We start from the raw sequence: 57,671 nt of genomic DNA on the forward strand, positions 1-57,671 counted from the left end.
TAGAACAGGGCTTAATCCGAGTCTTATACAACCTCAGCTTCGTCGAAGACCCAACGCGCATCCTGCGGGCGATTCGCTTTGAACAGCGGTACCGGTTCTCGATTGAACCGCAGACTCTGGGCTTTGCCCGGGAGGCGATCGCTCGGCACATGATCCGCGAAGTCTCCTATGAACGTATGTTTGATGAACTCATTTTAATCCTGAGTGAGGAAAATCCGGCACCAGCACTGCGCCGGATGACCGAGTTGGGAATCTGGGAATACCTACTGCCAGGGCTTGAGTGGACTGCTTGGCTGGAAGTGGAAATGGCAGCGATTCCCCCTTTGTTAAAATCGTTAGCAGCCCAGGATCTGCCGAGTCCGAAAGAACGGTGGATCGTCTTTTTCTTCGCTCTTAACCGGCGTTTGTCTGCCGATGGCGTCCGGTTTGTGGTGGAACATTATCCGCTGAAGGCATCCATGCGGGAATTGCTTCTGCGCATTCACCAATCGGGGTCGTCTACATCGCAAGAACTGCAGGCCTGGCTGCGCGGTAACTGTTCCTTAAGTAATTTGGAATCGATCCTGCAAGGATGGTCCTGGGAGTCCCTGCTTGCGCTTCGAGCTGGTTACTCCGTCGAAGAAACGCTTCGTTTAGCCGAAGCTTGGCAGACGATTCGCCAGAGCAAGCCTTTGTTGAACGGCAACGATTTGAAAGCTATGGGGATTCCACCGGGGCCGAAATACGCGCAAATTTTGACGCGCCTTCGCGAAGCCTCTTTGGATGGCCGGTTACCTGATAGGGAGGCGGAGAAAGCTTTTGTTCAGAAGCTGCTCGCCCAAGAAGTTCCGGTTTGGCAAGAATGAAGGAGGTAGCGATGTTCGACTTCAGTCTCACCGACTTGATAGCCAGGGCTCCGGCGATTCTCATCGCCTTAGCCCTCCACGAGTATGCCCATGCCCGTGCGGCCGTTTGGCTAGGCGATCCGACACCCCGCTGGGAGGGCCGGTTGACGATCAACCCCTTGGCCCACTTGGATATTCTAGGGACGATTATGCTTGTCTTTGGCCCTTTTGGCTGGGCCAAACCGGTCCATGTAAACTCGGCTAATTTTAAAGGGGACCGTAAGCGCGGCATGATGCTCGTATCCCTCGCCGGACCGCTGATGAACGTTTTGTTGGCTATCTTGTCGGTCATCTTGCTCATCGGTTTCTGGAACCAGCCGGAGCTGCGGCCGATCCTGCAGAGTCTGCTGATGATCAATGTAGGGTTAGCGGCGTTCAACATTCTGCCTATCCCGCCGCTCGACGGTTCGAAGATCCTCTACGGATTGCTTCCCTATCGCTACTCCGGGTGGCTTTATTCCTTAGAGCAGTATGGTTCACTCATCCTGTTATTGATTGTCTTTTTCCCATCCCTGTCTCAGATTCTGCTTATGCCGATATATGATGCGCTCTATGCGATTATCCTGCCGGTGGGAAGCGCCATCGGAAAGCTGATTTTTTAACGTGTAAAGCTTGAGGAGAAGAGGAAGGAGTTTCACCATGAAGAAAGGGAAAATCTTTAGCGGCATGCGCCCGACAGGGCGACTGCACATCGGTCATCTGAGTGTGTTAGAAAACTGGGTTCGCCTGCAAGAGGAATATGACTGCGTCTTCGGTGTTGTCGATTGGCATGCTTTGACGACCTCCTTTGAGGATGTGCAGTCCCTACAGCAGCGGATCCGGGAGATCGCCCTAGACTGGCTGTCAGCCGGTTTAGATCCGGAAGAATGCGATATCATGGTTCAGTCGCAGGTAAAGGAACATGCTGAATTGCATCTGCTCTTTTCCATGATGACCCCGGTCAGCTGGTTGGAGCGATGCCCGACGTATAAAGATCAAATCCAACAGTTCGGCCTGCAGGGCAAAGAGATCAATATGTACGGTTTCCTCGGCTACCCCTTGCTGATGTCGGCTGATATCCTGCTCTACCTGGCTACCCATGTGCCGGTGGGCCAAGACCAGATCCCCCACGTGGAAATCAGCCGGGAAGTGGCTCGCCGGTTCAACTTCATGTATCAGAAGGAAGTCTTCCCGGAACCGCAAGTGCTTTTATCAGAAGTTCCCCTGCTTCCCGGTGTCGATAACCGCAAGATGAGCAAATCCTATGGAAACGATATCTCTCTGACGGCGTCGCCGGAAGAGATCAAGGAAAAAGTACGGCTTATGATCACCGATCCGGGCCGGGTACGCAAGACTGATCTAGGCAATCCCGATGTCTGTGTCGTCCATACCTATCACAAGATTTATAACGACGTGGAAGTGGAAGGCATCGCCAGCGATTGCCGTAAAGCTGGTATCGGTTGTGTCGCTTGCAAACAGCGATTGGCCGCTAAGCTGGAAGCCGTGCTGGGCCCGATCCGGGAGCGCCGGGACCAACTGTTGGCCAAGCCCGGTATCGTCGATGAGGTTTTGGCTGAAGGATCTCGCAAAGCCCGTGCCCGTGCCGCTGAGACGATGGGTCTCGTTCGAGAGGCGATGGGTGTTAAAGGGGTTTTGGACTAGCCCGCCATGTCATCGGATATGACGAAGGCTGGGTCAGCGGTGACGGCCTATCAGGTGAATCTCCCTGTCTTCGAGGGTCCTTTTGATTTGTTGGTTCACCTGATCGAAAAGAACAAGGTGAATATCTATGATATCCCCATCGCTCAGATAACAGCCGAATACCTGGCCTATTTGAGACAGATGGAAGAGATCGATCTGGAAGTGACCAGTTCCTTTCTGCTGATGGCGGCCCAACTGCTTGCCATCAAGGCGAGAATGCTCCTGCCGAAACCGCCGAAAGCGCCTGTCGACGATGATGGAGAAGAAGCAGGGGATGATCCACGGCAAGAACTGGTGGACAAACTGCTCGAATACCGCAAGTATAAAGCGGTGGCGGAACTGCTGCGTAGCCGGGAAGTGGAACAGATCGCTGTCTACGGCCGGGTCGTCGACCCTTCCACCATGTCTCACCTCTTTCAGGAGGAAAATCCTCTTGAGGGGGTCATGCTCGGTGATATCTTGGCAGCTCTTCGGAAGGTGCTGAACCGCCAGGAGAAGGAAGAGCCTGTTGCCGACATTCCTCGGGAAGAAATTTCGATTCAAGTGCGCATGCAGGAACTGCTTGAATATATCACCACCCGTCCCAAGGACGATCCTGTTGTCTTCTCATCGATCTTCCACGAACATCGGCGTCCGGGAGAGGTCATTGTCACCTTTCTGGCCGTACTGGAATTGGTGCGTATGAAAAAGATCCGGGCCATTCAGCGATCCCCCTTAGGTGAGATTTATCTGATTGAGGTGCCAGTTTCGTGACGCAAACATCTCTCTTTACCGGGCAGATGGATCGGGTCTTGGAAGCCTTGCTCTTTGTCTCCAGCGATCCCGTTCCCTTGGATACATTGGCGGAAGTGACGGGTTTGTCTGCAGAAGAGGTACGGAAACTGCTGAACGACTTAGCGGCGGAATATGCTGAACAAGGCCGGGGTTGGCAGTTAGAAGAGGTGGCCGGCGGTTTTCGCCTTTCCACTCGACCGGATTTTGCCCCCTATATTGAGCGCTTGTTGCGCGCTCCCCAGCAAGGACTGTCGACAGCAGCGTTGGAGACGCTCGCTATTATCGCCTACAACCAGCCGGTCACTCGGCTGGAGGTGGAGCAGATTCGCGGCGTCAAATCGGAACGCTCGCTGGCGACGCTGCTCGGTAAAGGCCTCATTCAGGAGGTCGGGCGAAAAGACGCCTTAGGCCGCCCCATTCTCTATGGGACTACGGAACAATTTTTACGGCATTTTGGCTTGCGTAACTTAGAAGAACTGCCTCGACTCGAAGAGGTTTTTGTACAAGATCTGCTGCCGCTGGTGGAGCGGGAATCTGAGCTGGACAGTAGCAGCCACGAATCTTCTGCGACTGCCTTGTCCGAATCTGAACCGGAGGCTTGATGTCGATGCAGCCTGTACGTCAATCGGTATCGTTGCCTGGAATTCGCCTTTCTTATCTGGAATGGAGAGGGAAAGGCCAGGAGCCTTTATTATTACTGCACGGTCTTGGCGATCATGCCCTGATGTGGACTCAGCTTGCCGAGCGCCTAGCCGATCGTTTTCACATTGTGGCCCCCGATATGCGCGGTCACGGCGAAAGCGATAAGCCGAAGCAAGGCTACACCTTTGCCGAGGTGATTCTCGATCTGGAACGGCTCATGGACCATCTAGGATGGTCAACGGCCCATATTCTTGGTCACTCTTGGACGGGAAAACTGGCGCCGATCTGGGCAAGGCAAAATCCTCAGCGCTTCCGGAGCATGATCCTGGTCGATCCTATTTTTATCATCAAGATGCCTGCCGTCATGAAGTTGAGCTTCCCGATCCTTTTCCGGGTCCTCGACAGCCTGAAGGGGATGGGGCCTTTTGCCGACTACGCCGAGGCCGAGGCTAAAGCTCGGACCCTGCGGCAGTATGAAGGCTGGAGTCCTTTCCAAGCGATGGTCTTCAAGGAGGGCATGGAACAAAAGCCTGACGGTCGCTGGGGCAGCAAATTCGTCGTGCCGGCACGGAATCAGATTTTCGATGACGTCATGCGAGTCGCCGGTTTGACTGAACCGATTCACGTGCCGACTTTGTTTGTGCAGCCGGAAAAAGGCGTTAACCGGGCCGAGTTTCAGATGAAGCCATACATAACGTATCTGAAAAATCTAGAGGTTCGCCGGGTCCCCGGCAACCACTGGCCCATGTATGTGGAACCGGAATCCTTTGAACAGGCAATCGAGGAATTTTTGATGAAACAGGTTAAGTTATAGACAGGGAACTAATGACAATTAATCTTGAAGGGTGGCAACAACAGACACATGGGAGCTCAGTATATTGACGGCAAGTCCATTGCCGCCCAGCTTCGGGCTGAACTAAAAACAGAAGTCCAATCGTTGCGAGACAGAGGCTTTCAGCCGAAACTGGCCGTCGTGCTGGTCGGAGACGATCCGGCATCGGTCGTTTATGCTCGTTCCAAAGAGAAAGCCGCAGCCAATGTGGGCATCGAATTTGAGTTATTTACCCTTCCCGGCGATACGGCTGAGGCAGAAGTCCTCCAGTTGATTGAGCGGTTAAACGGTGATGAGCAGATCCATGGTATCATGGTGGAACTGCCCCTTCCCAAGCACATCTCGAAAGAGAAAGTCATGGAGGCAGTTCATCCCTTAAAGGATGTTGATGGAGTTCATCCGCTCAACCGGGGTTACGTGATGGCCGGTCAACCAGGTCTTGTTCCGGCGACCCCCTTGAGCTGTATTGAACTGTTGGAGCGATCCGGTGTGGAAATCAGCGGCAAGCGAGTGGCCGTCGTCGGACGGGGCGAGACCGTTGGCAAACCGCTTATCTTCTTGCTGCTTCGCCGCAACGCTACGGTGACCGTTTGCCATACCCGTACGAAAGATCTTGCGGAAGAGACGAAACGTGCCGAGATCGTCATCGCAGCCGCCGGTAAAGCCGGATTGGTGACGAGAGATATGGTTGCTCCAGGAGCCATCGTCATCGACGCGGGAATCAATGAAGGGCCCGACGGTTCCATCGTGGGCGATGTCTGTACCGCCGACGTGGCAGAAGTAGCGTCGTTCATTTCGCCTGTACCCGGCGGAGTCGGCGCTTGCACGACAGTGTTGCTCTTCCGGAACGTGATTCAAGGACTTAAGATGCAAAAAGGGTTGGCCTAAGCAGGCCCGCCCTTTTTTATAGCTAACAATAATGAACGAGGGATGAAAAACATGAGTGATATTTTCGATCTTTCCTTGCGAGAAGTCATCGCCCAATCGGCATCGTCATCTCCGACGCCGGGAGGCGGCTCCGTTTCGGCCATCGCTGCGTCTTTCGGGGCAGCTATGGTCGCTATGGTAGGTAACCTGACGACAGGAAAAGAGAAGTTCAAAGAGGTAGAACCACAGGTACAAGAGCAGCTTCAAAAGCTGCAAGGGATTTTAAGCCGCCTGGAGAATTTGGTCCGTGCGGACATAGAAGCTTTTGACGCCTATATGGCCGTGTTCAAGATGCCCAAAGATACGGAAGATCAGAAGGCTGCCCGTGCCCAAGCGATGCAAGTAGCGGCTAAAAATGCCACCAATGTGCCTTTGTCTATTGGTGAAACCTGTTTGGAAGCGTTGGTGTCGGCAGTGGAACTGGCCGTTGTCGGCAACAAAATGGCCATCTCCGATGTGGGTGTTGGCGCTTATTTAGCGGAGGCTGCTTTAAAAGGCGCTTTGCTGAGTGTAGACATCAACCTTCCTGCGATTAAAGACGAAACCTTTGTCGCCGAATCAGCGGTTCGTCGAGATCGACTTATCGAACAAGCCCTAGCGCTGCGGGAGACAGCCGTAGCTGAAGTGTTAAAGCGGATTAGGGGCTGATTACCTCCATTTCAGTAACAGGGATAATTTTTTTAACAGTGTACAGCCCACTATCAGACGTATGATCGTCAAGGCTTACAGCCGATAGCAGGGCTCTATGGATGGGATCTATGGATAATTTAGGCTAACCGTGGGTATGCTATCCTTCCGAAGTGAGGGATAGCCTCCACCATGATGAATCTATTGAAATGGATCCTCCCGATCGGGGGAGTCCTGCTTACGCTGGCGTACCTTGCGGTTCGCATGCCCTTTACCTTGCAGGTTACCTATAAAAGAGAAGGCGAAAAAGATGATTTCACCTTGTCCTGGTTATTTCTCGGACACTGGTGGACTCTTTTTCGCCTTCCCAAGGTTTCTCTATCGACGAAAAAGCTCAAACCAAAGTTGCTATACAGATTCAAATATCAAAAAAGAGAGCAGACCCGCCGCGAAAGCTTGATAAAATTTTTGGCCCAAGCAAAATCCCTCTTCCCCAAATTCCGTCGTTTTTTACGAGTGATCGATGTAAATTTAGATAATTTTCAAATCCATAAACTACAATGGGTGACGCGGGTCGGTGCAGCAGATGCGCTTGAAACGGCATTATTGTCTGGCGGTTTATGGTCGTTAAAATACACGCTGCTTGCTCGCCTTTACCGTTTTGTGAAAGATCCCGACGCCTTGCCGAGAGTGAATGTTGTCCCTTTCTACGGAGGCAAGCGTATCGATGTATTCCTTGATTGCATAGTCACAATGCGCCCCGGTCATATTATCATTGTTGGACTATGGCGTGCTGGAATCATACCAGGAATGTTCACAAAAGAAGGTGAAGGTCGGAATGAATCATCCAATCGAGGCGCTGATGCGGACGGCCATGGAGAGTCTCAAAGAGATGGTCGACGTCAATACGGTGGTCGGCGACGCCGTCCAGGCACCGGACGGCAGCCTGATCATCCCCGTCAGCCGCGTAGCCTGCGGCTTCGCCGTGGGCGGTTCCGAGTTTTCCGAAAGTAAGGGTCAATCGCAAAGTGCTTCTGATACAGGGCTTCCTTTTGGCGGCGGTAGCGGCGCCGGTGTATCTGTGCAGCCGGTTGCTTTCTTGGTGGTCCATGACGGAAATGTTCGTTTGTTGCCTGTCGATGGCAATGCCGTAGCAGAGCGACTGATCGATTTAGCCCCTCAGGTGATGGATAAGATTCGAGATCTGGTTGCCGATAGAGGCGAAATGTCGGAAGAGACAGGTGAATGTGACGAGGAGAAAGTAGAAGAAAAACTCCATGAGCGAAAAAGACACTGAACTCATATGTGTCTTTGAAATTGCCTGTTTTGTGATTTCTTATATGGAGTAACCCATTCCCACATAAATGAGCCCCCTGAGGTTTTCTCAGGGGGCTTTTGCTTACCCTTTTGGTCCAGTATCCGGATCCGGTGTGGTTGGTGGGTGGTTCGTCGTCTGTGCCTTTCCCGGCGTATCGGGTTCCTTGATGGACCGGATGTTCCCGTCTTGAGAGGGTGTCGTCACGACGGGAGGAACTTCTATCGTCGTCTCAGGTACCTTTTTGACCGGTTTATCTTTCGCCGATTTCTCTGAATCGACCAAAGGCGTCTGGCGATCAGGCTCATCACCGGTAGAGGGAGTGATGACTTCTGTAGCTCCTTCCGGATGAGCCGGTGACATCGACGGAGGTCCGGGCGACTCTCGATGTCTGGGCGACCAATCATAATTCTTCGGACCGATGAACTTAGCCGCCCGCGCCACCTCATAGTCCTCCGGTTGATGGAATGCTTCCACCGCTTCGTTTTGCAAGGCATCGTTCATGATCTCGCGGAACATCTGTGCCGGATAAGAACCTCCGTAGATTTGTTTCAAATAGTGGCTGTTGTCTGTCTTGTCGTATCCCATCCAGACGGCACAGGTGTACTTCGGCGTATAGCCGACGAACCAGGCGTCTTTGTTCCCCCTCATGTTCTGAAATTCGGGGGTTGGCGGGAGTTCTGTTGTGCCGGTCTTGCCAGCGACAGGATGGCGCATCTGGGCACGGTAACCGGTTCCCGATTGAACCGTCGATACGAGCATCTGAGTCGTTCGATAGGCAGCGCTGCTGCTCATGACTTGACTGTTCTTGTATTCGATGGGGAGTTCCTTGCCTTGAGCGTCGATTACAAGTGTGACAGCATGGGGCTCCACGTAAGTACCCATGTTGGCCAAAGGTGTGTAAGCTCCAGCCATCTGCAAGGGGGAAACGCCTTGTGTCATTCCACCGAGAGCGAGGGAAAGGTAGCGATCTTGGTCGGTCAGCGGCAGGCCCACGTTTTTGGCAAACTGGATTCCTTTTTCCATCCCCATCAACTTAAAAAGATAGACTGCCGGCACGTTTAAGGAATAGGCGACAGCCTCCCGGATGGTCACAGGCCCTCGGTAGCGATTATCATAGTTCCCCGGAGAGTAACCATCGAAATCGATGGGGGCATCGACGAGAATATCGTCGGGCGTATAGCCTGCCTCCATAGCGGGTCCATAGACGACGATCGGTTTTAGCGCAGAACCAGGTTGGCGGCGAAGTTGTGTAGCCCGGTTGAAACTGCGCCTTCCATCGTAGTTGCGACCTCCGCCGAGCCCTTTAATCTCGCCGGTCTTATGGTCGATGATGGCCACACTAGCCTGGACGGGCTGGTCAGAGGGTCCCGGCGGGTAATTGGAATCGTCGTTCATGACATCTTCAATGCGCTGTTGGATCTTCCGATCGAGAGAGGTGTAAATCTTCAAGCCGCCTCGAAAGACCTGATCTTCGCTGTAGCCGTGGTTTGAGAGCTCATTGATGACGTAGTCCACAAAAGCGCCGTAAGGGTATCGGCCTTGTGTAACGCCGTGAATCTGATGGGGAAGGGACTCTTTCTTCGCCTCTTCCGCTTGGGCTGTCGATATCATATTGTTTTTGCTCATGATACTTAAGATAAGATTGCGTCGTTCCAACACGGCCTCAGGATTCGTGATCGGCGAATAGTATCCAGGCCGTCGAGGAATAGAGGCGATCATGGCGGCCTCGGCCAGATTGAGCATGGATGCGTCTTTACCAAAATAGGTCTGGGCAGCTGCTTGTACGCCATAGGCGCTGTGACCGAAATAGATGCGGTTGAGATACAGCTCCAATATCTGATGTTTACTAAAGCGCGATTCCAACCGGTAGGCCAAAAAAGCTTCCTGGATTTTACGTTTTATTGTTTTTTCCGTGGACAAGAAGGTGTTCTTGACGAGCTGTTGAGTGATCGTGCTCGCCCCTTGGGAGTAGCGCCCGTCTTGGAAGTTGGTCACCAGGGCTCGCAAAATAGCGCGAAAGTCCACCCCTTGGTGATCGTAAAATCGTAGGTCTTCCGCCGCCAGCATGGCATTTTGCATCACTAGAGGTATGGAATCGAGGGATATGGGGATACGGTTTTGTTCTCCATGGAGTACCGTAATGAGCTCACCGTCTTTGTCGTAGACGAAGGAAGTCGCTTCGAGAGAGCCCAGTGTTTCGGCATTCAATTCTGGACAGTCGTTTAAGAAATAGGTAAGAGTTCCGATGCCGGCGAGTAAAATGAAAAAAGTGATAACAGTGACGACTTGGATCCAACGCCGAAGGCTGGAAGGCTTTCCTTTGTCATGGGAAGGAGAATCGCGGTTCGGGCCTTGTTTTCGCTCAGGTGTATGGAACATTCTATGTGTACCTCCACGGCATGATGTACCTCGAGGATTTTCCCCCATATAGTGTACTTATTCTCAGTGAATATTCATTTTCCTGCCAATTATTAACATTTTTTCCTGAGCGTGATTTGGTCTAGCCTATCTTTTCCCCCTCATAAGTTGTACCGTTTAGGGGGGGATTCGTCGATGAATGTGATTTGGCTTTTCTTCTTGCTGGGAGGTATCGGTATCGCGGCGTCCCATGGAGATATACAGAAAGTAACCGACGGCGCTCTCAAAGGAGCAGAAATGGCTGTCGAAGTTGCCCTCGGTCTCATCGGGGCCATGTCCCTGTGGCTGGGTATCATGCGCATCGCTCAGGAAGCTGGGCTGATTCGTGTCGTCGCCCGCCTGGCCCGACCTTTTATGGAGCGGCTTTTTCCTTCCATTCCGGCGAATCACCCGGCCTTGGGACACATTTTGATGAACTTAAGCGCCAATGTTTTAGGTCTCGGCAGTGCGGCTACCCCCTTTGGGATGAAAGCGATGCAGGCGATGCAGGAGTTGAATCGTAACCGTCCGGAAGCCTCAGCGGCGATGTGCACTTTTTTGGCGATGAACACCTCCTGCATCACCATCGTTCCGGCCACGATCATCAGCGTCCGGGTGGCTGCTAACTCGGGCAATCCAACGGAGATCGTCGTACCGACGATTTTGGCAACCACCGTGGGCATGTCAGTGGCTGTGACTGCCGATTGGCTGTTGCGGACCTATTTTCAACGACGGAGGGGTTGACGATGTCAATCTTCAATACATTGTCCCAGTGGACTGTTCCCATGCTCTTTGCCGTCATCTTGATCGCTGGTGCGGTGAGAAAAGTAAAAGTCTACGACGCCTTTGTCGCTGGAGCGGAGGAAGGCTTCACGATCGCTGTCAAGCTGATTCCCTACCTGGTGGCGATGCTGGTGGCGATCGGCATTTTCCGGGAAACAGGCGCTATGGACATGGTCATGAACGCCATCAGCCCGCTCACCAACTTTTTAGGCATACCTGGGGAAATCTTACCGCTTGCGGTAATGCGCCCCTTGTCCGGCAGCGGTGCTTTAGGGGTGGCCACCGAACTCATTCAAACGCATGGACCGGATTCTTTTGTAGGTCGTCTGGCGTCCATCATGCAAGGGACGACAGATACGACCTTTTTTGTGTTGACGATCTATTTTGGAGCCGTCGGTGTGCGCCAGTACCGGTACAGCCTGTTTACTGGGTTGTTAGCCGACGTGACAAGTTTTCTTGCATCTGTCTATTTTTGCAGACTTTTTTTCGGCTGATTTTAATAAAGTGTCAAAAAGTGCTTTTCCTCACAACAGGATTGTGGTATCATACGTCTCAAGAGAGTTGACTGTCAATTCTGAAAAAAACCATTTTTTGAAAAAGGGGTGCAGTAAATGATGGCTACGTCCCCTGCGTTTCAGACAGGTGATCGCGTGATGACCTACAATGCGAAGTCGGGGACCGTCTCCGATGTTATTTTCGAGGATGACGGCAGCAAGATTTTGTTGATCAAGATTGACAATATGCCTGGTGAGTATGCTTACGATATGATGGAAGTCATTCCGGCTGACGGTGGTGCCAAATACAAAGCGTACAAGACGGATCCTCTGAGCGACATTAAGATGAAAAAACGCTACTACGCCTAAATCTCATAGACTGTATACGTTCTTTATCAATTAGGGTCACATCTATGCCGGATTGTATTCAATATACATTCGCGGACCTGTCGTGCAGATGACGCCGGCAGGTCCTTTTGTTTGCGGATCGAGGTAATCATGGTATAGTGAGATTGGAAAGGAAAAACTATTGCGGCAGAGATTCATTGAAAGAGGTGTTATCGACTACGACCGCAGAACGATTGCAAAAAGTGTTAGCTGCTCACGGCTTAGCTTCCCGGCGGGAAGCGGAGGATTGGATCCGGGCAGGCCGGGTCCAAGTCAATGGTGCTGTCGTTACGGAGTTGGGCCTTCGTGTAGAAGAGGGCAAAGATATGATACAAGTGGACGGCAAGCCCCTGACCGTCCGGGAGCGGCACCAATATTTTCTCTTATATAAACCAAGGGGTTTCGTGACGACCCGGAAAGATCCCGAGGGCCGGCCGACGGTCATCGACTTGGTAAAAGATATCCCTACCCGCATTTATCCAGTGGGACGGCTGGATCAGGATACAGAGGGACTGCTCTTATTGACGAACGACGGAGAGTTGGCTTATCGGTTGACCCATCCGAAGTACGGTGTGGAAAAGACTTATCATGCCCGGATGCGGGGGAACGTTCCCGATCCGGTGATCAAAGCCTTCGCCGAAGGGGTTATGTTAGAAGATGGCTTGACGGCTCCAGCGAAGGTAAAGGTGCTCGAGCGGGAGGGCGGCGCCACCCGGATCGAGCTGACTATCCATGAAGGACGGAACCGGCAAGTCCGGCGCATGGGAGATGCCGTCGGTTATCCCGTCGTTCATTTGACTCGCGTTTCTTTCGGTCCCTTGACCATCAGCGGGCTAAAGCCCGGTGCGTACCGCCCGTTGAAGCCGCAAGAAGTGCGGGCTTTGCAAGCGGCAGCCGGAATCACGAAGGGGAACAAAAAACAAGCAGATATCAAAGGAAAAGAAGCGATAAAAGCGCCGGGAAAAACGGGTGAAAAAAATAAGCTAGCCAAACCTGCCGGGCCTGGGAAGGGCCTCACTTCCGTTCCCGGCAGGAAAACGGACGGAGGGTTTGGGAGTGACAAGACCGGTTTTGGAAAAAGGCCTCATTCAGGTGTACACAGGCAACGCAAAGGGTAAAACGACAGCTTCCCTCGGCTTGGCCTTACGGGCTATCGGACACGGCTTTAAGGTGTTTATCGTTCAATTTATGAAGGGCAGTTCCTATTACGGTGAACTGGCTACGATCCAGCGTCTGTATCCCGATATCCAGCTCGCCCAGTACGGGCGCAATTGCACCCATGATCCCCTCATCCGCCAAGGCGAAATGCAGTGTGTCGGTTGCGGTCATTGCTTTGTGCGCAAAGGGGCGGCCACCGAACAAGACAAAAAGATGGCAGCCATGGCCCTCGAAAAATCGCGGCAAGTCATCACGAGCGGTGACTATGATCTGGTCATCCTTGACGAACTGTCGAATGCGCTTTACTTCGAACTGGTGACGATCGAGCAAGCATTGGAACTGCTCGATCTCAAACCGGAAAAGGTAGAGTTGATCGTCACCGGCCGCAACGTGCCGCCGGAAATCGTAGAACGGGCCCACTTGGTCACCGAAATGAAGGAAATTAAGCACCCCTACCAAATCGGTGTCGCCAGCCGGAGAGGCATTGAATACTGATCCCATCGGTCCTCTGGACCAAAAGGCCATGGAGGCGGCCCGGCAGCGCTGGGACGGCTTAATTAAGCCGTCCAAAGGGCTGGGTTCTTTAGAGAGTTTTGTGGTCCACTTGGCGGGGATAACGGGCCAGGAAGTTCCTTGCTTAAATCGCCGCCGGGTGTTGATCATGGTAGCGGAGCACGGCGTTGCCGAAGAAGGGGTCAGTGCCTATCCCGAAGGGATGACCCGGTCCATCGTGGAAGCCTTTTTACACGGTCAGTCTGGTACAGCCGTCTTGGGACGGGAAACATCCACCGAAGTTTATTTAATCGATGTGGGCCTGAAGGAAAACTGTCATCGCGATTGCTACGCGGCCGGTGCGTCTGTTCCCGGTTACCAACTGGGAAAAGCGGCGGCCCAATGGATCTCGTTGAAGATCTCGGCGGGGACGAAGAATTTTCTCAAAGACAGGGCCATGAAGCGGGAAGAGGTCCTTCTCGCCCTGCAAACAGGGGCGAACCTAGTGAATCAGGCGGCAGAAGAAGGGGTCCAAGCCTTAGCGCTGGGAGAAATCGGTATCGGCAACACGACCTCCTGCAGCGCCATCACGGCGGCTTTGTTGCAATTGCCTCCCGAAGAGGTAGTCGGGCGCGGTTCCGGCGTCTCCGACAACGCCATGGAGCGAAAAAGGCGTGTCGTCGCGCAGGCCTTGTGTCAGCACAATCCCCCGGCCGGTGATGCGGTGGAAGTCCTGTCGATGGTGGGAGGATTAGAGATCGCCGCCCTGACCGGTGCGATTTTAGAAGCGGCTCGCCTGCGTCTTCCAGCCATATTAGACGGTTTTGTCACTTGTACGGCCGCTTTGTGCGCCTTTTTTCTCGATCCCGGCATTCGTGATTACCTGTTGCTCAGCCACCGTTCGAAAGAAACGGGCCAGCAGAAGATCGTCGACTTTCTGCAGCTTCAGCCGCTCCTCGCCTTTGATCTACAGTATGGAGAAGGGGTGGGTGCGGTACTGGCCCTTCACCAGGCTTATCTGGCTACCTGTGTGCTACGCGATATGGGGAAATGGCCGCAAAAAAAGGAATAATGATCCTTCGCCTCGAATAATGTAGAAAATCCTGCTTGGAGGTTGGAGGAGACAACGTTGGGGAACGGACTTATGGGAGACGATTGGAGGCGCTCGGCCATCCGGGCTCGAGTCCGTCTCGATTTTCGCACTCCCTTTCGAAAAAATAGACTTTTTTTTGGTTCACCGGATCTGGAGAAACAGGCTGAAGAAATTCGTGATCAGTATGTAGCCCTGCTTCGCAATGTGCCCATTCAAGGGATCCAGGTGGAAGATATCGATTTAGGTGCCGATGTATACGTGTTACTGGATGAGGAGACAGGCCGGGAAGTGGCCTTTGCACCGGTGATTTTAACGGTTGGTGCGGACAGCCTTGAAGATTTAACGCGCTTTTCCATGCGTGAAGAATTTCGGAAAGTGGAAATACTGGAACCGGACCAACTCTTTTTGCATCCTTTTGAAGTGGAACGGTTTATTTATCGAATCAATGAGGAACAGCGTCGCATTCAACAGCAGTTGGAACGGCGTATGACGGCACGGTAATAACGAACATCCCTGGTAATTGGAGTGTGACGATCCTGGACAAGTCGCGGATCATTGTTGTTGGGGGAGGGGCTGCCGGGTTGACGGCAGCCATCATGGGGGCCAGAGCCGGGGCTCCCGTTTTGCTTTTGGAGAAAAAAGATCAGCTTGGCAAAAAGCTGATGATTACCGGCAAGGGACGCTGCAATGTGACGAACGCCGCCAACGACGTGGAAGAGATCATCGCCAACCTTCCCGGTAACGGCCGATTCCTCTATGGTGCCTTGCGGGCATTTGACCATCGGCAGACGATGCGTTTCTTTGAAGAAGAACTGAGGCTGCCGCTAAAGGTGGAGCGAGGCAACCGGGTCTTTCCCGAAAGTGACCGGGCCGCCGATGTGGTCGACGCCATGGCCCGGGAGATGAAGCGGCTTAAAGTGGACGTGCAGACCGGTGTCTCTGTCACTGCTGTCGAGTTGGATGAAGACGGTCGTGTAGCAGGGGTACGGACGAGACAGGGAACCAAGATTCCTGGCCGGGCCGTCATCATCGCCACAGGGGGAAGCACCTACCCTGGGACGGGGAGTACCGGTGATGGCTACCGGATGGCCGCTGATTTGGGCCTCCATGTGACGACACTTCGCCCTTCTTTGGTTCCCTTGATCGCCCAGGAAGACTGGGTAAAAGAGCTGCAAGGGCTGGCGCTCAAAAATGTCCGCGTGACCTTGTGGGATCCCAAGGGGAAGAAGCTCGGCGAAGAGTTTGGGGAAATGCTGTTCACCCACTTTGGCCTTTCGGGCCCTATCGTGTTAAGCTTGAGCAAAAAAGCGACCAATTACTGGGAAAAGCGCGGCAAAGAGCGAGAGCCCCTGACCGTAAAAATCAACTTGAAGCCTGCATTGACGCCGGAACAGTTGGACGCCCGGATTCAGCGGGATTTTCAGGAGTACCTGCGGAAGCAGTATAAAAACGCCTTGGGAGACTTGCTGCCGAAATCGTTGATCCCGGTGGTGATCCGGCTTTCCAAAATCGATGAGGATAAGTTCGTCCACCAGATCACCCGCCAGGAACGGCATCAACTGCTGGAGACGCTGACAGGGATGACGGTTACCGTCATCGGTCACCGTCCCATGAGCGAGGCCATCGTGACGGCCGGCGGTGTCGACATCAAGGAGATTGACCCGAAGACGATGGCAAGCAAAGGGGTACCCGGTCTCTTTTTCGCCGGTGAAGTGGTCGATGTAGACGGCTATACAGGAGGATTCAATTTACAAGCGGCTTGGTCCATGGGTTATGTGGCTGGGCGGGCTGCTGCCAAACTTGTCAATACGCCGGCAGGAGGGGTATAATGAGCATGCCCGAAGGAACACAAGGTAGGACGGGAGGACGGATCATGGGAGGCAATCCGGGGAGCAAACGGGTGGCTGCTGCCGCACTGCGACTGGCCATGAGCGAAAGCCGTGAAGATGAGCATGAACTGCGCCGGATATTTTTACAAGAAGGGATCCGGACTGCGGCTGTAGACTACGGCGGGGAATTCGTTCCAGCCGTAAAGAAGATCATCGAGCGGGCTGTCGTAGCTGCCAAGCGGGAAGGGGTCATCCGGGAAAGCCATCCGGAAGAGGGCGCCGTCGCCGGCGCTACCCATGAAGCCATGATGCAGATCATGCCGAAAGCGGTAGGACTGAATATCGGCGGGAAAGTGGGCATCGCCCGCTACCAGGACCATATCAGTGTGGCTATTTTCTTCGGTATCGGTTTGCTCCATCTTGATGAAGTGGCCGTAGGTATGGGCCACCGGGCAGCTTTATAAGCGTAGAATAGTAGGGAGGTAGGACCCTTTGACGGTGAACTATGTACGGGGGTTGCGTGGTGCCGTTACGGTGGAAGAGAACAGCCGTGAAGCCATCGGTCAGGCAACACGGGAGTTGTTGACGGAGCTGCTCGATGCGAACGAACTGCAGTTAGATGATATCGCTTCTGCTTTTTTTACGGTTACCCCAGATTTAAATGAGGGCTTTCCCGCCTATACGGCTCGGGAGATGGGATGGCATCAGGTACCATTGATGTGTGCACGGGAAATTGACGTTCCCGGTGCTCTCCCGCGCTGTGTTCGTGTGCTGTTGCACATCAACACGACGAAGGGTCAGGAAGATATGGTTCATGTCTATCTGGGTGGAGCGGCTAAACTACGGCCCGACCTCAACCGGAAAGACGAATAAGGCAAACAGAACATAACGAAACTGAATGAATCTAAAGGAAAGCCGCTGTGTCCTCGTGGACTGGCGGCTTTCCTTTGTTCTTTGTCACTTGTCGATAATTACAACAAAAATCATGCTTTGAAAAAGGATCTCCTGCCTCCCGTAGCGAAGAGTACCCTCATGGAATAAAAGGAATATTGAGCCTTAGAATAGGATTTGTTGATTATAGGGAGGCCCTTGCGATGAATCGACGAGGCGGGGGAAAAGAAGCTCATACCGGTTTTCCTTTCGGCATCGATGAAATACTGCCTTTCTTCGATATCACGCCGGATCTGTTTTGTATCACCGGTTTTGACGGTTATTTTGCCTATCTGAACTCCGCCTGGGAGAGGATACTCGGGTTCTCCAAAGAGGAACTCTTTGCAGCTCCTTATCTTACGTTTCTTCACCCGGAAGATGTGGAACGGACCAAGCAGGCGGTAGCCTCACTTGTCCCGGGTGTCAAGACGGTATCTTTTGAAAACCGGCTGCGCTGTAAAAACGGCACCTATAAGCATATACAGTGGAACTCGGCACTGGTCACGGAAAAGGGTTACATTTGTGCCGTTGGATACGATAGGACCGTCAACGAACAAGTCGAAGCAGCAACTGTGGAAGAGAACAAAGCCCTTGAGGTGAAACTTCAAGAGGCAAAAGAAGCAGCAGAAGCGGCCAACCGTGCTAAAAGTGAGTTTCTTGCTACCATCAGCCATGAGATACGTACGCCCATCAACGGGATCTTGGGTATGACCGAGTTGCTTTTGGAATCGGAACTTCCTTCAGAACAGAGGGAATATGCGAAAACCGTCTGCGATTCCGCCTATTTGCTGCTGAATATCATCAATGATGTATTGGACTTTTCAAAAATCGAGGCGGGAAAAATGCAATTGGAAATCAGCGACTTGCTTCTGGCTCCGATGGTCGAAGAAACGGTCCATTTTTTTGAAGCCAAAGCAAAAGATAAAGGACTTTCGCTTCAGGTAAGTCTCGACGATAAAGTTAACCGGCTTATGCGCGGTGATCCCGTTCGACTGCGGCAGATATTGTTTAACCTGGTCAGCAACGCTGTCAAATTTACAGAAAGTGGAAAAGTCATCGTCCGCGCTCTGATCGAGAGGGAAGAGGACGATGCGGTCCTGATTCGTTTTGAAGTGTCTGATACAGGGATCGGCATGTCTGAGGAAGCATGCCGGCGGTTGTTTGAGCCCTTTGAACAGGCAGATAGCTCAACGACCCGCAAGTATGGCGGAACCGGGTTGGGCTTGTCCATCTGCAAGGCACTGATCGATATGATGGGCGGACAAATAGGTGTGAACAGTCAAGAAGGAAAAGGTTCAGTTTTCTGGTTTGTCGTACCCTTTGCTCGAGCTCTAGCTGCTACAGAGGGGACGGAAAGCAGCCTTACCCTTATTAATCCCTCGCCAACAACCCCAGCCGTCGCCGAGGAAACCCTGCCTGCCGTCAAAGCGGAAAAACCGATTCTCCTGGTCGAAGACAATTCGGTCAACCGAAAACTTGTACAGTTACAACTGAAAAAGCTGGGCCTTACCGCCCATGCTGTCGTCAACGGATGGGAAGCTGTTGAGGCTTTTCACCACCAGCCTTTCAGCCTGATCTTGATGGACTGCCAGATGCCTGTCATGGATGGCTATGAAGCGACACAGGCGATTCGGCGGTCCGAAGCGAGAAAAGGCGGCCATATCCCGATCATCGCCATGACGGCCTACGCTATGCAAGGTGATCGGGAACGGTGCCTCAAGGCCGGTATGGACGATTATTTGAGCAAACCTTTTGTGATTCAAACACTTCGTGAGGTGTTGGAACGGTGGTTACCTATGAATCGTGATGAAGAATCCGGTGTGATCGATACAGGGTTGTTGGAAAGCCTCCGTGATCTGCAGGAGGAAGGAGAACCAGATATCGTGGCCGATGTGATCGATATCTTTTTACGGGATACACCTGAAAAAATTCAAGCCTTGCACGAAGCGGCTCAACGGCAGGATGTGCGGGCGATGACCAACCTAGCCCACAGTATCAAATCCAGCAGTGCCGGTATCGGTGCCGTAGGCCTTTCAGCCTGCAGTAAAGAGATGGAACTGAAGGGGCGTCAGGGGCAACTGGACGGTGCCCAAGAAAAGGCGGCCCGTATAGAGGCGGAATTTATCAAAGCAAGAAGAGTTTTAGAAAAGATGAATGTTAACTCGGTGCCACAAAAGTGAAAAGCAATAATTACATTACTTAATAATGCATATGGAAGTTGTTCGTAAAAAATGTATTGCTTTTTTCAAGGTATGCAGGATTCCCTGTAAGAACGAGGAATATTGATCATAAGAAAACGAGTGCGCATGAAGGCTTTACTTCGAACATAGGCGATTTGATGGGTTCATGAAAGGAGCAGATCATGGAACACAACTATTATCAAGTCAGCCGGAAAATGGAGGAGCAACTTGCAGCACTATCGGAAGCTGTTTTTACACGTCAGTGCCAGGACCATACAGAGCTGACCGACCGGTTTCAAAGGATCGGACGAACTCGAGCGCTCCAGGATATGCAAGCGCAGTTGTCTTTTTTGGCAGAAGCAGTCGCCACGGAGCGACCCGCTTTATTTACCGATTATGTGGCATGGCTCAAGACGATGCTCTTGGGAAGAGGCATACCCCTATCGAATGTTGTGAATAACCTCACCTATAACCGAGAAGTGCTTCAGAATAGCCTTCCTCCTGAAATCCACAGCGTTGCTTGCGCTTATGTGGATATGGGCATTCACATTCTCGATTGCTCGCCGGAAGAGCCGCCCACATTTTTGCATGGTCAAGCCCCTTTGGCGGACTTGAGCCGTCAATTTCTCGAAGCGCTCTTGCGAGCCGAAAGGCACGAGGCGACACGTTTGATCATGGACGCTGTTCAATCCGGTATCTCTGTCCGTGACATTTACCTGCATGTCTTTCAGCGTTCCCAATATGAAATCGGCCGCCTTTGGCAGATGAATCACATCAACGTGGCCCAGGAGCACTACTGTTCGGCGGCTACGCAGATGATCATGGCCCAGTTGTATCCTTATATTTTTTCAGGAAAAAAGAACGGTTACCGGCTTGTAGCAACTTGTGTAAGCGGCGAGTTGCATGAAATCGGTATCCGCATGATTACGGACCTCTTAGAGATGGACGGATGGGATACCTATTTCCTCGGTGCCAGCACCCCTGCCGACAATATCCTGCAGGCATTGCAGGAACAGGCGGCTCATGTGCTCGCTGTGTCTGCAACGATGACTTTCCATGTGCGTATGGTTGCCGAGTTGATTCAAAAGGTTCGGTCTTCCGAACTGGGTAAAACGCTGAAAATTATGGTCGGTGGATACCCCTTTAATGTGGAACCGGAGTTGTGGCAAAAGGTAGGTGCCGATGCCTTTGCCCGGGATGCGAAAGAGGCGGTCAGCGTCGCCAAAGCCTTGATAACAGCGTAAAAAGAATAGTCCTCCTTGGTAGAGGGAGTGGCCGCAAATGAATTCTTCTGAGTTGACAACAGGCCTCGCCGTGATCTGTGACTGGCAAGGTATCATTCGACGGGTGATCAGCAATGAGTTAGGTGCTTCTACCCGGATACGGGCTGGACAGCCTTTTCCCGGAATCATTGATCCGAAGTGTATCGATAAGGCGATGAATTTTATCACTGCCTTGCGAACCCAAGAGAATGTATTCAATTGGGAACTGAATGTCCCTGTCGGCGATACGCTGTTTTTGCTTTTCTTCGCCGGTTTTGCCCACGATGGACGGTTATATATTGTGGGCGCCCGTTCTCGAACGGCCATGAGCGAACTCTACGAGGAGATCCTTGAAAAGACGAAGCAAGCCCCGGCCCTGCGAACGACGATGAAAGAACTGGCCAGTCAGGCAGGGAACCAGGCCGATTGGGATCGGGAACTGTATGACGAAGTGACCCGGCTGAACAATGAACTGGTCAACTTGCAGCGTATGCTCGTCAAAAAGTTGGAGAAGAGCGAAGAGCGTCACCGCCTGCTGGCGGAAAACTCTTCCGATTTGATCACCCGCCGAACACCGGAAAATGTTATCCTCTACGCATCACCTGTATGCCGGCATTTGCTCGGATACGAGCCGGAAGAACTGATTGGACGATCTGGCTACGAGTTTATTCATCCAGACGATACGGAACAGGTGATTGACGCGTATAAGCGACTGGCTCATGCATCAGGGCCTTTGACCCTTCGCTATCAGGTCCATCGCAAAGACGGCCAGTACATATGGTTTGAGACAAAGAGCCGGCCGGTGTTCGATGGAGAAAAGGTTCAGGAGATCATCGCCGTATCCCGCGACATTACGGAGCGAAAGCGGGAGGAAGTGGAACTGCAGACGGCAAAAGAAGCTGCCGAAGCGGCCAACTCGGCCAAGAGTGCTTTTTTGGCTACGGTCAGTCATGAGATCCGGACACCGATGCACGGGATCATCGGGATGACCGACCTGCTCATAGAGACGCCATTAAATGCGGAGCAGCAGGAATATGCCAAGACGATCAGCGACTTGTCTCAGCAGTTATCGGCGATCATCAATGATATTTTAGATTTTTCAAAAATTGAGGCTGGTAAAATCGATTTAAATATCACGGAATTCCAAATCCCGCTTGTAGTCGGTGAGCTCGTCAATCTTTCCCGGTGTAAGTTAGATGCACAACAGGTGCAGTTTGACGTTGATATCGCTGCTGATGTTCCTTCAAGCGTGCGAGGCGACGATGTGCGTCTTCGCCAGGTTTTGATGAATCTCGTCAGCAACGCCGTCAAGTTTACCGAATCGGGAAAGGTGACCTTGCGAATCACTAAAGAGACGGCAGGCAAACCAGTCATACGGTTCGAGGTGATCGACTCGGGAATTGGGATTCCCGAAGAGGTTCAGCCGCGTCTGTTCCAGCCCTTTACCCAAGCGGACAGTTCGACCACCCGGAAATACGGAGGGACCGGTTTAGGGTTAGCGATTTCGAAACGTCTGGTCGAATTGATGGAAGGTCAGATCGGGTTTCACAGCAAACCTGGGCAAGGTTCGACCTTCTGGTTTACCATTCCCTTGGAAGTCCCTCTTTCAACCAAGCAACAGGAGGAGCCCTCTCCTATTCTTAAGATCCTGCCCTTACGAGCACCGGCAGAGAAGATGATTTTGCTCGTCGAGGATAATCCAGTCAACCAGCGGCTCGCCTTGCTGCAATTGAAAAAATTCGGCATCCCGATCCATGCCGTCACCAACGGGAGGGAAGCCCTCGAAGCGCTTACGCAGAAAGCCTATACGTTGGTGCTGATGGACTGTCAGATGCCGGAGATGGATGGCTTTGAAGCGACAAGGGCCATCCGGAAGATGGAATCCGAGCAAGGGGGGCATACACCTATCGTGGCTATGACAGCCCGGGCTATGCAGGGTGACCGGGAGGAATGCCTCGCTTGTGGTATGGATGACTACATCAGCAAGCCGATCAAGATGGAAGACCTTCGCCGGGTTCTAGATCAGTGGTTTGCAGCGATACAATCGGATAGTACACCATAGAAGGCCCCCTTCCATGTGGAAAGAGGGCCTTCTATATTATTACGCCTTATTTTAACTTACTGTTGACGATGTCCCAAAAGCTCTGATCCTCGAAGCCTAGACGCCAGATGCCGATACCGCCCAGCCCGTACTGATTGACTAAGTCTAACTTGTAGGATGTCGATTGGGCGTTTTCGTACCAGACTTGATGGCTTTGACCATAACTGTCGGTGTATGTAAACCAGGGACATTTGGCCGTGTCATCCCATTGGGAAGTGACGTTGTATTGGCTGAGCAATTTCGGTACCGTCAAATATGTAACCGTCTTCGTGCTGGATCCATACCAGTCGTATCCGTACGTGGCGATTCCAAGCAGGATCTTTTCTTTCGGGATGGCCGAGGTGGCGTATTGTACAGCTTTCGTTACGTAGCCGATCGAGGCGATTGGACCGGGAGTTCCGCCAAACCAGTGCTCATCATAGGTCATGATTTGGACGAAGTCTGCGCTTTGACCGAGGGCGGTAAAGTCAAAGGCGCCGCCCCAGGAGGAGGTTGTGTCATTGTAGGTTTTACCGGGGACGGAGACGATGACGGTGTATCCGAGTGGACCGAGGGCCCCTTTCATTTCCTTGATGAACTGGCTGTAGTTGGCCCGGTCAGTACCTTTCACATTTTCTAAATCCACGTTGACGCCGTTGTATCCGTTGGCCGGAAGGATGGTTTTCAGCCGATTGATGACGTTTTGGCGAGCTGTGGCACTTCCCAACAAGGTTGACGCCGTCGTCTGGTCGAAGCCTCCGTTGATATAGTTATGGATCAGGGCGTAGGCCTTCATCGACTTGGATTTGGCTAAAGTAATTCCGTCTGCCGGTGCCGTACCTGTCAAATTTCCTTGTCCATCGACTCGGTAGGTAAACGTCGAAATGGCGTTAAAGGAGCTGCCATAGTTGGCGACAGAGTTGTAAGCCGTCTTATCGCCGCTGTAATCGACAGGATAGTAACCGAGAATCGTCTTGCCAGTGACGGTCGTCGGGGAGGCCGTTGTCGTCGTTCCCGTTGAGGTCGTGGTGCCGGTCGGCGAAGTCGGCTTCGTAGTGACTTTTTTGGCCGCTAGAACAGGAAGAGGCAAGATGAAGAGGGACATGAGCAGCAGGGCCAGAAACAGACGAAGCTTTTTTGACATAGTCAATTTCTCCTTTGATGATGTGTTATAGTGCTACGGATGCTTGTGCCTGTCTGCACATTTATTTTAGCATAGATAAAATTTTCTTACATCGGTCAAAGGTCCTAAAAAATTAATTATCAATAAAAAACCACTCTGACTAGAGTGGTTTTTTAAATAAGGTACCGGTATTTTGTTTAAAAAGAATGGCAAGTCCCAAGTCGGTTTTTGTTTATTTCAGCTTGGTGTCGACTATGTCCCAAAAGCTCTTGTCTTCAAAACCTAAGCGCCAGATGGCCACTCCGGCCAAATCGTATTGGTTGACCAAATCAAGTTTATAACCGGTGGAACGGGCGTTTTCATACCATACTTCATGTTTTTGGCCTGACCCGTCCCAGTAAGTGAACCAGGGTGTTTTGGACGATTCGTCCCACCATGGGGTGATGCCGAAGGTGGATAGGATCTGGGGAACAGAGTAGTAATCTACTGCTTTTGTCGTCTTGCCGGTCCAGTCATAACCATAGGTGGCGATGCCTAAGAGGACTTTCTCTTTTGGGACGGCGGTCAATGTGTACCGGATCGCACGGTTTACGTAATCAATGGAAGCGATAGGGCCTGCCTGTCCGCCGGGCCAGTGTTCGTCATAGGTCATAATCTGTAAATAGTCAGCAGAATTCGCCAAGGCAGTGTAGTCAAAAGCGCCGCCCCAAGCAGAAGTTCGATCGTCAAAGAGCTTGGCCGGTACAGAAACGATGACTTTATATCCTCGAGGGGATAAGGCGTTCTTCAGTTCTTCGATGAATTGGCTGTAGTTGGCCCGTTCGGAAGCCTTTACGCTTTCTATATCTACGGTGACGCCGTCATATCCATTCGATTGTAGCATGCTCATCAATTGGTCGATCGCATTTTTGCGAGCTTGAGAACTACCGAGGAACGTGGAAGCCAACTGCTGATCGAAATTTCCGTTTTCATCGAGGTTGTGGATCAGCACATAGGTCTTGACCCCTCTGGCTTTCGCTAATGCAAGGCCGTCGGTAGGCGCTGTTCCGCTTAGGTTTCCTTGCTTGTCCACGCTGTAGGTAAAGGTGGAGATGGCATTAAAGGAATCGCCGTACATAGCGAGTGAATTATAAGCCGCTTTGTCGCCGTCATAATAGACCGGGTAATAGCCAAGGATGACTTTATCGTTTCTATATTCTTGCAGTTGGTGGTTATCTGTGTTGTAGATGCCGAGGGCTTGAGAAACGTCAAAAAAATAGGCCCAAGACGAAGTCGGATGCATGAAGAGGAGGAGAAGCAGGGAAAGCATGACAAGAGGTAGTTTTCGTTTCACTCGTCCGTCCACTTCCTTTGGTTGATAAAAGTAGTGCAAAATCGAAGCAATATGTAGCATTGGCGGCCATGGAGAAGGTTTAGTATTTTTGCTCGTCTATCGTATCATGAAGCAAATCGATGAAGATAGTGAAAAAACCACCCAGCATTGGGTGGTTTTTTCATTCGGAACGAGGTTGAGTCGGGTCGCATTCTGGTGGCTTGATCGTTGAAACCTGAGCCAGTTTGATTAAGTAATAGCATTCTTCCCGAATCATGTGATCCGGCGTCAATGGCGGAAAAATACCTAGCACGGCATTGGTTTTTCTTGACGCTTCCAATTGTGTAAGAAAGGTGCTGAAGGAGTTGATCTCTCGTTCCACTTGACGGTTGAGGTACTGCAGAGCAGGAAACTCTTTGACGCCCGTTCGCATGTAACCGGCTAGGCTGACGGCTTTTTTATAGAGGTTGTCGAACTGCCGTTCAAATATCAAGTTTGTGTCTATCAATGGTTTTTCCACTTCATCCAGTCCGGAGGCGAGGAAGGCCGCGTGTCCCGACGCGTCAGAGAGCCAAAGGAGGTGCAGATGGGAGATCTGTACGGTGGGACATTGTTTAGCCAGCAGGAAGCAGAGGATGCGCAAGTATTCTTCCACCTCGTTGACCATGTGGTTCAGCAGCGTCGGCGGCAGGTTCAGATCGATCGTACCGATGATGTGCCGGCGCAGGAGGTGAAGCTTGAAATTGCGGATTTCCCGGGCTTGGTTGTAAGCCTGTTGACCTAGCGCCATCAGGTCTGTCTCTGGTCCCGCCCGACGAGCTTCTTCCAGCAGTCGATCGAATTCAACGATGAAGAATTCGGCTCGCTGGATTTCGGCAGCCTCTTTTGGTGATAGGGCGTTGAAAATAAAGCGGCTGTGGTCTCCTAGGATCTGCAGCCAAAAACGATGTTCAAAGAGGGCACTTTGTTCCAAACTGACTGTCTCCACGTATACCCCTCCTTGTGCATGAGTCAATCATTCTTTTGCCGATAAAATACTATGTCGTTGCCCAATAAAAAGAATAGCTTCTCGCATATCGGGGGGAAGTGGAGAGAATCTTAAAGAAAGAAAGGGAGTGGGAATACTGTTTAGACATGAAAAACAACTCGCTCTTTCCGCTGGTGGCAAGTATTTTCGCTTAATGGTAAAACGGGAGAGGTAAAGAAACATGAAAAAACTGCGTGTTGGGATCATCGGCGTCGGGATGGCCTTCGAACAGCTTCATTATCCGGCTTATCAGGAACTGAAGGATCGTTATGAGATTAAAGCGCTCTGCGATACGGTCAAAGATAAAGCGTTACCTTGGGCCCGGCGTCTTGGCTTGAGTGAACAGGATGTCTACACCGATTACCGCCCGATGGTATTGCGGGACGATCTGGATGTGATCGACATCATGGTTCCGATCAGCTTGAATTACAAGGTGACTGAAGATGTGGCCAAGGCGATTTCGGGAACCTCAAAAGGCATCATCTGTGAAAAACCCTTGGCCCCTACCCAGGATCAGGCTGTCGCTCATGCTGAGCTTCCCCGAAAATACAATGTTCCCGTACTCATCGCCGAAAACTATCGCTATAACGAAGAGATTGATAAAATTCGCGATTTGGTCCGGACAAAGCGCATCGGTGATGTGGTCTACTTCATGCAGAACCGAGTCGCTTGTTTTCCCTGTGAACTGAACCAACCGAACAAATTCCCCAACGCGGAATGGCGCCAGCACCCGGACTACCCGGGCGGTGCGATCATGGACACCGGAGTCCATGATATGGCAGCGCTCCGGCACATCTTCGGGGCTGTCGATAAGCTTCATGCTTTTGGGGTTCCCTTGGAGTCTGATTATTCCCCGTACTCTGTGATCTGTGTGAATATGCGTTTTAAAAACGGTGTTACAGGCCAATTTTCTTTCTTCTCGTCCGGGAAAGAAATGCAGCGCCCTCTCATCGGACTGCGCATCTTTGGGACGAAAGGCATGATTTATCTAGAAGAACGGGACTGCGGAACCATTAATGTGACTTACAACGATGGACGCGCTGAGAAAATTATGTACCGCCCCCAACGAGGCTATTATAATGAACTGCTCAATTTCCACAAATTCATGACGGGTGAGGAGCCTATATCGGTTCCGCCGGAAATGGAGTACGGTGATACGAAGACCATCCTTGATATTCTCCGTTCAGTTCGGGAAGGGAACGTGGTGACCGTCGATGAGACAAGCGACTATTCCCCGGTCTACGGTGACAGTCATTTTCAGGAACATCCACCGACGACGATCATGTAAAAAAGCCGCCCACCTTTCGGAGGTGGACGGCTTTATTTTTCGTTTCCTGGTGCGGCTTAGCTATCGGAAAGAGAGTTGGGGCGAACCAGGTGCCTGTGATTTTAGGCGCTATCCTTTCTGGACGGTTATCTCTCCTTTGATGCCGTCGTATTCCACTCGGAATCCGAAAGACTCGCTCAACAGGCGCAATGGGATCTGTGGTTGATCATCCTGGACGATTAAGGGCTGAATCGTTTGGATAGGGCGGTTATTGAGCACTATATCGCCACCAGCGGTGGGGATGATCAACTGGGTTCCGCCCATGGTAACGATGGCTCGTTTTTCTTTTTCCTTGTATTCGACCGATCCCCCGAGCGCCTCTCCAAGAAATTGCAGGGGCACATAAGCACGGTCATCGACGATTTGAGGCGGCTTGAGCAAAGGAATTTCTTCGTCATCTAGCCAGGCTGTCGGTTTGGCCAGCGACAGTTTTAACGTTTTTCGGTAAGGGGAAAGAAGGAGTTCTTTGGCCCGGATCAGTTGGAGGGAGGGGTATGTAACGAGTTGATCCGGTTGTAGTCCGATCTTGTCCACCGGATGATCGAGAGCTGTCGTATAGCGAGCGATCGTCATTTTCAAGTATCCACCGGAGTCTAAGGGGACGATCGTCTGCACAGATCCTTTTCCATAGGTTTTGGTACCGATGAGAACGGCATGAGCCCTCTCCTTAAGGGCACTCGCCAACAATTCTGACGCGCTCGCCGTGTTGTCATCGACGAGGACGACCATGGGGAGTGGTTTTTCCGATCCTTCTGTATAATAAGTTTCCTTCGGGACTTTGCGGCCGGCGATGTGATAGAGAGGCCCTTCCGGCAGTATATCGTCGCCGATGGCTTCGGCAGCCTGCACTTCGCCGCCGCCGTTACCTCGCAAGTCGACGATCAGTTTGCTCATTCCAGAAGTTTGTAACTTTTTGTAGGCATCACGAAATTCATCAGCGGCCCGATCACCGAAACTGTCGATGGATATGTAGCCGATCTGGTTGCCTAGCATCCGGCCTCCGACTTGAGGAATGTTGATCAATTGTCGTTTTAACTGCAGTGTCTCTTCTGTTGTGCTGCCAACTTTTTGAACGACAAGACTGACAGAAGAGCCGACAGGGCCGCGAACTTTTTTCGCTACCGCCTCCGTCTTCATTCCCTTGGTCGACTCGTTGTTTACTTTGACGATAACATCGCCGCTTTTTAAGCCGGCTTTTTCGGCAGGCGATCCAGGGAAGGTGTGATCGACGATGGGATAATCTTTTGTCTCTTCGATCACCATGCCGAGCCCAGCATAATTGAGGTTCAAATCTTCGATCAGGGATTTATATTTCTCTGGACTGAGGTAAATCGTATGGGGGTCATGGAGGCTCTCGATCATTTTATCGATAGTCTGCTGTTGCAGCACCGAAGTGGACGGTTCATCTACATAATAGGCCGATAAGAGTTGGCGTATCTCTGGCACAACGGAACTGTCCGATGCCGCTTGCGCGGAGAGGGGAAAAAGGGTCAGCGAGAGCAACAGAGAGAGCGTGTATAAGGGCTTACGAGTTTTCAGGAAAAGTCACTCCTTTACGGTGGAACATCAAATGGATACGTCTCTAAGCTAACACTAATTTAAAGCGAATCACATTGCAAGTGGAAGATTCCTTTGGGTACGTAAATTACCGGGTTGACAGAAACATACAGCCGTGATATGGTGTCAGTGAGTTGAGAATTAGTGTAGTTGAGCGGAGTTTGAGTGGAGTCGAGCGGAGCATAGGCGGTTTTTTTCATGCTGAAGTATGGAAAGACCGGTCTACTTCGGTAGGCCGGTCTTTTTTGCGCCTTTTTTCAGTTCGCTTCACTCTCCGCTGGAAGGAGGGTGAATGATACCTATGGATAAGATGAATTTGGATGAATTTTTACGTCTGAGCCGTGAATACCGCTATGTCCCCTTGTGGACATCTTTTCATGCTGACGAAGATACTCCTATCACCTTGTACCGCAAGCTAGTCGGCGACGGGTTAGGGTATCTCTTGGAGAGTGTGGAGCGCGGTACGGTACTCGGGCGTTATTCTTTTGTCGGGGCAGAACCAATGGCCTTTTTTACGTGGCCTTTAGACCCGTCAAAAGAAGGTGCTCCAGGAGGTGCTGGTAGAGAGCCCTTGGCGGAACTGCAGCGGTGGCTCGACGGTCTTCAGGTGGCACCGATTCCAGAGTCGGCCCGGTTGCCTCGCTTTTATGGGGGTGCTGTTGGCTATTACTCCTATGATCTGATTCGCTATTATGAACGGCTTCCTGAATACAGTATCGATGACCGCCGACTGCCGGAGATGGTGCAGATGGTCACTCGGTGCACCTTGATCATCGATCACCTGCGACATCAAGGAACGCTCGTTTATCTAGCTGAATCGGGCGACGAAGCGGCTTATCAGTATGGTCAATCCCAGATGGCGAAGCTGTTGGAGAAGCTCCGCCGCCCCGTTGAACTCCCGGCTTCTGTCGGCACTGAGTCGAAGGTAGATAGTGGGAAAGTGAAGCCCATGTCCACCTTTGATCTGCCGAGTTTTTGCCAGGCCGTGGAGCGCTGCAAAGAGTACATCGCTGCCGGTGACGCTTTTCAGATCGTCTTGTCTCAGCGATTCTCCATGCCGCTGAAGACGGATCCCTTAAATGTGTACCGTTCGCTGCGCTCGCTGAATCCGTCGCCTTATCTCTTCTATCTGAATTTGCCTGGAATGCAGATGGCCGGTTCTTCGCCGGAGGCGCTAATCCGGGTGGAAGGCCGGCGCGTTGAAACTCATCCCATCGCCGGTACACGGCCCCGTGGAAAAGATGCAGAAGAGGATCAGCGCCTCGCTGAGGAATTGCTGCAAGATGAAAAAGAACGGGCCGAACACCTCATGCTCGTTGACCTCGGCCGCAACGATCTCGGCCGGGTCTGTGAGATCGGTTCTGTGCGGGTGGAGCGGTTCATGGAAGTGGAACATTACTCCCATGTGATGCACATCGTCAGCCGCGTCGCCGGAGAATTAAAAGCATCGGCGAGCGCTTTGGAATCGTTAGCTCGAGTCATGCCGGCAGGGACGTTGAGCGGTGCTCCGAAAATCCGGGCCATGGAAATCATCGACGAGTTGGAGCCTGTGCGCCGGGGACCCTACGGGGGAGCTGTAGGTTACTTAAGTTTTGACGGTAATTTGGATACCTGTATCACTATCCGGACCGTCCTCATGCGAGACGGGAAGGCGGAGATTCAGGTCGGCGCCGGAATCGTCGCCGATTCCGTTCCAGAGATGGAATATCAGGAAACCGTAAATAAAGCGAAAGCCCTTTTTGAGGCTTTGGCCGAAGCGGAGGAGAGATTCCGTTGATCCTGATGATCGATAACTATGATTCTTTTACTTATAACCTCGTGCAGTACTTGGGGGAAATGGAAGAGGATATTCGCGTCTTTCGCAATGACGCCTTGACCTTGCAGGAAATAGAGGCGCTGGCACCTGATCATATCGTCATCTCCCCCGGTCCTTGTACCCCGAACGAGGCGGGCATGTCGATGGCTGTGATCGAGCATTTCGCCGGAAAAGTGCCGATCCTGGGTGTCTGTTTAGGACATCAGTCGATCGGGCAAGTTTTTGGCGGTCGTGTCATCCGGGCGCCCCGGCTGATGCATGGGAAAACATCGCTGATTCATCATGACGGCAAAGGTGTCTTCCAGGGTTTGCCCAACCCCTTTACGGCAACTCGCTATCACTCCCTGATCGTCGAAGAAGAGACCATGCCTGATTGCCTGGAAATCACCGCTCGCAGTAACCGGGGAGAGATCATGGGCGTCCGGCATAAAAAGTTTTGTGTCGAGGGCGTTCAGTTTCATCCCGAGTCTATATTGACGTCAGAAGGAAAAGGGCTGCTGAAAAATTTTCTTTCCATGAAACAGTGAGCGATTTTAGAAAAAACTGATGAGGTGAGCCGAGATGAGTGAAAAGGGATTGGAGATAGCCCGTCAAAGTCTGCACTGCCTGCTCGGTGGAGAGCGGCTCGGTGAGCAGCGTGCACAGATGATCATGGAAGCGGTGATGGAAGGCCAAGTGCCTTCCGTTCAACTGGCCGCTATCCTGGTGGCATTGCGGTTGACTGGTGAAGGAGAAGAGGAAATCGCCGGCTTCGCTCGGGCGATGCGCCAGCGTGTTTACAGTGAATTGCAAGAATATGTTCCTGCCGATTTTGAGACGACCCGTTTGTGCATGGTTGATACCTGTGGAACCGGGGGAGACGGAGCGGGAACCTTTAACATATCGACGGCGGCCGCCCTCGTCGTCGCTTCCGCCGGAGTGCCTGTAGCGAAACACGGCAACCGGGCCGCATCAGGACGGGTTGGATCGGCTGATGTGCTTGAAGCCTTGGGTGTTGTCGTGAACTTGTCACCAGCTTATGCATATGAGAGTCTGGCGGAGACCGGTTTCGGCTTTTTCTTCGCGCCCCAGTGCCACCGGGCCTTGGCCCATGCAGCGCCGACCCGACGGGAACTGGGTGTGCCGACCGTCTTTAACCTGTTGGGGCCCTTGACCAACCCGGCCGGTGCCCCTCAGCAGTTGCTCGGCGTCAATAGTGCAGAGCGGGTGAAGATCATCGCCGATGTGCTCAACCGGTTAGGAACGAAGAAAGCGATGGTCGTTCACGGCGAGGACGGACTCGATGAGATCACCCTCACCGGCAAAACCCATATCGCTCGCTTAGAAGCAGGCCGGGTGACCGTCGATATGCTTGATCCCCGCGATTTCGGTTTTGCTTACTGCACCATGGAAGACCTGAAGGGTGGCGACAAAGAGGACAACGCCCGCATCGTCCTGGAAGTCTTAAAAGGGGAAAAAGGACCCCACCGCGATATTGTCCTGTTAAACGCAGCCGCTGCGTTACAGGTGGCCGGTAAAGTCGATTCCCTGCAAGCGGCTATTCACCTCGCTCAAGAGGCTGTCGACAGCGGAAAAGCGATGGCACTGTTGAACAGAGTCAGTGCGTTGACTACAGAAGCGGCTCGAAAGAGCCAAGAGGTGAGTGCATGAAAGACCTGCAGCCGGAGATAGCTCTGACCGGGTTTTTACAGACCATGTGGGAGATTCAAGCGAAACGGGTGCAAGAGGGACAGCGTAAAGTCTCTTATGCTGAATTGGAACAGGCGATTATTAACCTTCCAACCCCACGAAAATTCTCCCGTTCCTTACAAGAAAATGAGAACTCTCTGGTCACCATCATCGCTGAAGTGAAGCGGGCGTCCCCTTCGAAGGGCCCTCTCTTTCCTGACGCCAAGGCAGGGGAACTGGCCGACCGTTACGAAAAAGCTGGTGCTGCGGCGATTTCTGTGCTGACAGAAGAAAACTATTTTCTCGGCTCCCTGGAAGACCTGCGGGAAGTATCTAGTCGTGCCACCATACCGGTGATGCGCAAGGATTTTCTCATCGATCCCTATCAAATCTTAGAGGCGCGCTGTTACGGAGCGGACGCCTGCCTGCTCATCGCCGCCTTCCTGGGTCCGACCTGCCTGGCTGAGATGTGCGCCGCTGCTTTACAATACGAACTGCAGCCCTTGATCGAGATTCACGGGGAAGAGGACCTACAGTGGACTCTTCAAGCGGTCGAACAAAACCGGAAGAACCATCCCCAATGGACCCCTGTTCTCGGCATCAACGCCCGCAACCTGAGCACCTTGACCGTCGATAAAGAACAAGTCCTTCGGCTCGGCGCCGCACTTCCAAGGGACACAGTCAAAGTCGCCGAAAGCGGCATTAAGACTCGTGAGGACGTGGAACGAGCCGCCGCTGCCGGGTACGATACCATCCTCGTCGGCGAGGCTCTCGTCACCTCTCCTGACCCGGGAGAAGCGATTCGGCAGTTGACGGGGAAGGGTGTTTGTTAAAACAATAATTTTTCATTATACCACCGTGAAGGTAAGATTGGGCAAGAAGTTGGGGTGCATTGGCGGAGTGAGCGTTTTGGGCAAAGCGGCGTCGTAAGCGCGGGTTGTGAAGCGTTAAGCGCGCCACGGTTCACATGCAGAAAAGCCCAGAGGTTTGGCGCGCCAGCGTAACAACCAAGCGAACAGCCGCGGAGCCCTTAGCGAGCGGAGCCAATGCACCCCCGTTTACGCACAATTTTTCGCATATAGATTGTTAAAAACGCACGAGGAGGCCTCCTAATGCCTTCCTACCCCCGCGTCAAAATCTGCGGCATTCGCAGCCACCAAGACGCCCAAGTGACCGTTGCTGCCGGTACCCATGCCATCGCCTTTAACTTCGTCCGCGGTTCCCGGCGCTATATCGACCCCGAACTGGCCCGGGAAATTGCCCTCGCTCTGCCGCCATTCATCTCCATCGTCGGCGTCTTTGCCGATGAGCCGCGATACAGCGTCGAGGAAATCGCCTCTCTCTGCCGCCTCCATGTTCTGCAATTTCACGGTGGTGAGTCACCGGAATATTGCCGGCGCTGGTCCTACCCGATCATCAAAGCGTTCCGTTTCCGCGATGAAGTTCTTACAAGGGAAAGTCAGAATGAAAACAGTATGCAGGAGCATCCCCTTGGAGAAAAAAGTGTCAACGGTAACTCCAACAGTCAAGTCGAAAAGGTGACGACTGTCTTTGACAACTGGGAGCAGCTATCTCAAGCAGCCCTTAGCTATGAGGTAAGCGCCTTTCTGGTCGATGCCTATTGCCCGACCGCTTTGGGGGGAATGGGAAAAGCCTTTGACTGGTCGAAAATTGAGGGCTCTTTACACCGCCCGATGATTCTCGCGGGGGGATTGAACCCTGAAAACGTCCGGGAAGCTATTATGCGAGTTCGCCCATACGGCGTAGATGTGGCATCCGGGGTAGAGAAAGATGGAAAAAAAGATTGGGAAAAGTCGGCAGCCTTCGTTGAAGCTGCTCGTTGTTGCATCGATTAATTGCGGAAAAAGAACGTAAAGAAGGTGTTCTTCATGATGGAACAAGCAGATAAATTCGGCCGCTTTGGCGTCTACGGCGGAGCTTTTGTCCCCGAGACGTTGAAGCCGGCTTTGGAAGAACTGGATTCGGCCTTTCGGCGATTTATCGACGATGAGGATTTTCAACGGGAATATGAGGATCTGCTCCGCGATTATGCCGGTCGTCCCAGCCGGCTCTATTATGCACAGCGGCTGACAGAATACCTCGGCGGAGCACGGATCTATCTGAAACGGGAAGATTTGAACCATACCGGATCCCATAAGATCAACAACGTCCTTGGGCAAGTGCTGATGGCAAAGCGGATGGGGAAAAAACGGGTCATCGCTGAGACGGGCGCCGGTCAACATGGTGTGGCCACAGCCACCGCCTGCGCCTTCTTTGACATCCCCTGTGAAGTATACATGGGCGCCGAAGATGTGGAACGGCAATACCTGAACGTTCTCCGGATGCAACTGCTCGGCGCCAAAGTGATCGCCGTCTCCTCGGGCACTCAGACTCTGAAAGATGCTATTAACGAAGCGATGCGAGACTGGGTGGCCAATGTGCAGGAAACCTTCTATTGTTTCGGTACGGCTGCTGGTCCTCATCCCTATCCTAGCATCGTCCGCCATTTTCAGTCTATCGTCGGCCGGGAGGCTCGGGAACAAATCCTCGAAATCGAAGGGCGGCTGCCTGACGCGGTGCTGGCTTGCGTCGGCGGCGGCAGCAACGCCATCGGTATTTTCTCCGGTTTTCTGAAGGACACTTCCGTCCGCCTGATCGGTGTAGAAGCAGGCGGCGATGGTGTTGAAACGGGACGCCACGCAGCATCTTTGAACGCAGGAACGGTAGGCGTACTTCATGGGGCAGTATCTTATCTATTGCAAGATGAGAACGGACAAGTCCTGGGAACCCATTCCATCTCAGCAGGTCTTGATTACCCCTCGGTAGGGCCTCAGCTTTCTTATCTAAAAGATATGGGCCGAGCTGAATTCGTGGCCGCTACAGACAAAGAAACACTGGAAGCCTTCCGCATGCTGGCTCGAACAGAAGGAATCCTACCAGCGCTGGAGAGCGCCCATGCCGTCGCTCACGCCGTGAAAATGGCGAAAAGGATGACCAAGGACAACCTGTTGATCGTCAACTTGTCAGGACGCGGTGACAAAGATGTCCATACACTTGCCGGGGAGGTAGGCTGATATGTCGACGAGACACGGTACCGAACGAATTGAACATACCTTTCAGCAGCTCAAGGCGGAGGGACGAACAGCCTTCATTCCCTACATCACCGCCGGTGATCCTGATTTAAATACGACAGCCGAACTGGTGCTGGCACTCGAAGCAAGCGGTGCCTCCATCATCGAGCTAGGGGTGCCCTTCAGCGACCCTGTCGCCGACGGTCCTGTGATTCAAGAGGCAGCCTGTCGTGCCTTAGCCGGCGGGGTCACCTTGATGAAAGTGTTAAAAATGGTAGAGGAACTGCGAAACCGCAGCCAAGTACCGATTGTCTTAATGACCTATTACAACCTGCTGATGCGCATGGGATTGAAACGGTTTGCCCAGGAAGCCTTGGTGGCAGGGGTCGACGGGGTGATCATCGCCGATCTTCCGGTGGAAGAAGGAGACGAATTGCGGAGCTATCTCGACGAAGTCGGCATCGCTCTCATCCCTCTCGTAGCGCCGACAACACCGCCGGAACGGATCCAACTGATCGCTGAAAAAGCCCGGGGATTCATTTATTGTGTCTCCCTGTTGGGTGTGACCGGCGACCGGACTGAATTGCCTCCGGACGTGGATCTTCTGTTGAACCGGGTCCGGAAGCAGACCGACTTGCCCTTAGGACTCGGATTCGGCATCTCTACACCTGCACATGCGGCGTCTGTAGCTCCGAAAGCAGACGGAGTCATCGTGGGCAGCGCCATCGTCAAGCGCATCGCCCAACATCATGACAACAAGGATCAGGCGATCGCCGAAGTTCGGCAGTTTACCAAAGAGATTACGGCAGCGCTGGCATAATTCAATAGGCGGAAGGGTTGCAGCCCGGTGGAGGCTGTGCTATATTGATAAATGTAGGACGATCCATTCCTAGGGAATGGATATGTAGAATGGGTTTTCATGGTCTTGTGGTGATGAATCCGCGTTGACGGATTCACTTGTAGGAAAGTTAAAGGGTGTAGCACGGAAGTATGGCAGGAGTTAATGTAGGCTTTAGAAGGTACTCCACCAGCTGGGGTACCTTTTTGTCTTCTTATCAGCCCTTTTGCTGCGTTTGCCCGACCTTCCTACCGGACAAATTATGTAAAGGATTAAGGGAGGAAAATCATGATTATTGTGATGAAGCGGGGAGCGTCGGCCCAAGAAATTGAATCGGTCTGCCAGCGCCTGCAAAAGGAAGGATTTTCGATTCACATGTCCGAAGGCGTTGAAAAAACAATCATCGGTGCTGTCGGTGATAAATCCCGGGTAGTCATCTCCAACTTGGAAGGTCTAGACGGTGTGGAAAAAATCGTACCGGTGTTGCAGCCCTACAAACTCGCTGGCCGCGACTTCCGGCAAGAAGATACAGTGATTCGAATCGGTGATGTGGAGATCGGCGGCGGTCAGATCCAGGTCTTCTCCGGTCCTTGTGCGGTGGAGAGTTGGGAACAACTGCTCGAGGCGGCCCTCGCCGTCAAAAAGGCTGGCGCTCGTATCCTCCGTGGCGGCGCCTTCAAACCTCGTTCGTCCCCATACGCCTTCCAGGGTCTCGAAGAGCAAGGGTTGAAGCTCTTGGCTCGGGCTCGCGAGGAGACGGGCCTGTTAATCGTGACGGAAGTCATGGATCCCCGCAGCATCGATCTGATCGCTGAGTACAGCGATATCCTGCAGGTCGGCGCCCGGAACATGCAAAACTTTCACCTGCTCCGGGAACTGTCCAAGATCAATAAGCCGATCCTCTTAAAACGGGGCCTGTCGGCGACGATCGAAGAGTGGCTGATGGCTGCCGAATACATCATGTCCGGCGGCAACTACGACGTTATTCTCTGCGAACGAGGGATTCGGACTTTTGAGACGGCTACCCGGAACACCTTAGATTTGAGTGCCATTCCCGTCATCAAGAGCTTGAGCCACCTGCCGATTATCGTCGATCCGAGCCACGGCTGTGGAAAATGGCAGCTAGTCCGTCCCATGTCTATGGCCGCACTGGCCGCTGGTGCTGACGGCCTCATGATCGAGGTCCATCCCAACCCGGCAGAAGCGCTCTGTGATGGTCCCCAATCGCTCAAGCCTCATAAGTTCGTCTCCTTGATGGATGAACTACGAGGAGTGGCTGGATTAATGGGTAGAACCATTTAACAGTGGCTATGGCTTATTCATGGTAACCTATATGCTGAATCCTGAGATGATCGGTTCTTGGCATTAGCTGAGAAGATAGTCCTTGGCATCTGATTTAATAGACCTGTCGATAAACTATTTGTCTGAATTCTTACTTTGAGGTAAAGTATTAGCATAGGATTTTGAACATATAGGATAGGGAGATTCTATGACTGATGTAAAATCGAAACTGGCAGGCTCCGTCCAGGGGCCTGTCGGTTACCTTGGGCCTGAGGGAACGTTCAGCGATGAAGCGGCTCAGGCTTTTTTTTTACCGGAAACGCCACGGAGACCTTACAGCACCATACCCATGGTCTATGAGGGATTAAACCGTTGGGAAATCGATGCCGCTGTACTGCCCATCGAAAACTCCATTGAAGGCGCCGTCAATCAAACCCTCGATGCATTGATTGAAAACCCGGGGCTCTTTATCGTCGGCGAGATCATCCTCCCGGTGCGCCATCACTTCCTCGTTCCGCCTGATGTAGACTGGACGGAAGTTACCGAAGTCTATTCCCACCCGCAACCGTTAGCCCAATGCCGTCACTTTCTGGAAAACCGTCTTCCCAACGCCCAGGCGACGGCAACGAACTCGACGGCCGAAGGGGCCAAAAAAGCGCTGCAGGTTTCAACGGCAGAATCGCCGAAAGGGGCCATCGCTTCTGAGTTTGTGGCGATGACATACGGGCTGGAGATTGCTGTTCGCGATGTGCAGAGTCGTCCGAACAACAAGACCCGCTTTGTCGTTGTCGGTCGGCAGCTTACCGAGCCGACAGGCAACGATAAAACTTCCATCGTCTGCGCCCTTCCCAGCGATCGACCGGGCGGACTTTATGAGATTCTCAGGGAGTTTGCTGAACGGGAGATCAATTTGAGCCGCATCGAATCGAGACCGACCAAGTATGAACTCGGTCAATACCTCTTTTTCATCGACTGTGCCGGCCATCAGCGCGATCGGAAAGTATCGGAAGCGCTAAACGCGATCGGCCGTTTCACCATTTTAACGAGAGTATTGGGAAGTTATGTCCGGGGGTGAACTCCTAGAAATGATGCAGCTCTTCGCCCTTTCGCCAATCAAACGAGTGGCCATCATCGGATTGGGTCTGATCGGCGGTTCTTTGGGTATGGCCTTGACTCAGGGACGTATCGTTGAAGAAGTCATCGGTTTTGACCAAGAGGAAGAAGCCCTCTCCTTAGCCTTGTCCACACAGACCGTTCACCGTGTAGAAAGAAACATGGCTGAGGCAGTCCAAAATGCCGATCTGGTGATCATGGCCACTCCGGTGTGCACCTACCCATCGATCGTGACAACCATCAAGAACTCCCTTCGCCCGGGAACGATCGTGACTGATGTCGGTTCCACGAAAGCTTGGGTTATGGACCAAATGAAACGGTTGCTTCCGGAGGGAATCGCCTTTGTAGGCGGTCACCCCATGGCCGGCTCTGAAAAAAAAGGCATCCGAGGAGCTGATCGCTATCTGCTCGAAAATGCCGTCTATGTGCTCACCCCCGATAGGGATACGGTACCTGAAGCTATCGATGCGGTTGAAGCGATCATGTGTGCAGTCGGTGCCCGGGTCCTTAAACTATCCCCATCGGAACATGACCAGATGGTCGCCGTGGTGAGCCATCTTCCCCATATGGTGGCGGTGGCGCTCGTGGAAACTTTGAGCGAAGTCGCGAAGAGTTTTCCCCAGGCGTCCATGTTGGCCGCCGGCGGTTTTCGGGATACGACCCGTGTCGCTGCGGGAGATCCACGCATGTGGGTCGATATCGCCAAGACAAACCGGGAACCGCTTCTACATACGATCGGCCTATTTCGCCAGGCGCTGGACCGGCTCGAATCGGAAATCGGAGGCTGCAGTTCCGATGGCACCGACCAGATAGCAGCCCTGCAAAGCACCTTGAGCCATGCCCGGGATGTGCGCCTGGCGATTCCCGGTAAAGCGAAAGGGGTGCTGCCGGGCATTCACGAAGTGGTCGTCACCGTTCCGGATAAACCGGGCGTCATCGGCAACATGGCTCGAATTCTCGGTGAAGCGGGGATCAACATCGCCGACATCGAAATCCTTCGGGTTCGTGAGCGAGACGGCGGCACGATCCGGATCGGTTTTTATGAAGCAGAAGAAGCCGATCGGGCCGTGGAAGTGCTCGCTGCCTCGGCGGTTATCGTCAAGCGGCTCTAAGTACAATACTTGTGAATAAAAGAGGAGATTCTTTGCTATGCATGAATCCCACCAGATAGTAAGCATCACTCCCGGCGGTTCCCTTCGCGGGGAGACAGAAGTTCCTGGTGACAAATCGATCTCTCACCGGGCCGTCATGTTTGGCGCCTTGGCGAAGGGAACGACGCGAGTCCATCGCTTTCTTCCCGGTCAAGATTGCCTTTCCACCATCGACTGTTTTCGCAAACTAGGTGTTTCCATCGAGATGCCAGGACCGACAGAAGTCCTCGTTCATGGTAAGGGTTTGAAGGGATTGCAGGAACCAGCCGATATTCTCGATGTAGGTAACTCGGGAACGACCTTGCGGCTGATCACCGGCATATTGAGCGGTCAGTCTTTTTTCTCCGTCCTGACTGGCGACGGATCGATCCGGCGGCGGCCCATGGCTCGAGTGACCAAGCCGCTGATCGAAATGGGAGCTGCCATTCGAGGGCGTGAAGGAGCGAACAAAGCTCCATTAGCCATCTATGGAACCGAGCGGCCCCTCAAAGCGATCCATTATCAAAGTCCTGTGGCCAGCGCCCAGGTCAAATCGGCCATTTTGCTGGCGGGCTTGTTCGCTGACGGTAAAACCCGGGTGACCGAGCCGTTGCTTTCCCGGGATCATACGGAACGGATGCTCTCGTCCTTTGGCGCGAAGTTAAACCGACTGGATCAAGGATTGACGACAGAGATCGAAAGTTTCCCCAGTTTAAATGGGCAAGAGATTGAAGTTCCAGGCGACATCTCATCGGCCGCCTTTTTGCTCGTCGCTGCCAGCATCGTCCCCGGTTCGGAACTCACCTTGCGCAATATCGGAATCAATCCTACTCGCGACGGCATTCTCGATGTTCTTCGCGAGATGGGTGCCAATCTCCATGTTGAAAATGAGCGTCTGGTCGCCGGTGAGCCGGTGGCAGACATCACCGTCCAAAGCGCATCGTTGAAAGGGACGACGGTCGGTGGTTCCATCATTCCCCGGTTGATCGATGAACTCCCCATCATCGCCGTGGCCGCTCTGTTTGCAGAAGGCACGACGATTATCAAAGACGCTGCTGAGCTTCGGGTTAAAGAAACGGATCGCATCGCCGTTTTAGCGGAAGAACTACGCAAACTTGGGGTGACCGTCGAAGAAACTCCCGATGGGATGATTATTCCGGGCAACCAACAAATTCAGGGCGGCACTGTAGACAGCCACGGCGATCACCGTATCGCCATGTCTTTAGCCGTCGCCGGTCTCCTCGCCGCCGACGAGACGGTTATCCATGATGCCGCTTCCATCGATGTGTCCTTTCCTGGCTTCGCCGCCACCCTGCAATCCCTTCGAAACTAGGACTTTCAGGTCATTTATGGTAAAATATCCGGCAAGAAGAAGAATTTCTCTACTGGGACTACAAGCTCCTATTCGCTAAACCCCTAGCGATGTGGGCGGTAGACCCAGACTAAAGGAGTATGGTACGTGACGAAAGCCGGAATCCAAGTGGCCATCGACGGTCCCGCAGGCGCAGGCAAAAGCACTGTCGCCCGGGAGGTAGCCCGTCGACTCGATTATCTCTATATCGATACGGGAGCCATGTACCGGGCACTGACATGGTTGGCCCTGCAAAAGGATATTGATTTAAACGATGAGTCTGCCTTATCCCTTCTTGCCGAAGCAACGGACATCCGCCTGTTGCCCGCCCTCGAAGGGCTGAAGGTGCTCATCAACGGTCAAGATGTGACCGATGCGATTCGCCTTCCTGAAGTATCGCGCCATGTTTCCCAAGTGGCTGCCGTTGCCGGTGTCCGGGTACCGATGGTGCGCTTGCAGCAGCGCCTCGCCGAGGAATGCGGTGTCGTCATGGATGGACGGGATATCTGTGCCTATGTCCTTCCAAGGGCAGAGGTTAAGATATTTCTGACCGCTTCCATTGAAGAGCGGGCCCGCCGGCGCTACCTCGAAATGTCGGCAAAAGGCGTCGACATCACCTTAGAACAGTTGCAAGCAGACATTGCACAGCGGGACAAAGAGGATGAATGCCGTGATGTAGCCCCCTTGGTCAAAGCGGAAGATGCCCAACTATTAGACACGACGGGTATGGATAGGGAAGCAGTGGTTCAACAGGTTTTGCAGATGGTACATAAGGCGGGGGGCTGATCAGGCGATGAGTGAGTTGACGCAACACCGGGAATTTGTCGCTTCGTCTTTTATGTACCGCTTCATTCGAGGAATGCTCATCTTCTTTTTTGCACGGATTTGCCGGTGGCGCCTGCAGGGACTTGAAAATGTCCCGAAAGATGGCCCCATCATCATGGCTTTTAATCATGCCTCAAACTGGGATCCGATGATTCTCGTCTGCGCCTCCCCGCGAAAAGTTCACTTTATGGCCAAGAAAGAATTGTTCGAGGTTCCTTTCGTAAGTTACATCGTGAATTTAGCTGGCTCATATCCGGTCGATCGGAGTAAAATGGGCCGTCAAGCCTTAAAGATGTCGATCGACATCCTCAATCAGGGTAAGGTGATCGGCATCTTCCCAGAGGGGACCCGAAGCAAGACCGGCGAAATGGGTGAAGCGAAGGCGGGTACCGTCATGATCGCCGCCAAAGCCGGAGCACCGATCGTCCCCGTGGGCTTGTATAACAGTCAAAACGTCTTTTCTGGCGGTTGGTTTCGTCCCGTTTCAGTCTGTTTTGGCTCGCCCATCTATTTGAATTCGGATGGGGGAAAGCTGACGTCTAAAGACATGCATGAACTGTCGGAACAATTGATGACGACGATCGCTGCCTTGGTTCAGGATGCTAAAAAAATGTTATAAAAAGTTCTGTAATCCATAAAAATTATGCAGTTGCCCTTTAGGGCTTTATTTAATGGTAAATAAAGCCCTAAAGGGCAACTTTTTTGTCCAAGGACAGGTATACCTTTTTCCAAAGAGGCTACGAATCAGAAAAATTCCTCCAACCATTGAAGACATGAAAAAAGAAGGGAGATTAAATACTGTTGATAGATGCCCCGGAGAGCGGTGAAAACTATGAGTTATTTGGATCTAAAAGCAGGATTTCTTAGATTTATCACGAAAATAAAACCAGACTAACTCGGGGAGTGATGGGATTGCAAGTACTCCTGGCGGATCACGCTGGGTTTTGTTTTGGAGTTCAGCGAGCTCTTGATCTGGTTGAAGATGAAGTAAAACAGAAACAATGCGTGGCCACCTATGGGCCCCTCATCCACAACCCTCAGGTCGTTGAGCGACTAGCCCGGCAGGGGGTAAAGGTTTACGATGATTTGCAGGACCGTACACCGGCTCGTCTCGTCATTCGTTCCCATGGCGTAGGACCGGAAGTCTATCAAGAGGCCAACGAAAAAAACTTTCCCGTCGTCGATGCCACTTGCCCCTTTGTCAAAAAGGTACAAACCCTTGCCCAACGGTTTACCCAAGAGGGGTATCAAGTGGTGATTGCCGGAGACCGAAATCATCCCGAGGTACAAGGGATCTTGGCCTGGAGCGGCAGTAAAGCTTTTGTCGTGGCGAATGGAAAAGAAGCCGCCAGCCTGAAGCTTCAGGGTAAGGTGGCGTTAATCGCACAAACTACCCTCAAAGAGGCCACCTTGCGGGAGATCGAACAGGCCTTGCGCGCTCAGCCCGTAGAACTGGAATTGCGTAATACCATCTGTGCTGCGACCGGCAACCGCCAAAAAGCAGCCCGTCAACTGGTAAATGAGGTTGACGTCATGGTGGTTGTAGGAGGACGCAACAGTTCGAACACGGTAAAATTAGCGCAGATTTGCCGGGACACAGGGGTTCCCACCTATCACATAGAAGAGGCTGCCGAACTTAAGCCCGAATGGTTTACGGGCAAGCAAAAAGCGGGGGTAACGGCGGGGGCTTCAACTCCCCGTTGGATCATCGAGGAGGTAATTCAAAGAATGACCGAACTGAACCAGGAAAAGGAAACAGAATTTCAAGCACAAAATCAGGAAATTGCCGCAGAAGTTGAGGATATGGGCGAAAGCTTCGCCGAATCCTTGCGGATTTTCGAAGAAGGGGCTCCGAAAGAAGGCGGTCTTGTCACAGGAACCGTCGTTAAGGTTAGACAAGATGAAGTCCTCGTAGACGTAGGCGGCAAGTCGGAAGGTGTTATTCCCCTGCGGGAGTTAGCCACTCGCACCCCCGATTCGGCCGAAGGCATCGTTAAAGTGGGCGACGAAGTGAAAGTGGTCATCGTCAAGGCCGAATCGGAAGACGGCAACATGATCCTCTCCCGCCGCCGGGCTATCGAACGGGAAAAAATCGTTCACATTCAAGAAGCAAAAGAAAATGACGAAATCGTCACCGGTGAAGTCATCGCCATCGTTAAAGGCGGTCTCCGCGTCGATGTGGGCGTCACCGGTTTCGTGCCGGCTTCCCAAGTCGATCGAGGCTATGTTGAGAACCTGGACAAATACATCGGCCAGACGCTGCGCATGAAAGTGATGGAAATCGATACTCGCCGGAACAACTGCGTCCTGTCGGCGAAAGCAGTACTGGAAGAAGAATACAAACAAGCTCGCGGTAAGACCTGGGAGGAATTGGCCGAAGGACAAACCCGCCGGGGTACTGTCCGCCGTCTCTCCGACTTTGGCGCCTTTGTCGACCTCGGTGGTGTAGACGGTCTGCTTCATATCTCGGAGATGTCCTGGGGACGCATCAAGCATCCTAGTGAAATCGTCAAAGAAGGCGATGTCATCGATGTTTTCGTGCTGAAAGTAGACCGGGAGAAAGAAAAAGTCTCCCTTGGCCTCAAGCAGGTGCTTCCAAACCCCTGGGATAAAATCACCGAAAAATACCCCATCGACAGCATCATCACCGTCACCATCGTACGGCTCACTCCCTTTGGCGCTTTTGCCGAATTGGAGCCCGGCGTAGACGGATTGATTCATATCTCCCAACTGGCTGACCGCCGGATCAATAAGCCCGATGAGGTCGTATCCGTAGGCGATCAGGTCAAAGTCAAAGTCCTCGATATCAAAGAGGCCGAACGGCGCATCTCCTTGAGCATGCGTGCCGTCAAAGACGACGAAGCCAACGCCGAAGTCCAGGAATACCTGGCCAATCAAGACAATCAATAATCTCCATACCATCGACCGGACGGATCGTAGAAGCGGGACAGGTGCTGTCCCGCTTTTCCTGTCCCCTTGGGAGGCCGCCTGTGAAAACCTTGATTATCGCTGAAAAACCGAGTGCCGCTGAAGCGATTGCAGAAGCCTTGACAGAGCCCTTTGTCAAAAAACGAAATTATCTGGAAAGCAAGGACTATTACATCAGTTGGGCCATCGGGCACCTGGTACAACTGGCCGAACCGGAAGATTACCGCTCCAGCTTAAAGCGCTGGCGTTTCGAAGACCTGCCCCTTTTACCGGAGTTTCAACTGCGCCCCGTCGCCAAGACGGAAGCCCAACTCAAAGCGATTGCCGCCTTAGCGAAGAAAAGCAAAAGCTTGATCAACGCCTGTGATGCCGCCCGGGAAGGGGAACTCATCTTTCGCTATATTGTCGCTTTACTCGGATTGAACCATCTGCCCACGTGGCGCCTCTGGACGGCTTCTCTCACCCCTGAAGCGATTCGGGAGGCCATGAGGGAAATGAAGCCGATCACCATGTATGATAACCTCTTTGCTTCGGCTCGCTGCCGGAGCGAAGGCGATTGGCTCATCGGCATCAATGCGACACGAGCTTTCACGACTCGTTTTGGAGAACTCCTTTCTCTTGGCAGGGTACAGACACCTGTCCTCGCCATGATCTGCGCAAACCGCCGGTTGCGGGACGACTTTGTCCGCCAGAACTACTGGGAAGTCTGGGCAAACTTTCAAGGCGAAGGCTGCAACTATCGAGGTCGATGGTTTCAAGGGGAAGAGACAAGGTTCGAAAAGCGGGAACAGGCCCAATCGATCGCGCAGGAAGTCCAAAACCGCCCAGGAACGGTGGAAACGCTTGAACAGAAAGAATCGAGAGAACTTCCTCCCAAGCTATACGACCTGACTACCCTGCAGCGGGACTGCAACCGTCTCTTCGGATTTGCCGCCAGCAAGACGTTGAAGATCGCTCAGGAACTGTATGACCGGAAATTCATCACCTATCCTCGCACCAACAGCCGGTATGTCGATACCCATGGTATCGGGCTGATTCGCGCTGTTGCCCGCCGCCTCGGCAGCCACCCTGTCTATGGCGAATGGGTCCAAAAAGGTAATCCTCAACTGGTGCAGGAGCGCAACCGTAACCTTTGCCGTCCCGAAGCGGTAGAGGAGCATCACGCCATATTACCGACCACCTTTGTGCCGGACAGGCTCACCGGTGATGCCATAAAGGTATATGATCGAATCGTGCGGCGTTTATTAGCTCATTACTTCCTGCCGGCTCGCTTTAAGGAGACCCGCGTCATCACCCGTATCGAGGATCACCTTTTTCGCACCGATGAAAAGGTGATCCTCGATCCAGGCTGGAAAGTGGTGGACGGAGGATGGAAACCTCCCGAAGAAAAGCTGCTTCTCCCGCAACAGCCTGGTGTACCTGTTTACTGCGTTCATAGTGAAGCCACGGAAAAGCAGACGGAACCGCCGAAACCCTATACGGAAGGCAGCCTGCTGGGCGCGATGGAGACGGCCGGTAAGAAGCTCGACGACGAGGAACTGAGGGAAGTGCTCAAAGATGCCGGGTTAGGTACGCCGGCGACCCGGGCGTCGATCATTGAGCGGCTAAAAGATGTCGGTTACATAGAGCTCGAGGGCAAACATATTGAGCCGACGACTAAAGGCATGGCCCTGATAGAACTGGTGGAACGTGCCAATATCCCTGTCCTGCTCTCGGCAGAGATGACGGGACGGTGGGAAAAATACTTAAATGAAATTGCCCGGGGTAATGGTCAGTCCCAGGAATTCAACCGCAAAGTGGTCGATCTGACGGTCCATGTGATTCGTCAGCTAGCTCAGGCTGATAAAACATGGTATAACAAGAGCGCTTGCGCCAAGTCACTCGGTGTCTGCCCCCGCTGCGGCGGGCAGATCGTTGAAAATCGCAAAGCCTATGCTTGTTCCAACTGGAAAAACCTAAATTGCCCCATCACCATTTGGAAGACATTCCGGGGAAAGAAAATCTCCGAAAAAACAGCCATTGCCCTGCTGCAGAAAGGCAAGTCGCCCCGTCTCCGCTTTTACAGTAAGGAAAAAAAGCCTTACCCAGCAATCATCACCTTTGATCGTGAGACTGGACAGATGGATCTTCAATTCGAATCCAGTTCAAAAGCAAGTAGTCCCAAAAATGGCAGTACGCAAACAAGTCGCCCGAGGAGTCAAAAAAAACCCCCCGCACCTGCATCGTAAGGAGCAGACGGGGGGTTTCAACATTCATACCTTTTTGGGAGAATTTTCGGACTCGCTTTGTACCATTTCATCTTCCGTAGATTCGTTTGTAGTATCTCTGGACTCACCGATGACCATCTCAGTGACGACGTTTTCACTTGCTTCCGCATCTGATTGCACAGTCATCACGGCTTCTGCCCCTACCTGGCTCTCTTGTTCTTCGAGAGATTGAGGTCCCGTAGACAAAGCCAGTTCGTCATTGGATGAGAGGGACGAATCATCCTGGGAGTTCGCCGCAGAGACTGTCCCGTCGGCACTCACTGCCATTGTCTCCGTTGTAGCTGAATCAGAGAGAATTTCCGTAGCTGAGGGTGTGTCGGTATCGTTTTCGGCGATGACTTCAGACGATAAAGTCGGTACTTCATCATTTTCTTTTTTCGATAAGGGGATAACGATCGTGGGCCGCCTGGCTGGACGGGGAAGAGGACGTACCGTAGGCGGTGCGATGGGACGAACCGGAAGGAGTTCGCCTTGACCTGGTGAGGGATATGCGTCTGGTGGCGATTCAGGAACGGACGGGAATGGAATTGTCCCTGGCGCTGGTTGAGGTAGCCCATAGGGTGTCGGGATCGGTGGTAGACCGGGGGTTAGTCCGGGAGAAGGCGATACTCCTGGCGAAGGGAGTGGTGTGGGCGCGGGAGAAGCTTCGGGGGATGGCACCGGCGCTGGAGACGGCGAAACTCCCGGAGTGGGCAGCGGAGTAGGGGACGGAGAAGCTCCAGGGGTGGGTTTGGGAACAGAGGGACAGGGCTGAGGGAGCAAATCCCTATAAGGATAGGCATAAGGGTAAGGCGGCGGATCGGTCGGTACAGTCGGCTCGTTGACAGGGCTTGTTTGCGGCATCGGTTGGGGCATCGGCTGCGGAAGTGAACAACTAGGCACCCTCTCTCCCGGTAACCGGGGTTCCTGCATTTCCATCATGTCCAACAACCTGCATTGCATATGGTGGTAGAGGTGAAAGTACATCTCATCGCAGCGCGACTGCACAGCCTGGGACACCATCTGCTGCATCATGCAGAGCAAATGCGGTTCTTGAGGGCACCTATGCCTGCAGTAACCCGGTCCGGTTCCCATCAAACCAGGCTGCCGGTATGTCTCCATGCCGTAAGGACAATGCGGGTAAACAGCCATCGAAATGAATCCCCCTCCAAGTTCACGGCGGTCATTTTTTCCGCTACCATACTATGAACGTGAGGGGGAAAAGGTTAGGAGGATTTAAAATGAGAGGGAAATTCCTGACCTGGATACATGGTTCGCTTATGGCTCTTTGCATCTTCGTCCTGGTCTGCACCCTGCCAGCCTATGCCGACGAGCCCCTCTTTTCGGCACAGCGGTATACGGCTTTGCAAAAAGCGGCACCCTTGTCTCTCGTGCAGAGCCAAATCATCTACGGAAAACTGTTTTATGCCGGTCAAACGGACTATTTTCGAGTACAAGGCAAAAAAGGCGACCTGCTTCTTTTTGAATTAGCCATTCCTCGCCGTGGAGGCTTAGAGACTTTTCGTCCCTCTGTGGCTGTCATCGGTCCGGGCTTGCCTATGGTATCTTTAGATACTTCCTATTGTGTCATACCGAACGGACTCGGAGCCCACATCGTTGAACCGTCCTTGCGAGAACGGGAAATCACCGATCCGATGACTGGATGTGATTACTGGCTCACACAAGTCTTTCAATTCCGTCTGCCCAGCGACGCTGACTACTATCTGGCCGTATTTGACAAAGAAGGAAAGCCCGGAAAATATTCGCTGCAAGTGGGTGTCCCCGAGGAACGGAGCATCGCTCAAGGTCTCAAGCATCCCGTTCAGGTGCTGCAAGTCCGGGCTTGGTATAACCCTACCCAACTGCTGGTGGTCATGGCATTTGTGGCGATGGCGATGGGGTTATTTTTTATAGGATGGTTAGCCAAACGACAAAAGAAATAAAAATTCGATTTAGGGGTTGCCGATGTGGGTAAAAGACCGATATAATGTCTACCATACAGGGAAACATTCCTCCCCAGATGGACAGAGGTGAAGCCATGAACCCAGGGGGAAAACGTTTCTATCTCGTCGATGGCGAGATTCTCCCGGAAGCTATCTTAAAAACAGCCATGGTCAATGAAATGCTGGCGAAAGGTGAGGTCGCTAAAGTCAGCGAAGCCGTGGAAATCGTCGGTTTGAGCCGGAGTGCTTATTACAAATACAAAGACGGAGTTCTTCCCTTTCGAGAACAGGGCCGTTCGAGTATTATCTCGGTGAGTCTCATGCTCGAACATCACCCGGGCATTTTATCGCGGGTATTGAATACGGTAGCTGCCGTCGACGGCAATATTCTTACCATCAATCAGTCCGTCCCGGAAAAAGGTTTGGCTCCCGTATCCCTAGTCATGGATACGAGCCAAATGTCAGTGGACGTGCCTAGGTTGCTCAGTGAGTTGAGACAACTCACAGGCGTCCGGACAGCCCAGTTAGTCGGGGATAGTGAAAAAAAGTGAGGTGCACTCGATGAACCAACCTATATGGATCGGATTGCTCGGTTTCGGAACTGTCGGCAGCGGTACATTGCGCATTTTGGAAAATCGTTTGGAAGATATCGCTCGGCGCTTAGGCCGCCCCGTAAAGGTCAAAAAAGTGCTTGTACGGGACGTGACGAAACCACGGGCCCTTCCCATCGATCCGGGCTTGTTGACGGACAACCCGGCAGAAATTCTGGAGGATCCCGAGATTTCTATCATCGTCGAGCTTATGGGTGGGATTCATCCCGCCTTGGAATACATCAAGACGGCCTTAAGCTCCGGTAAAAACGTGGTCACCGCCAACAAAGACCTGATGGCGATTCATGGACGAGAACTCTTTGCACTGGCCGAGGCGAAGGGTCTTGACCTGGAGTTCGAAGCTTCTGTCGCCGGCGGCATTCCCATCATTCGTCCCCTTAAAGTGTGCCTAGCCGGCAATCAGATTGAGGATATCAAAGGCATCATCAACGGGACGACCAACTTCATCCTGACGAAGATGACTCAGGAAGGCAGCGACTTTTCTGAGGTGCTCAAAGAAGCCCAGGCGCTCGGCTATGCCGAAGCCGATCCGACGGCCGATGTAGAAGGCCTGGATGCGGCCCGCAAACTCGCCATTTTGGCCTCAATCGCCTTTAATACGCGAATCACCTTAAACGATGTCTACGTGGAAGGGATCACAAAAATATCGGCCCGTGACATCCAGTACGCCAGCCAGATGGGCTATACCATCAAGCTTCTCGGCATCGCCAAGGAGACCCAAGGGAAAGTGGAAGCCCGGGTCCATCCGGCCATGATCCCCAACAGCCATCCCCTTGCCTCTGTCAATGATGCCTTTAACGCTATCTTCGTCAAAGGCGACGCCGTCGGTGAAACCATGTTCTATGGACGGGGAGCCGGCGACATGCCCACAGGCAGCGCTGTCGTCGGCGATATCATCGATGTGGCTCGCAACATCATCAACGGCCATACGGGACGTCTAAGCTGCACCTGCTATCATCAGAAACCGATCAAGTCCATCGGTGAAGTCGAAGGTAAATACTACATCCGCCTTTTGGTCACTGAGAAACCAGGGGTACTGGCTTCCATCGCCGGTGTCTTCGGGGACGAAGGCGTCAGCATCCAAACGCTCATTCAACAGGAACAATTCGGCAATGAAGCCGAGATCGTCCTAGTTACGCATAAAGTTCAGGAAGAAAACTTGCAAAAAGCCTTGAATATCCTATCGGAAATGCCTATTGTAGAGAAGATCGGCAATGTTATTCGTGTCGAACAGGGGTAGCACAAACCAGCCGGTGTAATCGAGCACCGGGGGGAGATTGAGAGGAGCAAATACTGTGAACTGGCCAGGAATCATACCTGCGTTTAAAGAATTCTTACCGGTGACCGAAAAGACCCCTATGTTGACTTTAAAAGAAGGTAACACTCCGCTTATTGCGGCACCGCGCCTTTCAGAACAGATCGGTGCCGAACTATACTTCAAGTTTGAAGGGATGAACCCGACAGGCTCATTTAAAGACCGTGGCATGGTCATGGCCGTTGCGAAAGCCGTCGAAGAGGGTTCACAAGCCATCATGTGCGCCTCCACCGGCAATACGTCCGCTGCGGCTGCCGCCTATGCCGCCCGTTGCGGCATCAAGTGCATCGTCTTGATTCCCGAAGGGAAGATCGCTCTGGGCAAACTGGCCCAAGCGCTGATCTATGGCGCCAAGGTGATCGCCATCGAAGGTAACTTCGACGAGGCGCTGCGCATCGTCCGCGATATCTGTGCCAAACATCCGGTTACCTTGGTGAACTCAGTCAACCCCTACCGTATTGAAGGTCAGAAGACGGCAGCTTTTGAGGTTTGTCAACAACTGGGTGATGTGCCCGATTACCTGGCTATTCCTGTCGGTAACGCTGGCAACATCACTGCCTATTGGAAAGGCTTTGTCGAGTGGAAACAAGCTGGTAAGGTCGATAAGACACCGAAGATGATCGGCTTTGAAGCCGAAGGCGCTGCAGCTATCGTCTTTGATCGGGTCATTGAAAAACCGGAAACGGTCGCCACGGCGATTCGCATCGGTAACCCGGCTTCCTGGCAAAGCGCTGTCGCCGCAGCTCGCGATTCCGGCGGCTGCATCGATTATGTGACTGACGAAGAGATCCTGGCTGCCTACCGCATGCTGGCCTCACAAGAAGGGATCTTCTGTGAACCGGCTTCGGCCGCATCTTTGGCTGGCGTGATCAAAAAACGCAAAGCCGGCTATCTGCCGGAAGGTGCGAAGATCGTCTGCGTTCTCACCGGTCACGGTTTGAAAGACCCTGATAATGCGATTAAAACGGTGGCTGGCGGCCCCATCATGGTACCGGCGACGGAAGAGGCAGTTTTGCGGGAGGTTTTCTAATATGACGGAAGCCCCCAGTCCCTCCGTTCGAGTCAAAGTGCCGGGAACGACGGCTAACTTAGGTCCCGGCTTCGATACGCTAGGTATGGCCTTAGACATCTACAATATCGTTGAACTTTCCGAGACAAGTCAAGGGGTCACTGTCGAAGTCGAAGGGGAAGGGGCTTCAAGCATTCCCCGCAACGAGAGCAACATCGTGCTGAAAGTGGTCCGCCAGGTCTATCAACAGGCGGGAAAAAACCCGACAGGCTTACATCTTAAACTCATCAATGAAATCCCTGTGGCTCGCGGGTTGGGATCGTCAGCGGCCGCTCTTGTCGGCGGTGCCGTAGCCGCCAACGAGTTATGCGGCAACTTTTTGAGCGATCAGGAGATCCTGGAGATCGTCACAGAATTTGAAGGCCATCCGGATAACGTCGCACCGGCTTTGTTCGGCGGTGTCGTCGTTTCGGCTCAAGTGAACACGTCCAAGGGCAAAGAAGTGGTCAGCCGTAAAATTCCGCCGCCCTACGGCATGCGGGCGATCGTGGCGATTCCGGAATTCCACCTGGCTACGAAGAAAGCTCGCGGAGCCTTGCCGAAAGAGGTACCCCATCGGGATGCCGTCTTTAATGTGTCCCGAACCAGTATGGTCATTATGGCGATCATTCATAACGATTGGGACCTTCTCAGCAAAGTGATGGAAGACCGTCTCCATCAGCCCTACCGGATGTCGCTCATCCCCGGTATGGCCGATGTATTTGAGGCAGCTCGCAAAGCCGGAGCATTGGCTGCTGTCCTCAGCGGTGCTGGTCCTACATTGATTGCTTTTTCTCGCGAAAATACGGGCGGTATCGCCCAAGCCATGGAAGATGCTTTCGCCGCTCACGGCGTCAAATGTATCACCAAAGAATTGAAGCCTTGCCCCATGGGAGCCAAGGTCATATAAATAAATTACAACATTTGTGTTTCAAAAGGATGTGAACCGACTTGGCCATCGTTGTCCAGAAGTTCGGCGGTTCTTCCGTAGCTAACGCCGAACGCATCAAGCGGGTCGCCCGGCGGGTCGTAGAAACCCAACAAGCAGGTAACCAAGTTGTAGTGATTGTATCGGCCATGGGTGACAGCACCGATGACCTGATCGACTTGGCCAAAGAGATTACGGACAAACCGAAAGCCCGGGAAATGGATATGCTCCTGGCGACAGGAGAACAAGTTTCCATCGCTTTGTTAGCCATGGCGATTGATAAATTAGGATACCCCGTCCTCTCCTTGACTGGTCCCCAGGTGGGGATCCTGACCGAACATGTTCACGGGAAGGCGAAAATCCTCGACGTCAACCCTGAGCGACTTCAGCAGGAACTCGATAACGGCAACATCATCATCGTCGCCGGGTTCCAAGGGGCGACCGAAGACGGAGAGATCACGACGCTCGGCCGCGGCGGTTCTGATACGACGGCGGTAGCCATTGCGGCTGCCTTAAAAGCCGACGTCTGTGAAATCTTTACCGATGTGGACGGCGTCTATACAGCGGACCCGCGGATTGTTCCCAAAGCCCATAAACTGCAACGGATCACTTACGACGAAATGCTGGAACTAGCCAGTTTAGGCGCTCAAGTTCTCCATCCTCGTTCGGTTGAACTGGGCAAAGAATACGGTGTTCCCATTCACGTCCGTTCGAGCTTCAACCATAATCCAGGAACCTTGGTGCAGGAGGCAGTAGATTCAATGGAAAAAGAACTCATGGTCAGCGGCGTCGCCTATGACCTCAACGTCGCGAAAATCGGACTGTTTGATGTTCCCGATAAGCCGGGCGTCGCGAAAATGCTCTTCAAAGCCCTCGCCGAAAAGCGGATCAACGTGGACATGATCATTCAGAGCGCTATGCGCAATGATCGCAACGATATCGCTTTCACGGTCGTCAAAGATGATCTGGACACGGCTGTATCAGTCGTCGAAGCGGTAAAAGAGGCTATCGGTGCCGGCGGACTGAGCTATGATGCCAACTTAGCCAAGGTATCTATCGTCGGTGCCGGCATGGTCAGCCGCCCCGGCGTAGCGGCGATGATGTTTGAAACCATGGCTGAAGAAGGCATCAATATCGAAATGATCGCTACATCGGAGATCAAAGTTTCCTGTGTCGTTCGGGCTGACGATGCCAAACGGGCGGTGCAGGCGATTCACAAGTCCTTCGAGTTGGAAGGGGACGCCCCAGTCAACAGTGAAGGGTTTGCGAGCTAATTAGTAGAGGAACATCGTGGTAAATCGGGGTGTAATGACTCCGCTCGCTAAGGACTCCGAAAATAGAATCGGTTTGTTTGATAAGTCCTTCCCTGATGAAAATATTGGGGAAGGACTTTTTTATGTATTCTTGAAGGGTTTCGAAGGGCCCCTTCGTCTAATCTTACAGAAGCCAAGATCAAGAACCGATAGCAATTCGATGCGAGGGGAGGGATGCCACCGGTCATGGATGACCTGTTGAACGAGGCTTTCATTGAACGCTGCAAGTCGGGAGACAAAGAAGCGCTGTCTACGCTACTAGCAACGATTCAGAAACCGGTGTATAACCTGTGCCTTCGCTTGTTGCAACACCGGGAAGATGCCAGGGACGCAGCGCAAGAGTCTCTGATCCTTATCTGCAGGGCCATACCCCAGTTCCGAGGTCACTCTAAATTCTCCACCTGGGCCTACCGGTTGGCTACTAACCACTGTATCGACAGGATGCGAAAACGGAAATGGGCGACAGTGCCGCTCGAACCGCATGCAGAGGTTCATTCTGAAGGGGCGATCCCTTGGCGGGGCGATGGGCCTGAAGGGGAACTCATCCGCAAAGAGACGGGGGAGAAGGTTCGGGAAGCGATTGCAGCGCTGCCTGAACATTACCGAACGGTCGTGGCCCTCTATCACCTTGATGATTTGACCTATTCAGAAATTGCCGATGTTTTGAATTTACCGAAAAAGACAGTGGAAACGCGATTGTATCGAGCGAAAGTTATGCTCAGAGAGTCCCTACGAGATTTGTCTGAGAAAGGAGGTCCTCTGCCTTGAGCCGCTGCGAAAAAATTCGATGGATGCTGTCCGCTTATGCTGATGGGCAGTTAAGTTGCCCTGACCGGGATTTTGTACAGAGCCATCTGCAAGATTGTCCTGAATGCGAAAAGGTACTTGCCGAACTAAAAGAGTTTGATCTTTTTTTGCAAGAAGCCATGGTGCTGGAGGAACCTCCGGAAGGGTTATTCGATTCTATTTGGGCTTCGCTAGAGTCGGAATCGATTATCTCAGGGACGGAACAACCGGCTCAGCAAGTTTCGGCAGTGAAGGAAGAACCAGACCTGTCCTGGATAGACCTGTTGCAGCGTCAAGGGGTGATCGCCGCAGGGTGGGCCGGACTCGTTGTGATCGCTGCTTTCCTGATCGGGTTTTTCTGGCCTCAAACAGCCTTGAATTGGTTTGAGCACCATCCGGCTATAAACCACTTTGTCCAGAATCCAGAAGGTTTTGTAGTCACTTATTTTGTGGAAAGCAAACTCCGCCTGACCGAGGCCATCGTCAGACATGGTAGCAGCGTTCGAAATACCGTTCAACGTCTGTCTGACTTCTATCTGTTCACTATACCCAAGCAGACATGGCTTTGGACAGGCATGGCCGCCTGGAGTCTTATAGCTACCTGGCTCTGGCGGCGTCAGATCACCGATTGATTTACTGAACCACAACACTAAAGTGCATTAGGAATGTAAGGAAGTGTATTGAGATGAAACGTGTAGGCGCTATATTAAAATGGTTTCTCCTGACGGTGCTTTTGATAGGTGTCGGCGCAGCCGGAACAGGATTGTTTTTTATGCATTCGAAGAGTCATATCAATAGCACCCCTTTTTATGACGAGTACTCGATGGGAGTAGAACCCCGACCGGCGGAAAGGGATCCCCGAGGCATAAATACTGTTTATGTTCGCTCAGGCGAACAACGGGCTAGCATCGAGGAAGCGGGATCCCGTGTCATCGTTCAAGGAGGGCAGGTTCTCGGTGATGTAACAGCTAAGGAAATTCGGGTGGAAGAACGCGGTATCGTCGCTGGAAATGTAAATGCCGATTACAACGTGATCATCACGGGAGGGCATGTCCGTTCAAATGTTACTGCGAGAGAAGTCCGACTCTATCAAGAGAATGATCAAGAAAGGAATTCAGGTAACTACCGTGACTTCTCGTCGAAAGATTCGGCGGCAATCGGCGGTGCCGTAAAAGCTTTTAACATAACCGCTGCTGAAGGTACCCAAATCGCGGGTACTGTCGTAGCTGATGGGAAAGCCGATCTGGCCGGCACAGTCGGTGATGTGACCGCGAAAAATATCGTCCTACGTTCTACAGCGGTCGTCAAAGGGAATATCCAAATCAGTTCTGATCACATCGTCATGGAACCGGGCGCCCAAGTATCAGGAACCATCTCCGGTGCAGACGGTCGTGGTATACGTATCATCACTGATCAAAGCCAGAAAAAAGACAAGTTTGAGCCTGAGCACAATAGTGCACCGACACCGCCTGTACGAAACAACAATCCGAGTTCATCTGTCGTTGTACAAGAACGTGGGGGCTTGGCTTACGGAATACTTTTTTGGATCCCTGTGCTCATCGGTCTGCTGGCGTTATCCTTTATCAGCTACAGCTTTCTTTTCCGGGATACGGAACAAGCGGCAGACTCCATACTCGTGCAGCCCCTTCGTAACCTCTGGATTGGCTTTTTAACGGTTATCGCCTTGGGCCCGCTTGTATTTCTTACAGGCATCACCATTCTCGGCATTCCTATCGCCATCGGCTTGACTCTATCGGCTGTGGCCGCGGCGATCGTCGGATGGACGGCAGCGTCGCTCGTCATCGGACGCAAGGTATCTCAACACCTTGGCCCTTGGCAGGGGCTGGGCGTTTTAGGAGAAGTGCTGATCGGCGCCTTCTTGCTGGCCCACCTGGGTTGGGTCCCCCTAATCGGTTGGTTCATTTTATTCCTTTCGGGTTTGATGGGCTTCGGCGCGGTAACCCGTCTCTGGTATCCACGGTTTCGCGATCAATGGCGGGAATGGCGGCAAAAGCGCCGGGATCGAAAATCGACGAACGAAGAGGTAGCGCCGGCAAGCACCACAACAGATTCATCGCAAAACCATCCCATTGAATCATCGTCCGACGGCTCCCCGGAAGAGTATGAGGACAAACCTGAGGTTCTTCCAGAGAAAGGGGACAGCGAAAAATGTTTTGAATAGGACTAAGTATTTTGCATGACTTCACAACGCTCGGGGGATTCTTATATTCGGGAATCCCAGAGGAGGTAATGCAAAAATGCCGCAAATGCAGAATTTTGGAGGACAAAATCAATCGATGTACGGCTCTCCGCTGACCCCGTATGGTCGTAATTTTGGCGGGCAG

The 57,671-nt window shown here is 52.6% G+C and carries 54 protein-coding genes and 1 pseudogene (2 of these 55 only partly in view); 49 read left to right on the forward strand and 6 right to left on the reverse strand.

The genetic code is table 11. The annotated features are described in order from the left end of the window. From H1S01_RS01050 to ytfJ, 10 genes and pseudogenes are all read left to right on the forward strand, one after another. On the forward strand, positions 1-845 hold the 3' end of the coding sequence (locus H1S01_RS01050; protein WP_188038273.1) for a CBS domain-containing protein. It extends 1,804 nt beyond the left edge of the window; only the last 845 of its 2,649 coding nucleotides appear in the window; its start codon lies off the left edge, out of view; its stop codon occupies positions 843-845. Positions 846-856: 11 nt separating this feature from the next. Continuing rightward, entirely contained in the window at positions 857-1,486 is a 630-nt protein-coding gene (locus H1S01_RS01055) for a site-2 protease family protein (protein ID WP_188038274.1), read from the forward strand. A gap of 37 nt (positions 1,487-1,523) precedes the next feature. Continuing rightward, positions 1,524-2,525, forward strand: a complete 1,002-nt coding sequence (gene trpS / locus H1S01_RS01060) for a tryptophan--tRNA ligase (RefSeq protein ID WP_188038275.1) — start codon at positions 1,524-1,526, stop codon at positions 2,523-2,525. Positions 2,526-2,531: 6 nt separating this feature from the next. After that, positions 2,532-3,317 (forward strand): segregation and condensation protein A, encoded by a 786-nt coding sequence (locus H1S01_RS01065; protein WP_243236871.1) that lies wholly within the window; start codon positions 2,532-2,534, stop codon positions 3,315-3,317. Continuing rightward, entirely contained in the window at positions 3,314-3,940 is a 627-nt protein-coding gene (gene scpB, locus H1S01_RS01070; RefSeq protein WP_341479003.1) for an SMC-Scp complex subunit ScpB, read from the forward strand. The genes H1S01_RS01065 and scpB overlap by 4 nt, the downstream gene beginning before the upstream one ends. Before the next feature lie 5 nt (positions 3,941-3,945). Beyond that, the gene (locus H1S01_RS01075) at positions 3,946-4,794 is read left to right on the forward strand and encodes an alpha/beta fold hydrolase (RefSeq protein WP_188038276.1); all 849 of its coding nucleotides are present in this window, start codon (positions 3,946-3,948) and stop codon (positions 4,792-4,794) included. 48 nt (positions 4,795-4,842) lie between these two features. After that, positions 4,843-5,700: a bifunctional 5,10-methylenetetrahydrofolate dehydrogenase/5,10-methenyltetrahydrofolate cyclohydrolase gene (locus H1S01_RS01080; RefSeq protein ID WP_188038277.1), complete on the forward strand. Its 858-nt coding sequence runs from the start codon at positions 4,843-4,845 to the stop codon at positions 5,698-5,700. A 51-nt stretch (positions 5,701-5,751) separates the two neighbouring features. Continuing rightward, complete coding sequence (locus H1S01_RS01085; protein WP_188038278.1) at positions 5,752-6,387, forward strand: cyclodeaminase/cyclohydrolase family protein; 636 nt, start codon at positions 5,752-5,754, stop codon at positions 6,385-6,387. 243 nt (positions 6,388-6,630) lie between these two features. After that, a pseudogene (locus H1S01_RS22455) lies at positions 6,631-7,080 on the forward strand (DUF2953 domain-containing protein); the annotation flags it as partial. Between the two features lie 124 nt (positions 7,081-7,204). Next, entirely contained in the window at positions 7,205-7,663 is a 459-nt protein-coding gene (gene ytfJ / locus H1S01_RS01090) for a GerW family sporulation protein (protein ID WP_188038279.1), read from the forward strand. Positions 7,664-7,765: 102 nt separating this feature from the next. On the opposite strand, the gene H1S01_RS01095 is transcribed toward ytfJ, so the two are convergent. Continuing rightward, positions 7,766-10,063, reverse strand: a complete 2,298-nt coding sequence (locus H1S01_RS01095; RefSeq protein WP_188038280.1) for a transglycosylase domain-containing protein — start codon at positions 10,061-10,063, stop codon at positions 7,766-7,768. 174 nt (positions 10,064-10,237) lie between these two features. Here H1S01_RS01095 and H1S01_RS01100 point away from each other — a divergent pair, with 174 nt between their 5' ends. From H1S01_RS01100 to H1S01_RS01160, 13 genes are all read left to right on the forward strand, one after another. Further along, on the forward strand, positions 10,238-10,825 hold the full coding sequence (locus tag H1S01_RS01100; protein WP_188038281.1) for a nucleoside recognition domain-containing protein: 588 nt from the start codon (positions 10,238-10,240) through the stop codon (positions 10,823-10,825). Between the two features lie 2 nt (positions 10,826-10,827). Then, on the forward strand, positions 10,828-11,358 hold the full coding sequence (locus H1S01_RS01105) for a spore maturation protein (RefSeq protein ID WP_188038282.1): 531 nt from the start codon (positions 10,828-10,830) through the stop codon (positions 11,356-11,358). Positions 11,359-11,475: 117 nt separating this feature from the next. Continuing rightward, on the forward strand, positions 11,476-11,727 hold the full coding sequence (locus tag H1S01_RS01110) for a hypothetical protein (protein WP_188038283.1): 252 nt from the start codon (positions 11,476-11,478) through the stop codon (positions 11,725-11,727). Positions 11,728-11,912: 185 nt separating this feature from the next. Further along, positions 11,913-12,863: a pseudouridine synthase gene (locus H1S01_RS01115; RefSeq protein WP_188038593.1), complete on the forward strand. Its 951-nt coding sequence runs from the start codon at positions 11,913-11,915 to the stop codon at positions 12,861-12,863. Further along, entirely contained in the window at positions 12,802-13,398 is a 597-nt protein-coding gene (gene cobO / locus H1S01_RS01120; protein WP_188038284.1) for a cob(I)yrinic acid a,c-diamide adenosyltransferase, read from the forward strand. The genes H1S01_RS01115 and cobO overlap by 62 nt, the downstream gene beginning before the upstream one ends. Further along, positions 13,388-14,467 (forward strand): nicotinate-nucleotide--dimethylbenzimidazole phosphoribosyltransferase, encoded by a 1,080-nt coding sequence (gene cobT / locus H1S01_RS01125; RefSeq protein WP_188038285.1) that lies wholly within the window; start codon positions 13,388-13,390, stop codon positions 14,465-14,467. The genes cobO and cobT overlap by 11 nt, the downstream gene beginning before the upstream one ends. A 57-nt stretch (positions 14,468-14,524) precedes the next feature. Next, complete coding sequence (locus tag H1S01_RS01130) at positions 14,525-14,989, forward strand: hypothetical protein (protein WP_188038286.1); 465 nt, start codon at positions 14,525-14,527, stop codon at positions 14,987-14,989. A gap of 35 nt (positions 14,990-15,024) precedes the next feature. Further along, entirely contained in the window at positions 15,025-16,317 is a 1,293-nt protein-coding gene (locus H1S01_RS01135; RefSeq protein WP_188038594.1) for a BaiN/RdsA family NAD(P)/FAD-dependent oxidoreductase, read from the forward strand. A gap of 44 nt (positions 16,318-16,361) precedes the next feature. Further along, positions 16,362-16,781, forward strand: a complete 420-nt coding sequence (locus tag H1S01_RS01140) for a HutP family protein (protein WP_188038595.1) — start codon at positions 16,362-16,364, stop codon at positions 16,779-16,781. Between the two features lie 28 nt (positions 16,782-16,809). After that, complete coding sequence (aroH, locus tag H1S01_RS01145; protein ID WP_188038287.1) at positions 16,810-17,190, forward strand: chorismate mutase; 381 nt, start codon at positions 16,810-16,812, stop codon at positions 17,188-17,190. A gap of 221 nt (positions 17,191-17,411) precedes the next feature. Continuing rightward, positions 17,412-19,427 (forward strand): ATP-binding protein, encoded by a 2,016-nt coding sequence (locus H1S01_RS01150; protein WP_188038288.1) that lies wholly within the window; start codon positions 17,412-17,414, stop codon positions 19,425-19,427. 182 nt (positions 19,428-19,609) lie between these two features. Further along, positions 19,610-20,671 carry a cobalamin B12-binding domain-containing protein gene (locus H1S01_RS01155; protein WP_188038289.1) on the forward strand — a complete coding sequence of 354 codons (1,062 nt, stop codon included), beginning with the start codon at positions 19,610-19,612 and terminating at the stop codon, positions 20,669-20,671. A gap of 37 nt (positions 20,672-20,708) precedes the next feature. Next, positions 20,709-22,751 (forward strand): PAS domain-containing hybrid sensor histidine kinase/response regulator, encoded by a 2,043-nt coding sequence (locus H1S01_RS01160; protein ID WP_188038290.1) that lies wholly within the window; start codon positions 20,709-20,711, stop codon positions 22,749-22,751. Between the two features lie 46 nt (positions 22,752-22,797). Here the strand turns inward: H1S01_RS01160 and H1S01_RS01165 are convergent, their stop codons facing one another. The 3 genes from H1S01_RS01165 to H1S01_RS01175 all read right to left on the reverse strand — a co-directional run bounded on the left by H1S01_RS01165 (position 22,798) and on the right by H1S01_RS01175 (position 26,192). Then, complete coding sequence (locus H1S01_RS01165) at positions 22,798-23,913, reverse strand: glycosyl hydrolase family 18 protein (protein ID WP_188038291.1); 1,116 nt, start codon at positions 23,911-23,913, stop codon at positions 22,798-22,800. Positions 23,914-24,124: 211 nt separating this feature from the next. Continuing rightward, the gene (locus H1S01_RS01170) at positions 24,125-25,225 is read right to left on the reverse strand and encodes a glycosyl hydrolase family 18 protein (protein ID WP_188038292.1); all 1,101 of its coding nucleotides are present in this window, start codon (positions 25,223-25,225) and stop codon (positions 24,125-24,127) included. 160 nt (positions 25,226-25,385) lie between these two features. Continuing rightward, positions 25,386-26,192 (reverse strand): DUF2935 domain-containing protein, encoded by an 807-nt coding sequence (locus tag H1S01_RS01175; protein ID WP_188038293.1) that lies wholly within the window; start codon positions 26,190-26,192, stop codon positions 25,386-25,388. Between the two features lie 220 nt (positions 26,193-26,412). On the opposite strand from H1S01_RS01175, the gene H1S01_RS01180 reads away from it, so the two are divergent. Continuing rightward, positions 26,413-27,519 carry a Gfo/Idh/MocA family protein gene (locus tag H1S01_RS01180; RefSeq protein ID WP_188038294.1) on the forward strand — a complete coding sequence of 369 codons (1,107 nt, stop codon included), beginning with the start codon at positions 26,413-26,415 and terminating at the stop codon, positions 27,517-27,519. Between the two features lie 108 nt (positions 27,520-27,627). On the opposite strand, the gene H1S01_RS01185 is transcribed toward H1S01_RS01180, so the two are convergent. Continuing rightward, entirely contained in the window at positions 27,628-29,004 is a 1,377-nt protein-coding gene (locus tag H1S01_RS01185) for a S41 family peptidase (protein ID WP_188038295.1), read from the reverse strand. A gap of 412 nt (positions 29,005-29,416) precedes the next feature. On the opposite strand from H1S01_RS01185, the gene trpE reads away from it, so the two are divergent. From trpE to H1S01_RS01260, 15 genes are all read left to right on the forward strand, one after another. After that, on the forward strand, positions 29,417-30,892 hold the full coding sequence (gene trpE / locus H1S01_RS01190) for an anthranilate synthase component I (protein WP_188038296.1): 1,476 nt from the start codon (positions 29,417-29,419) through the stop codon (positions 30,890-30,892). Beyond that, a complete protein-coding gene (gene pabA, locus H1S01_RS01195; RefSeq protein WP_188038297.1) occupies positions 30,889-31,458 on the forward strand; it encodes an aminodeoxychorismate/anthranilate synthase component II in 570 nt (189 codons plus the stop codon). The genes trpE and pabA overlap by 4 nt, the downstream gene beginning before the upstream one ends. A gap of 34 nt (positions 31,459-31,492) precedes the next feature. Continuing rightward, the gene (gene trpD, locus H1S01_RS01200; RefSeq protein ID WP_188038298.1) at positions 31,493-32,581 is read left to right on the forward strand and encodes an anthranilate phosphoribosyltransferase; all 1,089 of its coding nucleotides are present in this window, start codon (positions 31,493-31,495) and stop codon (positions 32,579-32,581) included. Beyond that, complete coding sequence (locus tag H1S01_RS01205) at positions 32,578-33,432, forward strand: indole-3-glycerol phosphate synthase TrpC (protein WP_188038299.1); 855 nt, start codon at positions 32,578-32,580, stop codon at positions 33,430-33,432. Before trpD ends, H1S01_RS01205 begins: the two co-directional genes overlap by 4 nt. Positions 33,433-33,711: 279 nt before the next feature. Beyond that, positions 33,712-34,455 (forward strand): phosphoribosylanthranilate isomerase, encoded by a 744-nt coding sequence (locus H1S01_RS01210; protein WP_188038300.1) that lies wholly within the window; start codon positions 33,712-33,714, stop codon positions 34,453-34,455. 33 nt (positions 34,456-34,488) lie between these two features. Next, positions 34,489-35,673: a tryptophan synthase subunit beta gene (trpB, locus tag H1S01_RS01215; RefSeq protein WP_423751909.1), complete on the forward strand. Its 1,185-nt coding sequence runs from the start codon at positions 34,489-34,491 to the stop codon at positions 35,671-35,673. Between the two features lies 1 nt (position 35,674). After that, on the forward strand, positions 35,675-36,490 hold the full coding sequence (gene trpA / locus H1S01_RS01220) for a tryptophan synthase subunit alpha (protein ID WP_188038301.1): 816 nt from the start codon (positions 35,675-35,677) through the stop codon (positions 36,488-36,490). Between the two features lie 306 nt (positions 36,491-36,796). Continuing rightward, positions 36,797-37,810 (forward strand): 3-deoxy-7-phosphoheptulonate synthase, encoded by a 1,014-nt coding sequence (aroF, locus tag H1S01_RS01225; protein ID WP_155474557.1) that lies wholly within the window; start codon positions 36,797-36,799, stop codon positions 37,808-37,810. A 187-nt stretch (positions 37,811-37,997) separates the two neighbouring features. Continuing rightward, positions 37,998-38,864, forward strand: coding sequence for a prephenate dehydratase (gene pheA, locus H1S01_RS01230; protein WP_188038302.1), 867 nt, complete (start codon positions 37,998-38,000; stop codon positions 38,862-38,864). 10 nt (positions 38,865-38,874) lie between these two features. Then, positions 38,875-40,014, forward strand: coding sequence for a prephenate dehydrogenase (locus H1S01_RS01235; protein ID WP_243236872.1), 1,140 nt, complete (start codon positions 38,875-38,877; stop codon positions 40,012-40,014). Positions 40,015-40,051: 37 nt separating this feature from the next. Continuing rightward, positions 40,052-41,365, forward strand: coding sequence for a 3-phosphoshikimate 1-carboxyvinyltransferase (gene aroA / locus H1S01_RS01240; protein WP_188038303.1), 1,314 nt, complete (start codon positions 40,052-40,054; stop codon positions 41,363-41,365). Between the two features lie 126 nt (positions 41,366-41,491). After that, positions 41,492-42,169: a (d)CMP kinase gene (cmk, locus tag H1S01_RS01245; protein WP_188038304.1), complete on the forward strand. Its 678-nt coding sequence runs from the start codon at positions 41,492-41,494 to the stop codon at positions 42,167-42,169. Between the two features lie 7 nt (positions 42,170-42,176). Beyond that, on the forward strand, positions 42,177-42,827 hold the full coding sequence (locus H1S01_RS01250; RefSeq protein WP_188038305.1) for a lysophospholipid acyltransferase family protein: 651 nt from the start codon (positions 42,177-42,179) through the stop codon (positions 42,825-42,827). A 293-nt stretch (positions 42,828-43,120) separates the two neighbouring features. Beyond that, positions 43,121-45,118, forward strand: a complete 1,998-nt coding sequence (locus H1S01_RS01255) for a bifunctional 4-hydroxy-3-methylbut-2-enyl diphosphate reductase/30S ribosomal protein S1 (protein WP_188038306.1) — start codon at positions 43,121-43,123, stop codon at positions 45,116-45,118. An 80-nt stretch (positions 45,119-45,198) separates the two neighbouring features. Then, positions 45,199-47,364, forward strand: coding sequence for a DNA topoisomerase (locus H1S01_RS01260; protein ID WP_188038307.1), 2,166 nt, complete (start codon positions 45,199-45,201; stop codon positions 47,362-47,364). Positions 47,365-47,388: 24 nt separating this feature from the next. On the opposite strand, the gene H1S01_RS01265 is transcribed toward H1S01_RS01260, so the two are convergent. Then, on the reverse strand, positions 47,389-48,534 hold the full coding sequence (locus tag H1S01_RS01265; RefSeq protein WP_188038308.1) for a hypothetical protein: 1,146 nt from the start codon (positions 48,532-48,534) through the stop codon (positions 47,389-47,391). An 89-nt stretch (positions 48,535-48,623) separates the two neighbouring features. On the opposite strand from H1S01_RS01265, the gene H1S01_RS01270 reads away from it, so the two are divergent. The 10 genes from H1S01_RS01270 to H1S01_RS01315 all read left to right on the forward strand — a co-directional run. Continuing rightward, positions 48,624-49,325 carry a hypothetical protein gene (locus H1S01_RS01270; RefSeq protein WP_188038309.1) on the forward strand — a complete coding sequence of 234 codons (702 nt, stop codon included), beginning with the start codon at positions 48,624-48,626 and terminating at the stop codon, positions 49,323-49,325. 95 nt (positions 49,326-49,420) lie between these two features. Beyond that, the gene (locus H1S01_RS01275; RefSeq protein ID WP_188038598.1) at positions 49,421-49,876 is read left to right on the forward strand and encodes an ACT domain-containing protein; all 456 of its coding nucleotides are present in this window, start codon (positions 49,421-49,423) and stop codon (positions 49,874-49,876) included. Between the two features lie 10 nt (positions 49,877-49,886). Continuing rightward, the gene (locus H1S01_RS01280) at positions 49,887-51,176 is read left to right on the forward strand and encodes a homoserine dehydrogenase (protein ID WP_188038310.1); all 1,290 of its coding nucleotides are present in this window, start codon (positions 49,887-49,889) and stop codon (positions 51,174-51,176) included. Between the two features lie 55 nt (positions 51,177-51,231). After that, positions 51,232-52,281: a threonine synthase gene (thrC, locus tag H1S01_RS01285; protein ID WP_188038311.1), complete on the forward strand. Its 1,050-nt coding sequence runs from the start codon at positions 51,232-51,234 to the stop codon at positions 52,279-52,281. 1 nt (position 52,282) lies between these two features. Further along, complete coding sequence (thrB, locus tag H1S01_RS01290; RefSeq protein ID WP_188038312.1) at positions 52,283-53,209, forward strand: homoserine kinase; 927 nt, start codon at positions 52,283-52,285, stop codon at positions 53,207-53,209. A 41-nt stretch (positions 53,210-53,250) separates the two neighbouring features. Beyond that, a complete protein-coding gene (locus H1S01_RS01295; protein ID WP_188038313.1) occupies positions 53,251-54,501 on the forward strand; it encodes an aspartate kinase in 1,251 nt (416 codons plus the stop codon). A 225-nt stretch (positions 54,502-54,726) separates the two neighbouring features. Further along, entirely contained in the window at positions 54,727-55,308 is a 582-nt protein-coding gene (locus H1S01_RS01300; protein ID WP_188038314.1) for an RNA polymerase sigma factor, read from the forward strand. Beyond that, on the forward strand, positions 55,305-55,958 hold the full coding sequence (locus H1S01_RS01305; protein ID WP_188038315.1) for a zf-HC2 domain-containing protein: 654 nt from the start codon (positions 55,305-55,307) through the stop codon (positions 55,956-55,958). Before H1S01_RS01300 ends, H1S01_RS01305 begins: the two co-directional genes overlap by 4 nt. A 53-nt stretch (positions 55,959-56,011) precedes the next feature. Next, complete coding sequence (locus H1S01_RS01310; RefSeq protein ID WP_188038316.1) at positions 56,012-57,508, forward strand: polymer-forming cytoskeletal protein; 1,497 nt, start codon at positions 56,012-56,014, stop codon at positions 57,506-57,508. 76 nt (positions 57,509-57,584) lie between these two features. Continuing rightward, positions 57,585-57,671 carry the 5' end (the start) of a spore coat protein gene (locus tag H1S01_RS01315; protein WP_243236873.1) on the forward strand. 633 nt of this gene lie beyond the right edge of the window, so only the first 87 of its 720 coding nucleotides appear in the window; it begins with the start codon at positions 57,585-57,587; its stop codon lies beyond the right edge, outside the window.

Origin of the sequence: Heliobacterium chlorum, from assembly GCF_014502795.1 — a bacterium.
Lineage (GTDB): Bacteria > Bacillota > Desulfitobacteriia > Heliobacteriales > Heliobacteriaceae > Heliobacterium > Heliobacterium chlorum.

Coding starts and splice junctions, on each gene's coding strand:
- H1S01_RS01055 (WP_188038274.1), top strand. CDS start 857: ATGTTCGACTTCAGTCTCACCGACTTGATAGCCAGGGCTCCGGCGATT.
- trpS (WP_188038275.1), top strand. CDS start 1,524: ATGAAGAAAGGGAAAATCTTTAGCGGCATGCGCCCGACAGGGCGACTG.
- H1S01_RS01065 (WP_243236871.1), top strand. CDS start 2,532: ATGTCATCGGATATGACGAAGGCTGGGTCAGCGGTGACGGCCTATCAG.
- H1S01_RS01075 (WP_188038276.1), top strand. CDS start 3,946: ATGCAGCCTGTACGTCAATCGGTATCGTTGCCTGGAATTCGCCTTTCT.
- H1S01_RS01080 (WP_188038277.1), top strand. CDS start 4,843: ATGGGAGCTCAGTATATTGACGGCAAGTCCATTGCCGCCCAGCTTCGG.
- H1S01_RS01085 (WP_188038278.1), top strand. CDS start 5,752: ATGAGTGATATTTTCGATCTTTCCTTGCGAGAAGTCATCGCCCAATCG.
- ytfJ (WP_188038279.1), top strand. CDS start 7,205: ATGAATCATCCAATCGAGGCGCTGATGCGGACGGCCATGGAGAGTCTC.
- H1S01_RS01095 (WP_188038280.1), bottom strand. CDS start 10,063: ATGTTCCATACACCTGAGCGAAAACAAGGCCCGAACCGCGATTCTCCT.
- H1S01_RS01100 (WP_188038281.1), top strand. CDS start 10,238: ATGAATGTGATTTGGCTTTTCTTCTTGCTGGGAGGTATCGGTATCGCG.
- H1S01_RS01105 (WP_188038282.1), top strand. CDS start 10,828: ATGTCAATCTTCAATACATTGTCCCAGTGGACTGTTCCCATGCTCTTT.
- H1S01_RS01110 (WP_188038283.1), top strand. CDS start 11,476: ATGATGGCTACGTCCCCTGCGTTTCAGACAGGTGATCGCGTGATGACC.
- H1S01_RS01140 (WP_188038595.1), top strand. CDS start 16,362: ATGGGAGGCAATCCGGGGAGCAAACGGGTGGCTGCTGCCGCACTGCGA.
- H1S01_RS01150 (WP_188038288.1), top strand. CDS start 17,412: ATGAATCGACGAGGCGGGGGAAAAGAAGCTCATACCGGTTTTCCTTTC.
- H1S01_RS01155 (WP_188038289.1), top strand. CDS start 19,610: ATGGAACACAACTATTATCAAGTCAGCCGGAAAATGGAGGAGCAACTT.
- H1S01_RS01160 (WP_188038290.1), top strand. CDS start 20,709: ATGAATTCTTCTGAGTTGACAACAGGCCTCGCCGTGATCTGTGACTGG.
- H1S01_RS01165 (WP_188038291.1), bottom strand. CDS start 23,913: ATGTCAAAAAAGCTTCGTCTGTTTCTGGCCCTGCTGCTCATGTCCCTC.
- H1S01_RS01180 (WP_188038294.1), top strand. CDS start 26,413: ATGAAAAAACTGCGTGTTGGGATCATCGGCGTCGGGATGGCCTTCGAA.
- trpE (WP_188038296.1), top strand. CDS start 29,417: ATGGATAAGATGAATTTGGATGAATTTTTACGTCTGAGCCGTGAATAC.
- trpD (WP_188038298.1), top strand. CDS start 31,493: ATGAGTGAAAAGGGATTGGAGATAGCCCGTCAAAGTCTGCACTGCCTG.
- H1S01_RS01205 (WP_188038299.1), top strand. CDS start 32,578: ATGAAAGACCTGCAGCCGGAGATAGCTCTGACCGGGTTTTTACAGACC.
- H1S01_RS01210 (WP_188038300.1), top strand. CDS start 33,712: ATGCCTTCCTACCCCCGCGTCAAAATCTGCGGCATTCGCAGCCACCAA.
- trpB (WP_423751909.1), top strand. CDS start 34,489: ATGATGGAACAAGCAGATAAATTCGGCCGCTTTGGCGTCTACGGCGGA.
- trpA (WP_188038301.1), top strand. CDS start 35,675: ATGTCGACGAGACACGGTACCGAACGAATTGAACATACCTTTCAGCAG.
- aroF (WP_155474557.1), top strand. CDS start 36,797: ATGATTATTGTGATGAAGCGGGGAGCGTCGGCCCAAGAAATTGAATCG.
- pheA (WP_188038302.1), top strand. CDS start 37,998: ATGACTGATGTAAAATCGAAACTGGCAGGCTCCGTCCAGGGGCCTGTC.
- H1S01_RS01235 (WP_243236872.1), top strand. CDS start 38,875: ATGATGCAGCTCTTCGCCCTTTCGCCAATCAAACGAGTGGCCATCATC.
- aroA (WP_188038303.1), top strand. CDS start 40,052: ATGCATGAATCCCACCAGATAGTAAGCATCACTCCCGGCGGTTCCCTT.
- H1S01_RS01250 (WP_188038305.1), top strand. CDS start 42,177: ATGAGTGAGTTGACGCAACACCGGGAATTTGTCGCTTCGTCTTTTATG.
- H1S01_RS01265 (WP_188038308.1), bottom strand. CDS start 48,534: ATGGCTGTTTACCCGCATTGTCCTTACGGCATGGAGACATACCGGCAG.
- H1S01_RS01270 (WP_188038309.1), top strand. CDS start 48,624: ATGAGAGGGAAATTCCTGACCTGGATACATGGTTCGCTTATGGCTCTT.
- H1S01_RS01275 (WP_188038598.1), top strand. CDS start 49,421: ATGAACCCAGGGGGAAAACGTTTCTATCTCGTCGATGGCGAGATTCTC.
- H1S01_RS01280 (WP_188038310.1), top strand. CDS start 49,887: ATGAACCAACCTATATGGATCGGATTGCTCGGTTTCGGAACTGTCGGC.
- thrB (WP_188038312.1), top strand. CDS start 52,283: ATGACGGAAGCCCCCAGTCCCTCCGTTCGAGTCAAAGTGCCGGGAACG.
- H1S01_RS01300 (WP_188038314.1), top strand. CDS start 54,727: ATGGATGACCTGTTGAACGAGGCTTTCATTGAACGCTGCAAGTCGGGA.
- H1S01_RS01310 (WP_188038316.1), top strand. CDS start 56,012: ATGAAACGTGTAGGCGCTATATTAAAATGGTTTCTCCTGACGGTGCTT.